Origin of the sequence: Actinomadura harenae (assembly GCF_003696215.1) — a bacterium.
GTDB classification, from domain to species: Bacteria; Actinomycetota; Actinomycetes; order Streptosporangiales; family Streptosporangiaceae; genus Spirillospora; species Spirillospora harenae.
Map to the genome: position 1 here is coordinate 54,392 of NZ_RFFG01000025.1, position 46,304 is coordinate 100,695.

General features: G+C 72.2%; 41 protein-coding genes, 1 tRNA gene and 1 riboswitch (1 of these 43 cut by a window edge). Of the genes, 30 read left to right on the plus strand and 12 right to left on the minus strand.

From position 1 onward, the window contains the following. Positions 1-689, plus strand: the 3' portion of a protein-coding gene (locus EBO15_RS16180; RefSeq protein WP_122195225.1) for a sensor histidine kinase. It extends 613 nt beyond the left edge of the window; 689 of the gene's 1,302 nt are visible here — the last part of the coding sequence; its start codon lies off the left edge, out of view; the stop codon is at positions 687-689. Positions 690-729: 40 nt separating this feature from the next. Further along, complete coding sequence (locus EBO15_RS16185; protein WP_026414836.1) at positions 730-1,413, plus strand: response regulator transcription factor; 684 nt, start codon at positions 730-732, stop codon at positions 1,411-1,413. 118 nt (positions 1,414-1,531) lie between these two features. On the opposite strand, the gene EBO15_RS16190 is transcribed toward EBO15_RS16185, so the two are convergent. Both EBO15_RS16190 and EBO15_RS16195 read right to left on the minus strand, forming a co-directional pair. Next, on the minus strand, positions 1,532-2,518 hold the full coding sequence (locus EBO15_RS16190; RefSeq protein WP_147481514.1) for a hypothetical protein: 987 nt from the start codon (positions 2,516-2,518) through the stop codon (positions 1,532-1,534). A gap of 192 nt (positions 2,519-2,710) precedes the next feature. Further along, positions 2,711-3,478, minus strand: coding sequence for a hypothetical protein (locus tag EBO15_RS16195; protein ID WP_122195227.1), 768 nt, complete (start codon positions 3,476-3,478; stop codon positions 2,711-2,713). A 422-nt stretch (positions 3,479-3,900) separates the two neighbouring features. Here EBO15_RS16195 and EBO15_RS16200 point away from each other — a divergent pair, with 422 nt between their 5' ends. Together EBO15_RS16200 and ispF are read left to right on the plus strand one after the other, a co-directional pair. Continuing rightward, positions 3,901-4,383, plus strand: a complete 483-nt coding sequence (locus tag EBO15_RS16200) for a CarD family transcriptional regulator (RefSeq protein ID WP_026414839.1) — start codon at positions 3,901-3,903, stop codon at positions 4,381-4,383. Between the two features lie 25 nt (positions 4,384-4,408). Then, on the plus strand, positions 4,409-4,885 hold the full coding sequence (ispF, locus tag EBO15_RS16205; RefSeq protein WP_199744573.1) for a 2-C-methyl-D-erythritol 2,4-cyclodiphosphate synthase: 477 nt from the start codon (positions 4,409-4,411) through the stop codon (positions 4,883-4,885). 369 nt (positions 4,886-5,254) lie between these two features. Here the strand turns inward: ispF and fahA are convergent, their stop codons facing one another. The 3 genes from fahA to EBO15_RS45305 all read right to left on the minus strand — a co-directional run bounded on the left by fahA (position 5,255) and on the right by EBO15_RS45305 (position 8,931). Further along, the gene (gene fahA, locus EBO15_RS16210; protein ID WP_378238507.1) at positions 5,255-6,466 is read right to left on the minus strand and encodes a fumarylacetoacetase; all 1,212 of its coding nucleotides are present in this window, start codon (positions 6,464-6,466) and stop codon (positions 5,255-5,257) included. Positions 6,467-6,985: 519 nt separating this feature from the next. After that, positions 6,986-7,792 carry a hypothetical protein gene (locus EBO15_RS16215; RefSeq protein ID WP_147481515.1) on the minus strand — a complete coding sequence of 269 codons (807 nt, stop codon included), beginning with the start codon at positions 7,790-7,792 and terminating at the stop codon, positions 6,986-6,988. Between the two features lie 206 nt (positions 7,793-7,998). Then, positions 7,999-8,931: a hypothetical protein gene (locus EBO15_RS45305; protein WP_199744574.1), complete on the minus strand. Its 933-nt coding sequence runs from the start codon at positions 8,929-8,931 to the stop codon at positions 7,999-8,001. A gap of 144 nt (positions 8,932-9,075) precedes the next feature. On the opposite strand from EBO15_RS45305, the gene EBO15_RS16220 reads away from it, so the two are divergent. The 6 genes from EBO15_RS16220 to EBO15_RS16245 all read left to right on the plus strand — a co-directional run bounded on the left by EBO15_RS16220 (position 9,076) and on the right by EBO15_RS16245 (position 15,542). Beyond that, positions 9,076-10,266 carry a homogentisate 1,2-dioxygenase gene (locus EBO15_RS16220; protein WP_122195231.1) on the plus strand — a complete coding sequence of 397 codons (1,191 nt, stop codon included), beginning with the start codon at positions 9,076-9,078 and terminating at the stop codon, positions 10,264-10,266. A gap of 135 nt (positions 10,267-10,401) precedes the next feature. Further along, on the plus strand, positions 10,402-11,157 hold the full coding sequence (locus EBO15_RS16225; protein WP_122195232.1) for a DUF6585 family protein: 756 nt from the start codon (positions 10,402-10,404) through the stop codon (positions 11,155-11,157). A 414-nt stretch (positions 11,158-11,571) separates the two neighbouring features. Beyond that, the gene (cysS, locus tag EBO15_RS16230) at positions 11,572-12,966 is read left to right on the plus strand and encodes a cysteine--tRNA ligase (RefSeq protein WP_122195233.1); all 1,395 of its coding nucleotides are present in this window, start codon (positions 11,572-11,574) and stop codon (positions 12,964-12,966) included. Between the two features lie 412 nt (positions 12,967-13,378). Continuing rightward, a complete protein-coding gene (gene rlmB, locus EBO15_RS16235) occupies positions 13,379-14,320 on the plus strand; it encodes a 23S rRNA (guanosine(2251)-2'-O)-methyltransferase RlmB (protein ID WP_122195234.1) in 942 nt (313 codons plus the stop codon). A gap of 107 nt (positions 14,321-14,427) precedes the next feature. After that, positions 14,428-15,375, plus strand: coding sequence for an aldo/keto reductase (locus EBO15_RS16240; RefSeq protein WP_122195235.1), 948 nt, complete (start codon positions 14,428-14,430; stop codon positions 15,373-15,375). Between the two features lie 94 nt (positions 15,376-15,469). Continuing rightward, positions 15,470-15,542 (plus strand) — tRNA-Thr (locus EBO15_RS16245). A gap of 76 nt (positions 15,543-15,618) precedes the next feature. On the opposite strand, the gene EBO15_RS16250 is transcribed toward EBO15_RS16245, so the two are convergent. Then, entirely contained in the window at positions 15,619-16,074 is a 456-nt protein-coding gene (locus tag EBO15_RS16250; protein ID WP_122195236.1) for a MarR family winged helix-turn-helix transcriptional regulator, read from the minus strand. 174 nt (positions 16,075-16,248) lie between these two features. Between EBO15_RS16250 and EBO15_RS16255 the strand changes: the two genes are divergently transcribed. Both EBO15_RS16255 and EBO15_RS16260 read left to right on the plus strand, forming a co-directional pair. Next, the gene (locus EBO15_RS16255) at positions 16,249-17,733 is read left to right on the plus strand and encodes an MFS transporter (RefSeq protein ID WP_122195237.1); all 1,485 of its coding nucleotides are present in this window, start codon (positions 16,249-16,251) and stop codon (positions 17,731-17,733) included. 47 nt (positions 17,734-17,780) lie between these two features. Beyond that, complete coding sequence (locus EBO15_RS16260; RefSeq protein WP_233616231.1) at positions 17,781-18,428, plus strand: dihydrofolate reductase family protein; 648 nt, start codon at positions 17,781-17,783, stop codon at positions 18,426-18,428. Positions 18,429-18,465: 37 nt separating this feature from the next. Here the strand turns inward: EBO15_RS16260 and folP are convergent, their stop codons facing one another. After that, entirely contained in the window at positions 18,466-19,371 is a 906-nt protein-coding gene (gene folP, locus EBO15_RS16265) for a dihydropteroate synthase (protein ID WP_233616232.1), read from the minus strand. A gap of 534 nt (positions 19,372-19,905) precedes the next feature. Between folP and EBO15_RS45310 the strand changes: the two genes are divergently transcribed. The 5 genes from EBO15_RS45310 (at position 19,906) to EBO15_RS45315 (ending at position 25,780) form a co-directional block, all read left to right on the plus strand. Continuing rightward, positions 19,906-20,790, plus strand: a complete 885-nt coding sequence (locus tag EBO15_RS45310; protein WP_267898409.1) for a DUF485 domain-containing protein — start codon at positions 19,906-19,908, stop codon at positions 20,788-20,790. Then, positions 20,787-22,532 carry a solute symporter family protein gene (locus EBO15_RS16275; protein WP_122195238.1) on the plus strand — a complete coding sequence of 582 codons (1,746 nt, stop codon included), beginning with the start codon at positions 20,787-20,789 and terminating at the stop codon, positions 22,530-22,532. The genes EBO15_RS45310 and EBO15_RS16275 overlap by 4 nt, the downstream gene beginning before the upstream one ends. 195 nt (positions 22,533-22,727) lie before the next feature. After that, a complete protein-coding gene (locus EBO15_RS16280) occupies positions 22,728-23,198 on the plus strand; it encodes a hypothetical protein (protein ID WP_122195239.1) in 471 nt (156 codons plus the stop codon). Between the two features lie 156 nt (positions 23,199-23,354). After that, the gene (locus EBO15_RS16285) at positions 23,355-25,370 is read left to right on the plus strand and encodes a S8 family peptidase (protein WP_122195240.1); all 2,016 of its coding nucleotides are present in this window, start codon (positions 23,355-23,357) and stop codon (positions 25,368-25,370) included. Positions 25,371-25,474: 104 nt separating this feature from the next. Continuing rightward, positions 25,475-25,780: an SHOCT domain-containing protein gene (locus EBO15_RS45315; RefSeq protein WP_199744576.1), complete on the plus strand. Its 306-nt coding sequence runs from the start codon at positions 25,475-25,477 to the stop codon at positions 25,778-25,780. A gap of 46 nt (positions 25,781-25,826) precedes the next feature. Here EBO15_RS45315 and EBO15_RS16295 read toward each other — a convergent pair whose 3' ends face one another. Then, a complete protein-coding gene (locus EBO15_RS16295) occupies positions 25,827-26,516 on the minus strand; it encodes a MarR family winged helix-turn-helix transcriptional regulator (protein WP_199744577.1) in 690 nt (229 codons plus the stop codon). A 349-nt stretch (positions 26,517-26,865) separates the two neighbouring features. Here EBO15_RS16295 and EBO15_RS16305 point away from each other — a divergent pair, with 349 nt between their 5' ends. From EBO15_RS16305 to EBO15_RS16315, 3 genes are all read left to right on the plus strand, one after another. After that, on the plus strand, positions 26,866-27,159 hold the full coding sequence (locus tag EBO15_RS16305; RefSeq protein ID WP_407643374.1) for a DUF3263 domain-containing protein: 294 nt from the start codon (positions 26,866-26,868) through the stop codon (positions 27,157-27,159). A 19-nt stretch (positions 27,160-27,178) separates the two neighbouring features. Then, on the plus strand, positions 27,179-28,000 hold the full coding sequence (gene otsB, locus EBO15_RS16310; RefSeq protein ID WP_199744578.1) for a trehalose-phosphatase: 822 nt from the start codon (positions 27,179-27,181) through the stop codon (positions 27,998-28,000). Between the two features lie 183 nt (positions 28,001-28,183). Next, a complete protein-coding gene (locus tag EBO15_RS16315) occupies positions 28,184-29,302 on the plus strand; it encodes a hypothetical protein (protein ID WP_147481516.1) in 1,119 nt (372 codons plus the stop codon). A gap of 188 nt (positions 29,303-29,490) precedes the next feature. Here the strand turns inward: EBO15_RS16315 and EBO15_RS16320 are convergent, their stop codons facing one another. Next, positions 29,491-30,123 carry a PadR family transcriptional regulator gene (locus EBO15_RS16320; RefSeq protein ID WP_122195266.1) on the minus strand — a complete coding sequence of 211 codons (633 nt, stop codon included), beginning with the start codon at positions 30,121-30,123 and terminating at the stop codon, positions 29,491-29,493. A gap of 129 nt (positions 30,124-30,252) precedes the next feature. Here EBO15_RS16320 and EBO15_RS16325 point away from each other — a divergent pair, with 129 nt between their 5' ends. Further along, positions 30,253-31,545: an FAD-dependent oxidoreductase gene (locus EBO15_RS16325; RefSeq protein ID WP_233616234.1), complete on the plus strand. Its 1,293-nt coding sequence runs from the start codon at positions 30,253-30,255 to the stop codon at positions 31,543-31,545. Between the two features lie 67 nt (positions 31,546-31,612). Here EBO15_RS16325 and EBO15_RS45320 read toward each other — a convergent pair whose 3' ends face one another. Beyond that, positions 31,613-33,877 (minus strand): serine/threonine-protein kinase, encoded by a 2,265-nt coding sequence (locus EBO15_RS45320; RefSeq protein WP_199744579.1) that lies wholly within the window; start codon positions 33,875-33,877, stop codon positions 31,613-31,615. A gap of 56 nt (positions 33,878-33,933) precedes the next feature. Here EBO15_RS45320 and EBO15_RS16340 point away from each other — a divergent pair, with 56 nt between their 5' ends. Then, a complete protein-coding gene (locus tag EBO15_RS16340; RefSeq protein ID WP_122195268.1) occupies positions 33,934-34,485 on the plus strand; it encodes an RNA polymerase sigma factor in 552 nt (183 codons plus the stop codon). A gap of 167 nt (positions 34,486-34,652) precedes the next feature. Further along, positions 34,653-35,681: a sulfotransferase family protein gene (locus tag EBO15_RS16345; protein WP_122195245.1), complete on the plus strand. Its 1,029-nt coding sequence runs from the start codon at positions 34,653-34,655 to the stop codon at positions 35,679-35,681. Positions 35,682-35,701: 20 nt separating this feature from the next. On the opposite strand, the gene EBO15_RS16350 is transcribed toward EBO15_RS16345, so the two are convergent. Continuing rightward, positions 35,702-37,132: an alpha,alpha-trehalose-phosphate synthase (UDP-forming) gene (locus tag EBO15_RS16350; protein ID WP_122195246.1), complete on the minus strand. Its 1,431-nt coding sequence runs from the start codon at positions 37,130-37,132 to the stop codon at positions 35,702-35,704. Between the two features lie 313 nt (positions 37,133-37,445). After that, positions 37,446-37,588: riboswitch (SAM riboswitch) on the plus strand. Positions 37,589-37,603: 15 nt separating this feature from the next. Here EBO15_RS16350 and thrC point away from each other — a divergent pair. From thrC to EBO15_RS16370, 4 genes are all read left to right on the plus strand, one after another. Further along, a complete protein-coding gene (gene thrC, locus EBO15_RS16355; RefSeq protein WP_122195247.1) occupies positions 37,604-38,848 on the plus strand; it encodes a threonine synthase in 1,245 nt (414 codons plus the stop codon). Between the two features lie 12 nt (positions 38,849-38,860). Beyond that, positions 38,861-39,139, plus strand: coding sequence for a MoaD/ThiS family protein (locus EBO15_RS16360; protein ID WP_122195248.1), 279 nt, complete (start codon positions 38,861-38,863; stop codon positions 39,137-39,139). A gap of 116 nt (positions 39,140-39,255) precedes the next feature. Further along, a complete protein-coding gene (locus tag EBO15_RS16365; RefSeq protein ID WP_147481517.1) occupies positions 39,256-39,879 on the plus strand; it encodes a nucleotidyltransferase domain-containing protein in 624 nt (207 codons plus the stop codon). Between the two features lie 188 nt (positions 39,880-40,067). Further along, entirely contained in the window at positions 40,068-40,268 is a 201-nt protein-coding gene (locus EBO15_RS16370; protein ID WP_122195250.1) for a cold-shock protein, read from the plus strand. A gap of 4 nt (positions 40,269-40,272) precedes the next feature. On the opposite strand, the gene glsA is transcribed toward EBO15_RS16370, so the two are convergent. Next, a complete protein-coding gene (gene glsA / locus EBO15_RS16375; RefSeq protein ID WP_199744580.1) occupies positions 40,273-42,132 on the minus strand; it encodes a glutaminase A in 1,860 nt (619 codons plus the stop codon). Positions 42,133-42,652: 520 nt separating this feature from the next. On the opposite strand from glsA, the gene groL reads away from it, so the two are divergent. The 3 genes from groL to EBO15_RS16395 all read left to right on the plus strand — a co-directional run bounded on the left by groL (position 42,653) and on the right by EBO15_RS16395 (position 45,585). Then, positions 42,653-44,278, plus strand: coding sequence for a chaperonin GroEL (groL, locus tag EBO15_RS16385; RefSeq protein WP_122195253.1), 1,626 nt, complete (start codon positions 42,653-42,655; stop codon positions 44,276-44,278). A 197-nt stretch (positions 44,279-44,475) separates the two neighbouring features. After that, positions 44,476-45,093, plus strand: a complete 618-nt coding sequence (locus EBO15_RS16390; protein ID WP_147481518.1) for a phospholipid scramblase-related protein — start codon at positions 44,476-44,478, stop codon at positions 45,091-45,093. 135 nt (positions 45,094-45,228) lie between these two features. After that, positions 45,229-45,585: a hypothetical protein gene (locus EBO15_RS16395; RefSeq protein ID WP_122195255.1), complete on the plus strand. Its 357-nt coding sequence runs from the start codon at positions 45,229-45,231 to the stop codon at positions 45,583-45,585. Positions 45,586-46,304 lie beyond the last annotated feature (719 nt).

Consider the following 46,304-nt stretch of genomic DNA (forward strand, 5'->3'; position numbering starts at 1 on the left):
CCAACCTCGTCCAGGACCTCATGACCCTCTCCCGCATCCAGGGCGAGGAACCGCTGGACGACCTGCACCCCGTCGAGCTCGACACGGTGATCGACGAGTCGCTCGACCGCTCGCAGATCCGCGCGGGGTCCAAGAACATCGAGCTGATCGCCGGCGGACGGCACGGCTTCCGGGTGCGCGGCGACGAGGAACTGCTGGTCACCGCGCTGCGCAACCTGATCGACAACGCCGTCGCCTACAGCCCCGAGAACACCCGCGTGGTGGTCGCGACCCGGCAGACCGACGACCAGAACGTCGAGATCACCGTCACCGACCAGGGCATCGGCATCCCCGACGGCGACCTGGAACGGATCTTCGAGCGGTTCTACCGGGTGGACCCCGCGCGGTCCCGGCAGACCGGCGGCACCGGGCTCGGCCTGGCCATCGTCAAGCACGTCACCAGCAAGCACGGCGGCGAGGTCACGGTCTGGAGCAAGGAGGGGTCCGGCTCGACGTTCACCCTCCGCCTGCCGCTGCTGAACCCCTCCGCCCCGCCGGTCTCCGCCGGCACCGAGACCCCCAGTGACGTCCCCGGCGACCCCGGCGACGCGGGCCGCGGCCCGGACACGCCACGTCCGGACGCGGGCGCCCTGTCGGTCGCCCTCGGCCTCACTCCATCCCACCCGACCCCCGAGGACCGGACGCGATGAGATCCGCGCTCAGGCCCAGAACCGCCCGGGAGGCAACACCGTGACCCGTGTGCTCGTCGTGGAGGACGAGGAGTCCTTCAGTGACGCCCTGTCGTACACCCTGCGCAAGGAGGGTTTCGAGGTCGCCGTCGCGGCCACCGGCCCGGACGCGCTGGACATCTTCGAGCGCAACGGCGCCGACCTCGTCCTGCTCGACCTGATGCTGCCGGGCCTGCCCGGCACCGAGGTGTGCCGCGAGCTGCGCGCCAAGTCCAACGTCCCGGTCATCATGCTCACCGCCAAGGACAGCGAGGTCGACAAGGTCGTCGGCCTGGAGCTGGGCGCGGACGACTACGTCACCAAGCCCTTCTCGACCCGCGAGCTGATCGCCCGCATGCGCGCCGTCCTGCGCCGCCAGGGCGACGCGGGCGAGGAGCTCGCCCCCGCCGTCCTGGAGGCCGGCCCCGTCCGCATGGACGTCGAACGCCACGTCGTGAGCGTCAACAGCGGCTCGGTCCAGCTGCCCCTCAAGGAGTTCGAGCTCCTCGAGGTCCTGCTCCGCAACGCGGGACGCGTCCTGACCCGCATGCAGCTCATCGACCGCGTCTGGGGCGCCGACTACGTCGGCGACACCAAGACCCTCGACGTCCACATCAAGCGCCTCCGCGCCAAGATCGAGGACGCCCCGTCCACCCCGCGGCACATCGTCACCGTCCGCGGCCTCGGCTACAAGTTCGAGCCCTAACCGCCAGGGATCCAAGGCCGTAGGCATCCGCCTGCGGCCTTTTCCTTTCCCGGACATGGAAAAACGGCCCGGCTGCGTCCTGAGGACGCGGCGCGGGCCGTTTCGGTTGGTTCCGGGGTCAGGCGGCGGGGGTCTGGGTGCCCTCGGGCTCGCCGGACGCGGTCGGGTCGGCCGAGCCGGACGGCCCGGTGCCCGGGCTGCTCGACCCACCGGCCGGGGTCGTCGCCTCACCGCTGCCGCTGGGGGACGCCGTCGGGACCGGGGTGAACGGCGTCCCCGGGCTGACCGCGACGTAGGTGCTGAACTCGTTCTGCTGCGGGATGACCGGGATGGAGAGCGTGATCGAGCCCGCCTGCTCGAACTGCAGCGTGACCTTGATCGACTCGCCGCCGAGGAGCTGCTTGCTCGCCTGGGTCAGGACGACCAGGGGGCCCTTGGCGCCGGTGGCCGGGGTGGTCTCACCGGTCGCGGAGGTGGACGGCGCGCCGCTCGGAGTCCCCGTGGCGGACGTGCTCGGCGCTCCGGACGGCTGCTCGCTCGGCGTCCCCGACGGGTGCCCGCTCGGGGCGCCGGACGCGGGGGTGCTCGGGGTCCCGGTCGTCGTGCCGGTGCCGGGCTTGCCCGACTTCGTGGTGACCGGCTTGGTCGGGGCGCCCGACGGGGTTCCGTGGCCCGCCGCGGGGGTCGTGTGACCCGCCGTGGCCGCGCCGAGCAGGGACACCGCGGTGCCCATGCCCTTCTCCTTCGCCGCGGGCAGCGCCACGCCGTTGGCGGCGATCTTGGCCTGGCCGAACTCGGGCGCGCTGACCGAGACGAGCCGGTCGGCGCGTCCGGGCACCTCGTTGATCAGCGTCGCGTACAGCGGGACGGACGACCCGGCGGGCAGCGCCTTGGCCGGCTCGGGGCCGAGCAGGAACATGTTCCGGATGCTGACCTGCGGCTTGGCCGCGTCGGTCTTGGGCACCCAGGCGTTCACGCCCTCGGTGAGCTGCGTCGGCGCCGCGGTCTGAGGCTCCTCGCCGGCGCCGCAGCCGGAGAGCACCGGCGCCATGGCGACGGCGCCCGCGAAGGCGAGCGCGACCACTCGACGGCTGTTTCGGATCACGGCGACGATCTCCTCGGGAAAGGGGTTTGAAGCGGATGGGGGGTTCGGCGGGCCGAACGCCGAAGGCAGCCTAGCGATCCCGAGGGCGTGATACAGATCCGGGGTCCCGTTCACGGGGATGCGCCATTTCGCGCGGGACCGCCGAGCCCCCACCGGACGCCGAGGTCGTCCGGTGGCCGTCGTCGGCCTTGTCTAGTGGCCGCCGTCCGGGGCGGCGGCCTTGATCAGGTCGGTCAGCTCGGGCCCCGCCTGCGCGGACGGGCGGACGTCCGAGACGACGCCGTCGTTGCCGACGAACACGGCGGTGAGGCCGATGGCGGGATGCCCGTTCTGGTTCGCGTAGTCCTTGGCCAGGACGCCGGTCAGATCGTCCAGGACGATCGGGTCGCCGTCGTGCGCGGTGCCCGCGAGCGCGCGCAGGGACTTGATCGTCTCGTTGCCGGACGCCGTGGACCCGCGCCGGTCGGCGACGAGCCACATCTTGAAGCGGAGGTCCTGGGTGCGCTTGGCGAGATCGGCGACCACGGCCGAGCAGGAGCACTTGGGCGAGACGATCGCGATCACCCCGGGCCGCAGGTCGCGCAGGCTCGTCCGGTCCTTGGCCGGCGGCTGGGTGACGTCCCCGGTGGGAAGGTAGCCGCCCTTCTGCCCTTCGGGCGCGGACGGGTGCGGGGCGAGCGCGACGTGGGTCGGCCGCGGTTCCGGACGGGTGCCGAGCGCGGTCATCAGCAGCCCGCTGACCAGCGCGATCAGTAGCGCGCCGGTGATGATCGGAATGGCCACGCCGAACCGGGCGAACGGACCGGCGAGGCGGCGGTAGCGGGCACGGCGCCGGAGCTGGCGCTGTTCACGGTGGTAGGCGATGACGTCGCGGTCCAGCTCGCGGGCGTCGTCGGGCACCACGACATCGACGTGGGGGAGTCCGTGGTCGTCATGCTCGGGATCGCCGTCTGGCCTCACACCGCACCTCTCCTGACCTGTCCTGTCTACCCCTGTTCGCCGGAACGCCCCTGCCTGTTCCATCCCTTTCGATCTTTATCGATCGCTTTGTACCCGCGCCGCCCGGCATGTTCACCTCCCAGTATGGGCCGCGGTGCGCGACCTGACAGGGGTCGGCGGCAGAACACCGTGAAATGGCCGGACCGTGCCTTCGAGACCTTTTCGTGATCATGCCCGGACGTGCGGTGACAAGGGGTGATGCCCTGTCGGGCCCGGGCGTGGCGAAACCTCCGTCCGACCCGGTAAACGTGACTGGACGGCACTATCAAGGCGCTTTGTCAAGGTCCCAATTAGGGGGTTGACCTGCGGATTTGTCGCGAACGTCGGTGCGGTCACCCCGAGGTCCGTGCTACCCTGGTTCTAGCGGAAGGGGTACTTGTCACATGACTTTCCAGGTCGGCGACACCGTCGTCTACCCCCACCATGGGGCTGCTCGGATCGAGGCCATCGAGACTCGCACCATCAAGGGTGAGGAAAGGACCTACCTGGTCCTGAAGGTCGACAAGGGCGACCTGACGGTTCAGGTTCCGGTCGAGAACGTCGAGGACGTCGGCGTGCGCGACGTCGTCGGTCAGGAGGGCCTGGAGAAGGTGTTCGAGGTGCTGCGCGCACCCTACACCGAGGAGCCCACCAACTGGTCGCGCCGCTACAAGGCCAACCTGGAGAAGCTCGCCTCCGGTGACGTCAACAAGGTCGCCGAGGTCGTGCGCGATCTCTGGCGTCGCGACAAGGAGCGCGGGCTCTCGGCGGGCGAGAAGCGCATGCTCGCCAAGGCCCGGCAGATCCTGGTCAGCGAGCTCGCGCTCGCGGAGAAGACCAACGAGGACAAGGCGGAGGCCCTCCTCGACGAGGTGCTGGCCAGCTGATCAGGTGACTCATCAGCTTCCACGGGTGGGCGTCGGAACCGACGTCCACCCGTTCGCTTCCCACGACCGTCCCCTCTGGGTGGCGGGGCTCGAATGGCCCGGCGAGGGCCCCGGCCTCGCCGGTCACTCCGACGGCGACGTGGCCGCGCACGCCATCTGCGACGCGCTGCTGTCCGCCTGTTCCCTCGGCGACCTCGGCAAGGTCTTCGGCACGTCCGACCCTCGCTGGTCCGGCGCGTCCGGTGTGACGCTGCTGCGCGAGACCGCCCGCCTGGTGGACGAGGCGGGCTGGCTCATCGGCAACGTCGCCGTCCAGGTCATCGGCAACCGCCCCAAGATCGGCAAACGCCGAGACGAGGCCGCCAAGACCCTCTCGGAAGCCCTGAGCGGCGCCCCCGTCAGCGTCTCCGCCACCACCACCGACGGCCTGGGCCTGACCGGTCGAGGCGAAGGCCTGGCCGCCCTGGCCAACGCCCTCGTCTACCCCAAGCCCGTCAACTAACCCACCCCGCCCCCCCACGCGCCTGCCCTAGGCCCCTCGTCCCAGGCGTCCGCGTGCTGCCCGCCGCGTACCTGCCTGGACGAGTCGTGCCCGGCGCCCTCGCGTCGCGCCCAGCACCTCCGCGCTCTCACGCCACGCGCTGTGCTTTTTGTGCCGTGAGTGCTGGTGGGGAGCGTGTGGCGTGCCATGCCCGCAAGCCTTCAGTGGTCGCTTGGGTGAGGTCGCCGGCAGCGCACTGGGCGGGTGCGACTCAGCGCGCCCGCCCAGCGCGTGAAGGCGTTCGAGTCGCATCCGCGGAGGTTATCCACAACCTGTGGGTAACTTTCCGCTGCCGTGGTCCAGCGGCGCAGACTCGATGGCATGAGACGTTCAGCAGTGGGCGGGGCGGATGGTGCCGGTCACCTCGCCGAGATCGATCGTGGCGCCGTTCGCGCCCGGCGCGGTCGCGCGGATGGTGACGGTGTCGCCGTCCTCGAGGAACGTGCGCTTCGTGCCGTCCGGAAGCTCCAGCGGCTCCGTGCCGTTCCAGGTCAGCTCCAGCAGGCAGCCGCGCTCGTCCTTGGCGGGGCCCGAGACGGTCCCGGAGGCGAACAGGTCCCCGGTGCGCAGCGGCGCGCCGTTCACCGTCGCGTGCGCGAGCTGCTGCGGCGGCGTCCAGTACATCCCCTCGAACCGCGGTCGGGAGACGGGCCGTCCGTTGATCAGGATCTCCAGCCGCAGGTCGAGGCCCCACGGCTCGTCGGCGCGCAGATAGGGCAGCGGCGCCGGGTCCTGGACGGGCGGGGCGACCCGCGCCGCCTCCAGGGCCGCGACGGGAACCACCCAGGGCGAGACCGACGTCGCGAACGACTTGCTGAGGAACGGCCCGAGCGGCAGTGCCTCCCACGCCTGGACGTCCCGCGCGCTCCAGTCGTTGACCAGCATGAACCCGAAGATGTGATCACGGAACGCGCGCGGCGTGACGGGCCGTCCGGCCGTGGACGGGACCCCGGCGACGAACCCGACCTCGGCCTCGATGTCGAGCTTCAGGCACGGCCCGTAGGACGGCGCGGCGTCGGTCGGGACGACCTTGCGCTGCCCGCAGGGCCGCACGATCGGCGTCCCGGACGCGTACACCGTTCCGGCCCGTCCGTGATAGCCGACCGGGAGGTGCTTCCAGTTCGGCATGAGCGGCTCGCCCTGCGGCCGGAAGATCTTTCCGACGTTCGTCGCGTGGTGCTCGGACGAGTAGAAGTCGACGTAGTCGGCGACCTCGAACGGACGCAGCATCTCGGCGTCCGCGACCGGCACCAAGTGCGGCGAGACCGCCTCCCGGTGCGCCGGGTCCGTGAGCAACTCGCGCAGGCGGGCCCGGTTCGCCGTCCAGGCGGCCCGTCCCGCTGTCATGAACCCGTTCAGTGCCCCGGACGCGAACCAGCCGCGATCCTCGACCAGCCCTGCCCCGGCCAGTCCGGCCAGGTCCAGCACCCGATCCCCGATCGCGACCCCGACCCGCGCGTCCGCTCCGTCCCGCCGGAACACCCCGTACGGCAGATTCTCGATGCCAAAGCCGCTGTCCGCGTCGACCTCAACCCAAGTCATGCGCACCATCCTTCCCCGCCGACCAAGACCAACCAAGCCCCTCGCTCCACCAACCTTCGCCCTGCCTCACCCCTCCTCCCACACCCGTCCCAGCGCACACACCCCTGCCCGCCCCGACCAGTCGCTCCCACCCCCTGTCCACAGGTGCCATCCACGCACGACTCCAGCCATCCGTACCGACTACACCCGCTGGCGGTCGTACCGCTTGCGTTCGGGAGGGCCGCTCGTGGCGGCCGTGCCTGCTCATGGCACGTCCGGGTTCTCGCCCCGCCGCGTGCCGGAGGCGACGGGCCTTGCGTGGCCTTGGCCATCGCGGGACGACGTTCGGGGCGTCTGCGTCCGCTGGGAGGCGTCCGAGGGATGGTCGCCGGCCCCATGGGGCGGTGGGCATTGCTCACTCTTCCGAGGCGCCCAGCCCCACACGTACAACACCGCCGTCACCGCGAGCACGACGCGGAGGCCGCTGCGGCTGCCGCGGTCCGTCGGGCTGCGCCGGGACCTCGCCTGTGGAGGACGCCCTCACAGGAGGCCGAGCTCGGTGAGGTCGGAGCGTGGGGAGTCGATGTCGCAGGAGCCGAAGCCGGTGAACAGTCGCCGAGCCGTCTCGCGTTGCTCATCGGTCAGGGCTCGCACGCGCGAGGCGAGGGCGATCGGATCGGTGGAGAGCATGTCCTCGACGCTTCCGCCATGCGCCGTGGCCAGCAGGATGTTCAGAAACCCGTGGTGGACGAACCCGGTCTCCGGATCCGTGTGCCGCACGGCATGGTGCAGTCCGGCCGTGCACTTGAAGGGGAGTCGCCGCTCGACGCACGCCCCCACGAACACCGCGACCTCGTCGGCCGACGGGAACGCGTCGGCCGTCACTCCACCCGTCCGGAGCTTCGCGCCGACCTGCGCCCCGGACTCCCGCGCGGCGGCGATCCCGTCGACCACCACATGCCAACCGGTGGCCCGCCGCACCTCCAGGAACGCCGGGACCTCCGCGGCCAGTGCCGCGATCGTGACCGTCGCGGCCCGCGCCGCGTCGGGCTCCTCCGGCAGCGCGACCTCGATGCCGCGCAACCGCAGCCGGGGCTCGGACGCCACGTCCTCCAAGACCTTGGGCAGAGCGTCCACGCCCGTGTCCGCGATCACCCCGAGGTCGAGAAGGTCGTCCGCGAGCAGCAGCGTCCGCAACTCCGCGACGCGCGACGACGGGCAGAGGAACCGTCCGATCACCGGGTCCCCGACAGCGTTCCTATACGCGGGCAGTGCCTTCTCCAACGACTCCCGCGCCGGTGGAAACAGCGCCGCGTCGTCCACGAACCCAGCGAACAGTTGACCCATGCCCGAAGAGGTACCCGTGCGCCCCCGCCTCCATCCGGCCATTTCCGGACCACCCGGACGAGTCGCCGGCCCTCCGCCGCCCGCCGAGCGCGCCGTTGTCCCTGTCGGGGGTCCAGAGCCGGAGGTTCCTCCCGAGAGGACGGCGCCCAGCGCGGACACGGCCTTCCAGCCGCCCTGCACCCAGGCCAAGCGCCCTGGTGGGTCGATCAGTCGGCAGGGGGTGTGGGGGAGCTGCGGAGCGTGCCGGACGGCGGGTTCGGGTCCCAGGGCGGGGTGCTGGCCGCTTCAGCGTCGTCCGAGTCGTCCTGAACGTCGGCCGAGGGGGTGTCCGCTGGGGGCGGCGCAGGAAGCGGCTCGTCTTTGGGAGACGGGTGGGTGGCGGCCTCGGTTTCGTCAGTGGGTTGGGGGTGTGGAGTGTGCTCAGGGGAAGGGACGTCCCTGGGGAGGGGCGTTTCCTCGGGGGTCGGGGCGGCCTTGGGGGTGTTCGGGGTGGGGCGGAGTTCGGGTTCGGAGGAGAGGGCGGTCGTGGGGTAGGGCTCGAAGGACGGGGGTGGGGGTGGTGGTGGCGTGTGCTGGGGCTCTTGGGGTGTGGGGGGTTCTGGGTGAGTGGCGGCGGTTGGGGGCGGTGGGAAGAGGTGTTCCAAAGGGGATTCGTGGGCGAGGGCCGGTGGGGGTTCGGGAGGGGTGGGGCTTGGGTGTGGCGGGGTGGGGGTGCGGAGTAGGCGGAGGGTGGTCAGCCACAGCCAGACACCGATGAGGAGCATGGCGTGCGGGGCCACGGCGACGGTGGCGCGGAGGGGCTTGGCGGGGAGTGAGGTGTAGCCCCAGACGGCGTGCTGGACGGTGATCCAGGAGAGGCCGGCCAGGAGGAGGAGCAGGAGCGTCCAGCGGAGGGCGCGGGTCCACCAGCGGGCGTGGCGGGACGCCAGCAGGGAGAGGAGGGTGAGGACGAGGAGGGCGTCGGCGGCGGCCGGGTAGACGGCCGACCAGCTGGCGGAGATGCGGCCCGCCTCGGCCAGGGTGCGCAGGACGTCCCAGGTCAGGGCGCATGCGGCCGTGGTCAGCAGGGTCACCAGGAGGGCGGCGCAGAAGGTGAGGAGGCGGCGCGGCAGGCGGGACGGGGGTGTTTCGGGCGGCATTACGGCTCGCGGTTCCGGGGGAGGGGACGGGCGGGCCCACACTAACCAGGACGTGTGCGGCACGCGGGGACCGGGTGTGCTGCGTCCGAAACGGGTCGGGACGTACGGTGTTGGTGACGATGACGTCCCCTACTGGAGGCAGTAATGCCGTACTACCGGGTCGTGGGTGAGGTTCCACGCAAGCGTCACGTGCAGTTCCGCCGTCCGGACGGCGGTCTCTACGCCGAAGAGCTGATGGGCGAGGAGGGGTTCTCCTCCGATTCCAGCCTGCTGTATCACCGGTACGCGCCGACGGCGATCATCAAGAGTGAGGGGCTGGACGACACGGCCGTGGCGGAGGGGCTCGCCCCGAATCATCCGCTCCAGCCGCGCGGCTACCGCACCCAGGATCTTCCGGTCGGCGGGGATCTGGTGCTCGGACGGCAGGTCCTGTTCGGCAACCAGGACGTGCGGATGTCGTTCGTGGCCTCGTCCGGCGGACCCAGCGAGTTGTACCGGAACTCGGTGGGCGCGGAGGTCGTCTACGTCCAGACGGGCCGGGCGAGGTTCGAGTCGACGTACGGCGCGCTGGACGTCGGTGAGGGCGACTACGTGGTGATCCCGACCGGGACGATCCACCGATGGGTGCCCCAGGACGGTGAGACGGTCCGGGCACTCGTGATCGAGGCGAGCGGCCATGTCCGTCCGCCCAAGAGGTATCTGTCGCAGTTCGGGCAGTTCCTGGAGCACGCGCCCTACAGCGAGCGCGACCTGCGTGCCCCCGCCGAGCCCTTGCAGATGGAGGGCGGCGAGGTACCGGTCATCGTGCGCACGCGCGGGGGACTGTCCAGGCTGACGTACCTGAACCATCCGTTCGACGTGGTCGGCTGGGACGGCTACCTGTACCCGTACGTGTTCAACATCCACGACTTCGAGCCCATCGTGAAGCGGACCCACGCGCCGCCTCCCGTCCACCAGACGTTCGAGGGGCCGAACTTCGTGATCTGCTCGTTCTGTCCGCGTCCGCTGGACTTCCATGAGGAGGCCGTGCCGATTCCGTACAACCACCACAACGTGGACTCGGACGAGATGATGTTCTACGTCGGCGGCGACTACACGGCGCGGAGGGGTTCGGGCATCGGGGTCGGCTCGATCTCGCTGCATCCGGCCGGGTTCACGCACGGGCCGCAGCCGGGCGCGGTGGAGGCGGTGATCGACGCGGTGAAGCAGGGACACGACCGTTCCACCGAACTGGCCGTCATGATCGACACGTTCCGTCCGCTGGACCTCGGGCCGGCCGCGCGCCGCTGCGAGGACCCCGAATACGCCTGGACCTGGGCCCGCACCGCCACCTGATCCGGCCGCCCCGGCCGCCGGCCCCGAGGCGGGGCGACGGGGGTGCGGCGGGGCGGTGAGGGGGAAATGGCGTGCGGTGGTGATTTTCTTCGATCCCGGTGGGGTAATCGGTACTTTGTGCCATTCCCTCGTCCGGTGCTGGACCGAGCGGCCTCCCACGGCCTCGGTGTGCCGGTCCGGGTGTTCGACGCCCGGATCGGCCGCCGCCGCGCGGTCGCCTGGCTGGTGCTGCTCGGACTCGCCGTTCTCGTGCTCGCCCCCGCGTCCGTCCTGTACCTCCGGGCGGGACGTTTCTGGATCGGAGTGCTCGCGGCGTCCGTCGGCATTGCCTACCTGGCAGTCGGGGTGCGGATCCTCGTGCGCGCGGGGTTGCGGGAGCATCGGCCCGTCGTCTACCTGTTCGGAGGCGGCCTGGTCTACGCCGGGACGGGACGGGCGGTGGCCTACCGCTGGGACGACCTGTCCGCCGTGACCGTCGCCGGCGTCCGCAGCGGGCAGCGGGGACGGACGCGGTGGCGCTTCACCGTGACCGCCGAGGGCGGCCGCGATCTGCCGATGGACGACCGGCTGCCGGACGTGCGGCGGCTCGGCGACGTCGTCGTCGCGGAGGTCACGGCCCGTGTCGTCCCGCGGCTGGCGGCGACGGTGCGGAGCGGCGGGACGGCCCGCCTCGGGGCGTTCGAGATCGGCCCGGACGGGATCGCCAAGGACGACCGGCTGGTGCCGTGGCCCGCGATCCGCGACGTGAGCATGGCGAACGGCCTGGTCCGGGTGGACGCGGCAGGCGGCGTCCAGGAGCTGATCGCGCTCGCCGCCCACACGCCCAACGCGGTGGCGCTCGTGGAGCTCTGCGCGCGCGTCGCCGTGGCCCGCGACCGCCCCGTCCGCTGACACGCCTCCCGCCCTCGTCCGCTGACGGGCCTCCCGCCCCGTCCGTTCACGGCCCCCGCTCCGTCCGCTCACAGGCCCCCGTTCCGTCCGTTCACAGGCCCCCGCTCCGTCCGTTCACGGGCCTCGCGGGCCGTCCGTTGACGGCTCGGGTGTTCGGCGGTGGGTGCGGGCGTTCGGCGGTGGGTGCGGGCGTTCGGCGGTGGGTGCGGGCGTTCGGCGGTGGGGCTCCCGGGGGTGCGGGGAGCGGGCTCTGGAACGTTCCGTGATGTTCGTGGGCCGTTCGGTGACGTACTTGGGGCGTCCGGTGACGAGGCCCAGACCGTGCGCGTTCGCCGGGCGGGATTCGGCCCAGAAGTGGCGGAGAAAGGGCGCCGGAGGCCTGCCACGTCCCGGACGATCCAATAACCTTGGGGCGTGAGCCTGCGCCTTTACGACACCAGCACCCGTACCGTCCGCACGTTCGAGCCCCTCCGAGAGGGTCGCGTGGGGATGTACGTGTGTGGTGCGACGCCGCAGGCCGCTCCGCACATCGGCCACCTGCGCTCGGGCGTCATCTACGACGTGCTGCTGCGCTGGCTGCGGGAGTCGGGCTACGAGGTGACCTTCGTCCGGAACGTCACCGACATCGACGACAAGATCATCGACGTGTCGGCGAGGACCGGCACGCCGTGGTTCGCGGTCGCCGAGGGCAACCAGCGGATCTTCGGCCGGGGCTACGACCTGCTCGGCTGCCTGCCGCCGACGATCGAGCCGCGCGCCACCGGGCACGTCCCGGAGATGATCAAGCTGATGCGGCGGCTGATCGAGGCCGGGCACGCGTACGCGTCCGGGGGCGACGTGTACTTCGACGTGAACTCCTGGGCCGAGCACTACGGCGAGCTGTCGAACCAGCGGCTCGAGAACATGCGCACGCCCGAGGACGCCACGAACGAGGACGCCAAGCGCGACTACCGCGACTTCGCGCTCTGGAAGGGCGCCAAGCCGGGCGAGCCCGCGTGGGAGACGCCCTGGGGCGACGGCCGTCCGGGCTGGCACCTGGAGTGCTCGGCGATGGCGACGATGTACCTCGGCGCGACGTTCGACATCCACGGCGGCGGCGTCGACCTGATCTTCCCGCACCACGAGAACGAGGTCGCCCAGTCCAAGGCGGCGGGCGACGGGTTCGCGCGCTACTGGATGCACAACGGGCTGCTCACCGTGGACGGCGAGAAGATGAGCAAGTCCATCGGCAACGTCGTGCTGCTGCCCGGCCTGCTCGACCGGGCGCGTCCCGTCGAGGTGCGGTACTACCTGGCGTCCGCGCACTACCGGTCGCTGATGGACTACAGCGACGCCGCGCTCGCCGAGGCCGTCGCCGCCTACCACCGCATCGAGGGGTTCGCGCGGCGCGCCGCCGAGGTCGCCGGGGCGGGCGAGCCCGGGCCGCTGCCGGACGCGTTCGTCCAGGCCATGGACGACGACCTGAGCATCCCGCAGGCGCTCGCGGTGGTGCACGAGACCGTCCGCGAGGGCAACAACGCGCTCGCCGCCGAGGACAAGGACGCGGTCCGGCGGCACCTGGCCGCGGTCCGGGCGATGACCGGCGTGCTCGGCCTCGACCCGCTGTCGGACCAGTGGGACGCCACGGCCGGCGACGACCTGACCCCGGTGGTGGAGGCCCTGATCAAGGTGGCCCTCGAGCAGCGGCAGGAGGCGCGCAAGCGCAAGGACTTCACCGCCGCCGACGCGATCCGCGACCGGCTCACCGAGGCCGGCGTCCTCGTCGAGGACACCCCCCACGGCCCCCGCTGGGACCTCAAACGCGACTGACGTCCGACCGGACCGAGGTGCGCCTCACCGTCATCGAGGCGCACCTCGCCCGGCCCACCGCTCGCCTGGACGCGCCGGACGATCGTCCCAGGCCCTGACCTCGTCCTTTCCCGGCTCTGATCACCTGCCTCTCCGGGGCCTGACGACCAGCCTCTCCGGGCTTTGAGCGTCGGTCCTTCGGCCCTGGCGACGGCCTCTCCAGGGGCCGGACGTCAGGTGATCGGGGCGCCGTCGCCCGGTCGCCCGGGCTCTGCCGTCCGGCCTGTGGCGTGGGCAGGGGCGGACGGCACCTAAAATCAGAGGTTTGAGGGCGCGCGCGGAAATCCCCGCCGCGTCCGCGATCTGCGCCGCCCGACGCCACGAGGGCGTGCATTCCGCAAGCCGCTAACCGTCGCGAAGGGCGTAAACGATCATGCCGAAGCGCAAGGGCAAGGGCCCGACCCCGAAGGCCGAGAACCGGCACTGGCACGGCAAGCGCCAGAAGGCGCGGGCCGTCAAGAGCTCCCGCCGCACCGGGACCGAGACGCTCGGCCCGGGCGGGGCGCGGGCCGCGCGGAAGACGGCCGCCGAGGCGGCCAAGACGGGCGGCCCGTCCTCGGGACGTCCGGCCGGGGCGCGCCGCGCGACCGGCGAGACGCCGGAGCTGGTCACCGGCCGCAACCCGGTGGTCGAGGCGCTGCGCGCCAAGGTCCCGGGGGCGGCGCTGTACGTGACCGAGGCGCGGGACGAGCGGATCCGGGAGGCGATCCAGATCGCCGCCGACCGGAACATCCCGCTGCTCGAGGCCGGGCGCGGCGAGCTCGACCGGCTCACCGACGGGGCCGTCCACCAGGGGATCGCGCTCCAGGTCAAGCCGTACCGGTACGCGCACCCGGACGACCTGCTCCGCGGCACCCGCCCGCTGATCGTCGCGCTGGACGGGATCACCGACCCGCGCAACCTCGGCGCGATCGTCCGCAGCGCCGCCGCGTTCGGGGCGTCCGGCGTGGTGGTGCCGGAGCGGCGCGCGGCCGGGGTCACGGCGGGCGCGTGGAAGACCTCCGCGGGGACGCTCGCGACCATCCCCGTCGCGCAGACGACCAACCTCGCCCGGCAGCTGAAGGCGTACCAGAAGGCGGGCTGCTTCGTCGCCGGGCTGGACGCCGAGGGCACCGTCCCGGTCGGCGACATGGAGATCGCGGACGGCCCGTTCGTGCTGGTCGTGGGCTCGGAGGGCAAGGGCATCGGCCGGCTGGTCGCGGAGACCTGCGACCAGCTCGTCACGATCCCGATGCCGGGTCAGGCCGAGTCGCTGAACGCGGGCGTCGCGGCCGGGGTCGCGCTCTACGAGGTGTCGCGCCGCCGCGCGTCCTGAACCGAGTGTCCTGAGTCGCGCGTCCTGAGCTGAGCGCCCTGAACGGTTCCGCCCGCGCGTCCTGGGTAACGTCGCTTCCGGCATCACGGACGGAACCGGAGGTTTTCATGGACAAGCGCGGTATCGGTGGACTGTCGGTCGGCGCCGTCGGCCTCGGCTGCATGGGGATGACCTTCGCCTACACCGCGGGGGAACGGGACGACGCCGAGTCGGTCCGGGTGATCCACCGGGCGGTCGAGCTCGGCGCGACGCTGATCGACACCTCCGACGTGTACGGCCCGTTCACCAACGAGGAGCTGGTCGGACGGGCGCTGCGGGGCCGCCGGGACGAGGTCGTCCTCGCCACCAAGGTGGGGCTGCGGATCCCGGAGGGCGAGGACAACCGGGCGATGTACCGGGACGGCAGTCCGGAGCACATCCGGGCCGCCGTCCGGGAGTCGCTGCGCCGCCTCGGCACCGACCACATCGACCTCTACTACCTGCACCGGGTGGACGAGGACGTTCCGCTCGAGGAGAGCTGGGGCGCGCTCGCCGAACTGGTCGGGCAGGGCCTGGTCCGGAATCTCGGAATCTCGGACGTGCGGCCCGAGCAGGTCGCGGCGGCGCACGCGATCCACCCGGTCGCGGCCGTCCAGAACGAGTTGTCGCTGTGGACGCGGGACGACGAGGTCGTGGCCTGGACGGCCGAGAACGGCGTCGGGTTCGTCCCCTACTCGCCGCTCGGCCGCGGCTTCCTGACCGGCACGTTCACGTCGGCGGCGGACCTCGCCGAGGACGACTTCCGGCACCGGCTGCCGCGTTTCGCCGACGAGGCGCTGAAGGCGAACCTGGCGATCGTGGACCGGGTCCGCGCGGTCGCCGACCGGCACGGCGCGACGCCCGGCCAGGTCGCGATCGCCTGGACGCTGGCCCAGGGCGCCCATGTCGTGCCGATCCCCGGCACCAAGCGGGTGTCCCGGCTGGAGGAGAACTGCGGGGCCGCCGACCTGGTCCTGACGGACGCCGACCTCGCCGAACTGGCCGAGGTCCCGCCGCCGGTCGGTACCCGGTACTGATCCGCTCCGCCGCGGCGCGTCCGGACGGGCGCGCCGGGGCGGCGTGAGCGGGGAAGCGCGGGCCCGCGGGTTCGACTACGATGCGGACGTACTCGCCAGCGTGGCTCAATTGGCAGAGCATCGGTCTTGTAAACCGAGGGTTAGGGGTTCAAGTCCCCTCGCTGGCTCCCCGACGAGGCGTCCTCCGTCAGTGGAGGGCGCCTCGACGCGTTTCCGGCGGAGATCCGGTGGTCAGGACCGTGGTCAGGGGCGTGGCCAGGGGCGTCCGGAGAGGCGTTCGATGTCGGTGTTGAAGCGCTTGAGGAAGGTCGCGAAGGCGGCGACGTCCTCGGCGGACCAGTCGGCCATGACCTTGTCGAGTCCCTGGACGATCTCGTCGCGGCACTCGTCGAGGCGGTGCGCGCCCTCGGTGGTGAGGCGGAACTTGCGGGCGATGCCGCCGTCCGGGTCGGGGATCCGCTCCAGCAGGCCGGCCTTGACGAGCGCGGACGTCTGCCGGTTGAGGGTGGACTGGTCGAGCCCGAAGGCCTCGCTGAGCCGCCGGATCGTCATCGGCCCCTCGATCCGGACGCGGCTGAGCACGATGTAGGCGGCGCGCTCCAGGCCGCCGATCTCCGACTCGGGGCCGGACGAGAGCATCGGGCGGTGGCGGCCGAGCAGCATGGTCTCGTACTCGACCAGGTCCGTCGGCTTCTGCATGGCGTTCTCGGCGTCCTTCCATGGGCGGGGTCCCGGCTGGCTCCATCCCTACCACACGGGATCGGGCCGCACCTTCGTGGCGTGCACGGCGCATGCTTTGTGCATTGTACATATCGTGTGTATCGTGCACATGCAGCTCACCCCGCAGCTCACCCCGACCAAGAGGAGAACGTGATGGGCGAACCCGAGTCCGCCGCGGCGCAGGCGTCCCCCCAGGAGGCCCCCGCCGTGCGGTCCGGCGGCGGGATCGTCGCCGTCCTGGCCGTGGCGGGCATCGTCGCCGCGCTGATGCAGACCCTCGTGGTTCCGCTGATCGGACGGCTTCCGGACATCCTGCACACGAGCGCTTCCAACGCGTCCTGGACGGTGACCGCCACGCTGCTCGCGGGCGCGGTCGCGATCCCGGCCGTCGGACGGCTCGGCGACCTGTACGGCAAGCGCCGGCTGCTGCTGGTCAGCGTGATCCCGCTGGTCGCGGGGTCGGTGGTGTGCGCGCTGGCCTCCTCGGTCGTCCCGATGATCATCGGACGCGGGCTCCAGGGCGTCGGCATGGGCCTGATCCCGCTCGGCATCAGCGCGCTGCGCGACGTCCTGCCGCCCGAACGGCTCGGCGGCGCGATCGCGCTGATCAGCTCGTCCATGGGCATCGGCGGCGCGCTCGGCCTGCCGGTCGCCGCGGCCGTCGCCGAGAACACCAGCTGGCGGGTGCTGTTCTGGGCGTCCGCCGCGCTGAGCGTGGTCATCGGCGTCCTGATCTGGATGCTCGTCCCGGCGACGCCCGTGCGCGGGAAGACCGGGCGGTTCGACGTGATCGGCGCGGTCGGGCTCGGCGTCGGCGTGGTCTGCCTGCTGCTCGCCGTGTCCAAGGGCGCGGACTGGGGCTGGACGAGCGGCACCACGCTCGGCCTGTTCGGCGCGGCCGTGATCGTCCTGCTGGCCTGGGGCGTGTTCGAGCTGCGGATCACCGACCCGATGGTCGACCTGCGGACCACCGCGCGCCGCCAGGTGCTGCTGACGAACGTCGCGTCCATCCTGGTCGGCTGCGCGATGTACGCCCAGTCGCTCGTGCTGATGCAGCTGCTCCAGCTGCCGAAGGCGCTCGGCTACGGCCTCGGCCAGTCCATGTTCGCGGCCGGGCTCTGGATGGCCCCCGCCGGACTGATGATGATGCTGATCTCGCCGCTCGGCGCGAAGCTGTCGGCCGCGCGCGGCCCGAAGACCACGCTGTGCGTCGGGAGCCTGGTGATCGCGCTCGGCTACGGCATCTCGCTCTCGCTGATCGGCTCGACCTGGGGCGTCCTGGTCGTCGCGCTCGTCATCAACGGCGGCGTCGGCCTCGCGTACGGGGCGATGCCCGCGCTGATCATGGGCGCCGTCCCGCTGTCCGAGACGGGCGCGGCGAACAGCTTCAACACCCTGATGCGGTCGCTCGGCACGTCCACCGGGGCGGCGCTGGTCGGGGTCATCCTGTCGCAGATGACGGTCTCGGTCGCCGGGCACGTCCTGCCGTCCGAGGACGGCTTCCACACCGCGATGCTGCTCGGCTGCGGCGTCGCCGTCGTCGCCGCGCTGGTCACGCTGACCCTCCCGAAGCGCCAGGCCCCGGCCACCTCCCCGGCCGCCGACGCCGCCGAGCCCGCCGCGCGAGCGAGCTCCTGACCGGGGCGGGACGTCCCGGCCCGGGACGTCCCGCCTACAGTCGGAGGGTGGACACCGACGAGCTGCTGAAGCGGTACGCCTATCCGGAGCGGACGCCGTGGCTGCGCGCGAACATGATCGCGACGCTGGACGGCGGCATCCAGTACAAGGGCGACACCGGCGCGCTCGGCTACCCCGGCGACCACGCGCTCATGACCGGCCTGCGGAGCCTCGCCGACCTCGTGGTCATGGGCGCGGCGACCGTCCGCGAGTACGACTCCTGGCCGGACGGAGCGCCGCCGCTCGCGATCGTCTCCCGCAGCCTCGACCTGGACTTCGACGGCGGCCTCTTCGACGACGGCCGGACGATCGTGATCACCGCCGAGCGGGCCCCCGCGGACCGGCTCGAACACGCCCGCGAGCGCGCCGACGTGCTGGTCACGGGCGACGCGTCCACCGACATCGGCGCCGCGCTGGACGAACTCGCCCGGCGCGGCCATCGCCGCTTCCTCTGCGAGGGCGGCCCGAGGCTGCTCGCCCAGGTCGCGGCGGCCGGATGGCTGCACGAACTGTGCCTGACGCTCAGCCCGATGATCATCGCCGGGGGCGCCTCGCGCATCCTGAACGGCCCGGACCTGGACGTCCCGCAGCGGATGCGCCTGATCCACGCCGTCCCGGACGGCGACTACCTCTTCACCCGCTACACGATCGAGTAGCGCCCGCCCCGGCGACGGCCCTGGTCGATCGTCCTGGTCAGACGTTGTGGCGGGTGTAGGCGGGTTCGCGCCAGCCGAGGACGGCCTCGGTCATCCGCACCGCGTCGACGGCCTGCCGCACCTCGTGCACCCGGACGATCCGCGCGCCGAGCATGATCGACGCGACCGTGACCGCGATGGTGCCCTCGACCCGATCGCGCTGCGGACGGTCCAGGGTCTCGCCGATGAAGTCCTTGTTGGAGATCGCGGCGAGCAGCGGGTAGCCGATGTCGGCGATCTCCGGCAGCCGCCGGGTCAGCTCCAGCGAGTGCCGCGTGTTCTTGTTCAGGTCGTGGCCCGGGTCGATGATGATCCGGTCCGGGGCGACGCCGCGCTTGAGCGCGAGCGCGACCCGGTCGCGCAGGAAGTCCGCGACCTCCGCCGCGACGTCCTCGTAGACCGGGCGCGGGTAGCGGGTGCGCGGCTCGGCCAGGCTGTGCGTGATGATCAGGCTGCTGCCGGTCTCGGCGACCACGTCGGCGAGCCGCGGGTCGTGCAGGCCGGTGACGTTGTTCAGGACGTCCGCGCCGCCCGCGAACGCCGCGCGCGCGACCTCCGGGTGGTAGGTCTCGACCGAGATCACCGCGTCGGTGCGGGCCCGCGCCGCCTCGATCACCGGCAGGACCCGGTCGATCTCCTCGCCCGGCGACACCTCCGGGCCGGGCGCGAACGGGACGCCGCCGATGTCGAGCCAGTCCGCGCCCTCGTCCAGGGCCCGGTCGACGGCCTCGACGGCCTTGTCCAGCGCGAACGTCCGGCCCTTGTCGTGGAAGGAGTCCGGCGTGCGGTTGATGATCGCCATCACGGCGACCTGCCGGTCGAAGTCGAAGGAGCGGCGTCCGATCGTCCTCCGGGGGCTGACGAGCTCCGGCGCGTAGACCCGGTGCGGGGCGGCTCCTGCCACGATGACCTGCCTTCTCCGGTGCGTCGGCGCGGCGGTTCGGGCCGGCCGGGGGACTGATCCGGCTCAGCCTATCCGTGCGGGTCGTGCCCGCCGCCGCGTCCTGCCGGGGATCCGTCCGGTGCGCTGCCCGTCAATTGCGCGGGACCGTATTCCGTGGCCGGTGACCGAAAGTGACCGAGCGTCCGGTGCAATTCCGTCAGACGGTCCTTCGGGAGGCCGGACCGGGCGGTTGGCCAGGGGAGACGGGGCGCTTCCGGATGCGGAAGCCGTTTGTGCCGTCACTCGGGACCTCTGGGGAAATAGGGGACAGGCATGACCAGTGGGACCGTTTCTTGACTCCGTGTTGGCACTTCTTCCAAGCATTTCTCGGGAAGTGGCCCGTGCTCACCATGATTGTTTGATCTCATAGTGAAGTCACATCACTACATAGAGTCATGGGGAGTCAGGGAGGGCCGGATGGTCTGGGACTCGGGGCCGGCGGAGCGCAGGGGGAGCGGCCGGGGGCGAGGGAAACCGGTCGCGCGCTACGCGGTCATGGCACGTGACGAGAGGTTCCTCTTGCTGAGACGGAGGTTCTCCCGGCTCGCGGCGGCGGTCGCCGGGTCCTTCCTCGGCTGGTACTTCCTCTACGTCGCGCTTTCGGCGTTCGCGCGCGATCTCATGGCGCGCCCGGTCGTCGGCAATATCAACGTCGCCTTGATCCTCGGGGTGCTGCAGTTCCTGTCCACTTTCGCCCTCGCCTGGTACTACGCCCGGTACGCGACCGCGTCCCTCGACCCGATCGCCGCCGCCCTGAAGGAGGAGGCGGACGCCCCGGCCGCGATCCGGGGGCCCCGCCGCTCGGCCCTGCACTCGCCCGCCGTCGTCGAGGACGGGCCGGCCCCCGACGCGGAACCGGTTCCCGCCCTTGCCTCCCTTCCCTCCCCGGCCCCGGTCCCGGAGCCCGAGGGGGCGGCCGCGGACGAGTCGGTCGAGGCGCCGGTTGCTGAGCCGCCGGTCGAGCCGAAGCCGCCCCAGGCGTCGGCGAAGCCGGAGAAGAAACCGGACGAGGCGCCTCAAGGTGATCCGGGAACCGTTCCCGGGGCACCAGGTTCCGCCGAGGGCAAGGCCGACCCCGTCCTCGTCCCGGCACAGGTTGAGACCGACACGGCGGCGTCGAGCCCGAACGGCGCGTCCGCCGGCACGAAGGGGACGGAGCCCGCCCCAAGCGCGAACGGTGCGGGCAGTGCGAAGGGCGCGAGCGGCGTGAACGGCGTGAACGGCGCGGCCCCGGTGCCCGCGGCCAACGGGGCGGGCCCGGCCCCCGGTCCGGCGAAGAACGGGACGGGTCCGGTCCCGGGCCCGGCGAAACCCAAGGATGACGGCCCGGGCGCGAAGTCCGGGACGGGAGCTCGACCGGACCCGGGGTGGTTGCGATGATCGGTCATGTCCTCACGGGCGCGGTGACGCTCGCCGCCGCCGCGACCGGCCCCGCCCAGGACCCGGGCACCGCCAGCGGCAACGGCCGGACGGTGACGTTCGGGCTGTTCGTCTTCTTCATCGTCGTCACGCTCGGCATCACGGTGTGGGCGCGGCTCAACACCAAGAGCGCGGTCGACTACTACGCGGGCGGGCACGCGTTCTCCGGGCCGCAGAACGGCATCGCGCTCGCGGGCGACTACATGTCCGCGGCGTCCTTCCTCGGCATCGCCGGCATCATCGCGCTGTCCGGTTACGACGGTTTCCTGTACTCGATCGGGTTCCTGGTCGCATGGCTGCTGACCCTGCTGCTGGTCGAGCTGATGCGGAACGCGGGCCGGTTCACCATGGCGGACGTGCTGGTCTACCGGGTGCGCAGCCAGCCCAAGGTGCGGACGGCCGCCGCCGTGTCGACCGTCACCGTCTCGGTGTTCTACCTGCTCGCGCAGATGGTCGGCGCGGGCGCGCTGGTGGCGCTGCTGCTCGGCGTCCACCCCGGCGAGACGTTCCTCGGGATGTCGGCGGAGGCCGCCAAGACCTGGACGATCGTCGTGGTCGGCGCGCTGATGATCTTCTATGTGATGTTCGGCGGGATGAAGGCCACCACCTGGGTGCAGATGATCAAGGCGGTGCTGCTGATCGTCGGCGGGATCGTGCTGACCGCGCTGGTGCTGGCCCGGTTCGGCTACAACCTGTCCGGGCTGCTCGGCTCCGCCGCCGCGTCGTCCGGCAAGGGCGCGGCGTTCCTCCAGCCCGGCCTGAAGTACGGCAAGGACGTCCCGGGCGACGCCTACCAGACGGTGCTGAACAAGGTCGACTTCATCAGCCTGGCGCTCGCCCTGGTGCTGGGCACCGCGGGCCTGCCGCACGTCATCACCCGGTTCTTCACCGTCCCGGACGGCCGCGCCGCGCGCACCTCGGTGAACTGGGCGATCGGGCTGGTCGGCGCGTTCTACCTGATGACGCTCGCGCTCGGGTTCGGCGCCGCGGCGCTGGTCGGACGCAAGGCCATCATGGCGCAGGACCCGGCGGGCAACACCGCCGTCCCGCAGCTCGCCAAGGCCCTCGGCGACCACGTCGGCGGACCGGTCGGCGGCGACCTGATGCTGGCGTTCATCGGCGCGGTCGCGTTCGCCACCATCCTCGCCGTCGTGTCGGGGCTGGTGCTGGCGTCGTCGACGTCGCTCGCGCACGACTACTTCGGGCACGTGCTGATGTTCGGCCGTCCGCGGGAGTCGCAGGAGGTCTCCGTCGCCCGGTTCGCGGCGTGCCTGATCGGGGTGCTGGCGATCGTCCTCGCGGTCATCGCGAAGAACATGAACGTGGCGTTCCTCGTCGCGCTCGCGTTCGCGATGGCGGCCGCGGCGAACCTCCCCGCGATCGTCCTGTCGCTGTTCTGGAAGCGGTTCAACTCGGCCGGGGTCGTCTCCGGCATCTACGGCGGGCTCGTCAGCTCGCTGGTGCTGGTCTTCTTCTCGCCGGTCGTGTCCGGCAAGGTGGACCCGCTCACCGGGCAGAGCCTGTCCCTGTTCCCCAAGGGCGTGGACTTCCACTTCTTCCCCCTGGAGAACCCGGGCATCGTGTCCATCCCGCTCGGGTTCCTGTGCGCGGTCATCGGCACCTACCTCGGACGCGAGGACGCCGACACCCGGCGGTACGACGAGCTGTCGTTCCGCTCACTCACCGGAGCAGGTTCCGTCTGATCCGGAAGGGTCCGCTCGGAAGGGTCCGCTCGGACGGGCGGGGTGCGCGATGACGCGCACCCCGCCCGTCCGCGTTCGCGACGCTCCGTTCGGGCGGTGTTCGTGACTCCCCGTCCGGGCAGTGATCACTTTCGTGAGGGGACTAACACCGCGGGAGGGCCTGCCGTCACGTGCCGGTACGGCAGGCTTGTCCGCATGAAGCCCTCGTCCCCGCTCGCCCTGGTCCGCTCGACCGGAGTCACCGCGCTCGCGACGGTGGGCCTGGCGACGCTGCTCGCGGGCTGCGGCGGCGACGGCGGATCGGCGACCGCCAAGTCCGTCCCTAGCGCCCGCGCCTACAAGGACGCCACCGCGATCGGACGGGCCCTGCGCGCCGCCGGGGCGACCGGCTGCACCACGGACAAGACCCGCGTCGAATGCCGCTACCAGGGACGATACGTCGCCGCGACCGTCCTCGACCCGAGCCTCGGCCTCACCGTGGACACCGCGCTGCGCAGCTGGCGCAGCGGCGTCGGGCAGAGCGCGCTGGGCGAGAACGGCGCGTTCGCGATCCTGCGCGGACCCGGCTGGCTCGTCACCGGACCGGACGGCCTGGTCGACCGCGTGCGCGGCGACCTCGGCGGCCGCGCCTACCACTGCGACCACCCGTACGGGACGTGCTCCTGAGCCCGTTGTCCCGGCGTGTGTCCCGATGTGCCGGAGTGCCGGGGCGGTCCCGGAGCGTCGTGGCAGAATGACCGCAGCCGGTCGGACGTCCGCCGTCCGGACGGATCGGGACCCGTGGAACGCGGCCGCCCGGCGACCGGGAGGAGGTGCGGTGACGTGCCCCCTGACGGCCGCCGCCTCCGCAGGCTCCGCCGTCGCGACACGGCGGTCCCCTTCGTGCGTCCCCTCGCGCGTGTCCTGGTCGTCCGAACCGCCCCCGCCCGCACCGGGCCCGTGCGGCTCGCGACCGTTCTCACGGCGCTGACCCTCGCGTCCGCCGTCGCCGTCCCGATCGCGACGGCGCCCGACTCCGGAACGCGTCCGCGCGCCGCCAAGTCCAGCGCCGCGACCTCCCGGACGTCCCGTCTCGCCGCGTCCGCGCCCCTGCCGTTCCCGCAGGCCCCGGACGGCACCATCGACATGATCCGGTCGCGTGAGTGGCACCTGGCCGCGCTGCACGTGCCGAAGGCGTGGAAACGCTCGCGCGGCGCGGGCGTCACCGTCGCCGTCCTCGACACGGGCGTCGACAAGCACCACCCCGACCTCACCGGACGCGTCGTCACCGGCCCCGACCTCACCGGCGGGACGCGGCGTCCGGGCAGCAGGTACTGGGGCCTGCACGGCACGTCGATGGCCAGCATCATCGCCGGACACGGGCACGGCCCCGGGGACGCGCAGGGCGTGATGGGCGTCGCCCCCGCCAGCCGCGTGATGTCCCTGCGCGTGACCTGGGAGAACGACGACCCGATGCGCAAGGACGACGCGCAGGTCAGCCACGCCCGGGACGCCATCGCGCAGGGCATCCGGTACGCCGTCGACCACGGCGCGACCGTCATCAACATGTCGCTCGGCGGCGGCAAGCAGTACTACGACGGCGACTCCTCGGAAGAGGACGCCATCAAGTACGCGCAGAGCAAGGGCGTCGTGCTCATCGCGTCCGCGGGGAACGACGGCGCGGGCGCGAACCGCAAGAACTTCCCGGCGGCCTACCCCGGCGTCATCGCCGTCGGCGCCCTCGACCGCGACATGCACGAGTGGAAGGACAGCAACCGCCACTCGTACGTCGCGGTCTGCGCGCCCGGGGTGGACATCGTCAGCGCGGACGCCGACAGCGGCTACGTCGTCGGCACCGGCACCAGCCCGTCGTCGGCGATCGTGGCCGGGGTCGTCGCGCTGCTGCGCTCGCGCTACCCGTCGCTGAGCCCGGACCAGGTGCGCCAGGCGCTCGTCGAGGGCTCGTCCGCGAGGGACGCGGCGTCGTCCGGGAGCTGCCCCGGCGTGCTGGACGCGGCGCGCGCGATGACCGCGGCCGCCCGCATCAGCAAGGAACCGCCGAAGCCGGCCGCGCCGGCCGTCCGGACCGCCGACGCGCCCGTCACGGGCGGTGCGGGCGACTCCGACCGGCTCTACGTCGCGATCCTCGGCGGCGGGGGAGCGCTGCTGCTCGTCGGCCTCTTCCTCGGCTGGCGCCAGCGCCGCCGTCCGGACGAGGACGTCGAGCCGGACTTCGAGCAGGTTCCGGCGCCCGAGCCGATGCCCGCCCGGCACGCGGCCCCGTTCGAGCCCGCGCCCGCGCAGCACGTGCCCGTGTCGGAGCCGCCGCCGGTGATGTTGTTCCAGCCCGCTCCGCCGCGTCCGGAACCCGAGCTCGCTCCCGCGCCTCCGCCCGAGTTCGCGGAGCCGCTGGCCGCTCCGACGCTCTTCGGCGAACCGTCCGGCCGGACCTCGCCCGAGGGGCGGCCGGGGCCTGGGAACGGGTCGGCCTTCGACGCGCTCGACGATCCGCTGCTCGGTGATCCGCTGCGGGGCGGCCCGAGGTCGGTGCAGGGGGCCGGGCCGCTGGGCGAGCAGGAGCCGCGTCCCGCCGAGGACGAGCCGGGGCTCAGCGACGAGGAGTGGGAGCTGTTCCGGCGCGGCGTCCTCGCCGACGCGGGGACGCCCGCCTCGCCGCTCATGCCGCCCCTGGAGGACCTGGAGACCGGGGCGGTCCCGGACGCGCCGCCGCCCGGGCTCGCCGACGGCCCGGGGAACGGTCCGCTGCCGACCTCGCCGGACGACGCCCTCGGCCGCCGCCCGGGCCGCCGCCGTCCGCTGGTCGCGGACGACGACGACTACCGTCCGCCCTGGTGGTGAGCCGCCTACCCCGGCGGGCGTAGCCGCGAAGCCGCCGCTCGTACGACGACACGTCCCGGACCCTCCACGGACCATCGGTGCATCCGAACCGGAGGAGGATTCCGATGCACCCACTGCTGATCACCGCCGCGGACCCCGGCTGGCACGACCACGAGGGGCCCGGCTGGTGGGCGATCTTCCCGATCACCTTCGGCCTGCTGTGGCTGGCCATGCTCGGGTTCGTCGCGTTCCAGCTGATCAAGCGGCGCGGACGGGGCGTCCGGGGGTTCCCGGCGTGGGCCGGACGCGCGTCGGCGCCCGCGCCCGCCCAGGGGCCCGAGGACCTGCTCGCCGAGCGCTTCGCCCGCGGCGAGGTCGACGAGGACGAGTTCCACACCCGGATGTCCGCCCTGCGCGCCGAGCGCCACTGACACGGTGCGCCGAGCGCAGGGCGGGTGGCCGGGCGCGGCGGTCGGGTCAGTTGGCGCCGGCCTCGCGGAAGATCCGCTCGACGCCCTCGGGGTCCATCATCGCGGGGGACTGGGCGGCGGCCTCGGCGAACCGGGTGAGCAGGCGGGCGAACTCGGTCTTCTCGAGCTCGGTCCAGCCGGTCATCAGCTCGTCGAAGTAGGCGCGGCGGAACCGCTCGGCGACCTGCCGGACCCGGTGTCCGGCGTCGGTCAGCCCGAGGTTGGCGCGCCGGGCGTCCACCGGCGACGGACGGCGCGAGACGAACCCGGCGTCGATCGCGTGCCCGACCAGGCGGCTCGCGGTGGACGGGTCGATCTCGAGGCGCTCGGCGACCGCGCCGACCGTGACCTCCGTGCCGCCCTCGCACTCGGCGAGGGCGGCGACGGTGTGCACGACCATCAGGTTGGACAGCTGGAGCGGGCGTCCGCCCGGCCCGGACGAGGTCTGCGCCCTGATCTTCTTCATCAGGTCGGGGCGGGCCCAGACGCGGCGCAGGTGGAACAGCGCCAGCGTGATCTCGGAGAGCGACTCGTCGTCCGGCACGGACGAGGCGGTCGGCTCGGACGAGGCGGTCGCCTCGGAGGCAGGGGCCGAGGCAGGAGCCGAGGCGGGGGCCGGCCGCGGCCCGGCGGCGGGGGCCGGTCGCGGCTCGGGGGCCGGGGCGGGCTCGGGGATCGCGGGCCTCTCCGTCGTCATGCTCGTCCTCCCGTCACGTGGCGGCCGCGTCGTCCGTGCTCGGGGCACGCACGGATGCACGATGCACACATTACCCCGTGTGACCTGCGGGTCCCCGCCACCCCCGGCCGGGCCGCCCCGAGCGGGGAGGGGGGCCGCCGAGGGGGCGCCGGCCGTCCGGCGGGGTGGACGGCCGTTCCGCGCGAACGACCGGAGATTGTCCGCCGGGACGCGTAGAGTGGCCTCCGCCGAACCCGGACGACCCGGGATCAGTGACCACCAAAGGGGACGCCACGCCGGTGGCGGCGGAAGCTCCCGGCGACGCCCCCAACAGGACGGCAGCATGAACGATGGCTCACCTCTGCCCCCGATGAACGAGGGCCCGGAAGACGGCGACGCCGCCTTCCCGGCCGACCTCCTGTCCGAGCGCGACCGCCAGATCCTCGCCTTCGAGCGGCAGTGGTGGAAGTACGCCGGAGCCAAGGAGCAGGCCATCCGCGAGACCTTCGACATGTCGGCGACGCGGTACTACCAGCTCCTGAACATCCTCATCGACCGACCCGAGGCGCTGCGCCACGATCCGATGCTGGTCAAGCGCCTCCAGCGGATGCGCACCCAGCGTCAGCGGCAGCGTGCCGCGCGCCGCCTCGGCATCCGTCCGTAGTGTGGCCGACACTGGTCACGTGAACCCTTCCTCCTCCCCCATCGGCCCCGAGGGCGAGGACGCCCTCGCCGCCCTGCGCGCCGACCCCGGCGGGGCGGTCCTCGGATTCGACTTCGACGGCACGCTCGCGCCGATCGTGGCGGACCCGGCGGCGGCGCGGGCGCATCCCCGCGCCGCCGCGGTCCTCGCCGCGCTGGCCTCGCGGGTGCGGGCCGTGGTCGTGGTCACCGGACGCCCGGCGAAGGTCGCGGTCGAGTACGGCGGCTTCGAGGGCGTCGACGGGCTGGTCGTCCTCGGGCAGTACGGCGCGGAGCGCTGGGAGTCCGGCGCGCTGACCTCGCCCGAGCCGCCGCCCGGTGTCGCCGAGGCGCGCGCCAAGCTGCCCCGTGTCCTGGCGGCGGCGGGCGCGCCGCCCGAGACGTTCGTCGAGGACAAGGGGCGGGCCCTCGCCGTCCACACCCGGCGCTGCGCGGAACCGCAGGTCGCGCTCGATCGCCTCCGGTCCCTCATGGACGCGCTGGCCGAGCGGCACGGCCTGGTCGTCGAGCCCGGACGGTTCGTCCTGGAGCTGCGTCCGCCGGGCATGGACAAGGGGGTCGCGCTGCGCGCGTTCGTCGCCGAGACCGGACGTCCGTCGATGCTGCTGTTCGCGGGTGACGACCTGGGCGATCTCGCCGCGTTCGACGCCGTGGACGAGCTCCGCGCGGACGGCGTGCCCGGTCTCAAGCTGTGCAGTGGATCCGCCGAGGTCACCGAGCTGGCGGCCCGCGCCGACCTGGTCGTGGACGGCCCGGACGGCGTCGTCGCGTTCCTCGAGTCGCTGCTGCCCGCGTCGTCCTGACCACCCTCGGCCGACGGTGGGGACGGCCGGAGGCGCGCGCTTTCGGCGGGCCCGGACGTCCCTTACCGACGATGAGCGTGGGGCAGGTGCGATTCAGGCGAACAATTACGCAAAGATAGGGTAATTTCGCTGCGCCCTGCGGACGTGGGGCCTGGGCCGGACGAGACAGGTGGGAGCTCCGACGTGGACACTGGACCTGGAATCCCGCGACGGCCGGCAGGGCCGCGCGAGACGTCCCGTGACCCCCTGGACTCACCGACCTCCGGCATCCCCGTCCAGCCTCCGGCACCTCCGCAGGCCCGGCCCTCCGGCTATCCGGCCGAGCCGTACGGGTCGGGCGGGTACCCGACCGTCCAGTCGCCGGGTGGTTCGGGCGGGCATCCCCCCCTGCGGGACGTCCCGTTGCATCGCGGATACGAGCAGCAGCCGCCCGCCCAGCAGTTCCAGTCGCAGCCACCCCAGGCGGCCCAGCCGCCGCAGCCTCCGCAGGCGGCTCAGCCGTCCGGCGCGCCCTACACGGCTCAGGGGCCGGACGAACTGGGCGTGCGCGAGACCAGCGGCGTCGAGGTGCGGATCGGGTCGTCGCGGAGCGAGCGGAACCGGATCCGGCGCGAGCAGCGCGGACGGTCCGGACGCCGCAAGGGCCTGCTCGCGGGCGCCGTGGTGCTCGTGGTCGCCGCGGCCGCCGCGGGCGCGTTCGTCCTGATCCCCGGCTCGGACGGCGAGAACGGCGAGAACGGCGACGGCGCGACGGTGTCCGGCGGCGGGGACACGTCCGCGCCCGCGCGGTCCGGGCCGATGCCGAAGACCGGCGCCCCGGTGACCGTCGGCACGGCGGACGGCTACAAGTACCGGATCGCCGCCGTGGACGCCGGGACGGGCGACGGCGCGTCCACGCAGCAGACCACGGCGCCGTCCGGGTACGGGTTCGGGTACGTCGAGTACGTGCTGTCCAACCCGACGAACGCGAAGGTGCTGCTCGACTATCCCGGCGACGTGTTCGTGACGCGGTCCCGCGTGGAGAGCTCGGGACGCGGACGCTGCATGCCGCAGGTCGGGGCGCCCGAGGCGATGTGCACCCCGCCGACGCACAGTGACGTCGTCCGGTCGCTGCGCGGCGGCCAGCTCATCAAGGGCGACGGCGAGGACAAGTACATGCCGCCGGGCTCGGCCTACCTCGTGCGCGCGACGGTGGACGTCCCGATCGCTAAGGAACTGAAGGCGGGCGACCTGCGCCTGTTCATCTGGAAGCGGCTCTACATGGCGAACGCGAGCGCCAAGGAGGCCCCGCTCCCGCGCTGACGTCCGGCTCACCGGAACGAACGGGAGGGCCGCCGCGATCGAGATCGCGGCGGCCCTCTCGGACTCCTTCACCGGCACGGCGTGACGGGTCGGCTCGCGGCCTCCGGCACGGCGCGGCGGATCGGTCCGGCTTCCGGATCAGCCCAGGCCCTGGGTCGGCCCCGCCTCCGGATCAGCCCGCCTCCGGATCAGGCCTCGGCCTCCGGGTCATCGGCGAGGATGCCGTAGAGGCGGCGGCGGGCGTCGTTCACGACGTCCAGCGCGCGGGACTGCTGGGACGCGCTGCCCACGGCCATGACCTGGTGCAGGGCCCCCATCAGCTGCCGGACGGCCTCCCGCGAGTGCAGGACGCTCTCCCCGGCGGCCTCGGTGACCTCGTCCCAGGGGGCGGCGGTCTGTGCGGACGCCTCCGCGCGGCCCGTGTCGGTGAGGGAGAACAGCCGCTTGCCGCCCTGTTCCTGGCTGCTGACCAGGCCCTCGTCCTCGAGCATCTGGAGGGTCGGGTAGACCGAGCCGGGGCTCGGCCGCCAGACGCCGCCGGTGCGCTCGTCGAGCTGCTGGATCATCTCGTAGCCGTGCATCGGGCGCTCGGCCAGCAGGGCGATCATCGCCGCCCGGACGTTGCCGCGCCGGGTGCGGCGCCCGCCGCCCCGTCCGCGTCCGCGGTGGCCGCCCGGGCCGAAGCCCGGACCGCCGGGACCGAAGCCGGGCCCGCCCCATCCGAACGGGTCGTCGCGGCGCATCCGCGCCTCGGGACCGCCGTGGACGTGCGGCCCGTGTCCGTGCCGGCCGTGCTCGTGGTTCCTGATGTGCTCGCGCATCGTCATCATCTCCTGTCGTCGTTCGATCGCGATGCATTAACGATATATCGGAAACTGCTCGACGACAACCCCGCCTCCCTTGACAGAAACTCATCAGGCGTTGAATATCGAAGGAGGGGGTGGTGTCCAATGGGACGCACCAGGCAAGACGCCGACAGGCCCGCCGGGGCCGGCGCCACGGCACTCACCACGGCACTCACCATGGACCGCACCCGGGAGGGGACCACGGTCTGCGTGGCGGGCGGAGGGCCCGCCGGAGCCGTCCTCGGCCTCCTGCTCGCCCGCTCCGGGGTCGACGTCACCGTCCTGGAGAAGCACGGGGACTTCCTGCGCGACTTCCGGGGCGACACGATCCACCCGTCCACGCTCGACGTGCTGGACGAGATCGGCCTCGGCGAACGCTTCGAGAAGCTCGAGCACCGCAAGGTCACCGGGATGGACGTGGTCACCGACGACGGCGAGTTCACCGTCGCCGACCTGCGCATGCTGCACGAGCGGCACCCGTACATCGCGATGGTCCCGCAGTGGGACTTCCTCACGATGATCACCGAGGCGGCGGCGGAGCTGCCCGGCTTCCGGCTGCTGATGAACGCCGAGGTCACCGGCCTGCTCACCGAGGACGGCCGGGTCACCGGCATCCGCTACCGGGACGCCGCCGGAGCCGAGCGCGAGCTCGGCGCCGAGCTCACCGTCGCGGCCGACGGACGGCACTCCACGCTGCGCCGCGCCGCCGGCCTCCCCGTCCGGAACCTGGGCGCGCCGATGGACGTGGCGTGGTTCCGGCTGCCGCGCGATCCGGAGGACCACGAGAACGCGTTCCTGCGTCCGGGCGCGGGACGCCTGATGGCCGTGATCAACCGCGAGGAGTACTGGCAGATCGCCTACCTCGTCCCGAAGGGCGGCTGGTCGCGGGTCCGCGACCGGGGCGTCGACGCGCTGCGCGCCGACGTCGCCGAGCTGCTGCCGTTCACGGCCGACCGGGTCGGGAGGCTCGAACTGGACGAGATCAGCGTCCTGGACGTCCGGGTGGACCGGCTGCGCCGCTGGTATCGGCCCGGTCTGCTCTGCATCGGGGACGCCGCGCACGCGATGTCGCCGATCGGCGGCGTCGGCATCAACCTGGCCGTCCAGGACGCCGTCGCGACCGCGAACCGGATCGTCCCGGCGCTGCGCGGGTCCGGCACGGTCGGCGTCGCCGACCTCGCCGCGGTGCAGCGCCGCCGGGTGCCGCCGACACTGGCCGTCCAGGCGTTCCAGCTGGCGGTTCAGCGGCTCGTCGTGGAGCGCGTGCTCAGCGGCCGGCAGCCCGCGCTGGGCGCCGTGAAGCACGTGAGGAAGCTCCCGGCCGTCAAACGGCTCCTCGCGCGCGGCATCGGATTCGGGCCGCTTCCGGAGCACGTCCACACGCCCGCCGTGTTCTGAGTTCGCCAGGCGGACGACGCAGGGCCCCGCGAAATACTTCGCGGGGCCCTGTGCGGTCGTCGGCCGGTCAGGGAGCCTGGAGCTTCAGGTTGTCCAGGATCGCCTTCACGATGTCGGCGTTGTCGGTCTGCCGGATCCGCACCCAGGCACCGAACTTCTGGTCGGCCGAGTGCAGCGCGACCTCGGTGACCTGCGGCGTGCCGGTCTTGCACCCGGTGAACCGCAGGATCGTCCCGGAGAGCCTCTTGTCCGGCGAGGTGTACTCCTCCGGCGCGCCCTTCGTGCAGGACGCGTGCGTCGAGACGCCGAGCGGCAGCGGCTGCGTCTTCGGCATGGCGGTCGTCAGCCCGACGAACACGCCCGGCGCCGTCCCCACGCCGCGGAACTTCGCGACGTCCGGGGTCGCGCGCAGGACGGGCCGGGGGGTCGCGTCGCCCGCGAAACCGAGGGCGCTCGGCAGCCAGGTCCGGTCCGGGCCGGCCTTCGGCCACGCCTTGGGCACGGACGCGCCGATCTTGCCCGAGTCGTCCGCGACCTGGGTGAAGTCGGCCGGGACGGACGCCTTCCCGCCGCCGCCCCCGCCGCCGCCCTTCTTGTCGTCCTTGGAGAAGATCGAGCCGAGCGCGAGCCCGGCGACCAGCGCGACGGCCAGCACGGCGGCCGTGATCAGCAGCGGGGTCAGGTAGCCGCGCCGGCCCCCGCCGCCCCCGCCGCCGTTGCCGCCGCCTCCGCCGCCACCGGGCCCGGACGGTCCGCCGGGACCGCCGCCCGATCCGCCCGCGTCCTTCTTCCGGCGCCCGAACCCCGAACCCTTACCGGACGCGGGAGGCGGCCCGGGAGGACCGGGGACACCGGGAGGCGGTTGCTGCTGAGGCTGATAGGACGGCGGCGGATACCCGTGCGGAGGCGGACTCTGCGCAGGCCCAGGCCCGGGTCCCGGCCCGTAGGGATGTCCGCCGGGCCCGGGACTCTGCCCAGGATCGGGCGCGTACGGCTGCCCGCCCGCCTGGAACACCGCAGTCTTGCCGTCGTTGCCCACGGCCGGAGGCGCCTGGTCGGCGAACCGCCCGCCCGGCTGGTCGAGGATGGTCGCCTCGCCGCTGTCGCGCGGCATCACCGGGTAGCCCGGCCCGGCGGCCGACCCCCGAGATCCCGCGTGCGGACCCGGCTGCCCCGCGTGCGGACCCGGCTGCCCCGCGGGCGGGCCGGGCCGTCCTGGGGGCGGGCCGGGCGGCAACTGCATCTCGGTCGTGCGGGCGTCGTCGGGCCCGCCGTCCGGCGGAAGGGTCTCCGAACCGGGCGGACGGTCCCCGTAGGGATGCCGAGGGGAATGGTCACGCACGATCGCCTCCGGTGCCTCGTCCTGGACACCGGGGTATGACGCGGCCTGCGGGGTGTCGGGTTCGCCCGAATTGACCGGCGGCTGCGGGGTCGGCACGTCCATGATCGTGTCCGGCGCCCCCGGGGGAGCCGCGGCGGCCGCCTCGACGATCGTGCTGGGAGGCTCCGCACCGGCGGCCGCGGACGTCCCGGCGGGGATGCCCGCGCGCAGCTCGGCCAGCGCCTCGGCGAACGCCTCGGCCGTCGGCCAGCGCTTCTCCCGCTCGACCTCCAGGGCCCGCAGGATCACCTCGTCCGTCCCGGCCGGCAGGTCGTCGCGCAGCTCGCTCGGCGGGATCCGGATCGGCGGCTGGCCGGGCGCCCGCCCCGTCAGCATGTGGAAGGTCAGCGCGCCGAGCCCGTACACGTCCGCCCGCACGTCCAGGCCGCCGCCGAAGCGGGCCTGCTCGGGCGACATGTAGCCGGGCGTCCCGACCGGGAGGGTGAACGCGCCGGACGCGTGCGCCAGCGCCTTCGCCAGCCCGAGGTCGGCGATGAGGACCTTCTCGCCGCCGTCCGGCGTGGACTGGAACAGCACGTTCGACGGCTTGAGGTCGCGGTGGATCACCCCGAGCGTGTTGATGACCTCCACGCCGTAGGCGGTGTCCTCGGCGAGCGCGAGCGCCTCGCCGACCGGGAGCGGACGCCGCTTCATGCGGTCCGCGAGCGTCCCCCGGTCGGCGTAGGACATGACGAAGTAGGGACGGCCGTCCGGGAGCTCCCCGATGTCGTGCACGCGCACCAGCCGCTCGGAGTCGGCGCGGCGGAGGATCCGCGCTTCCTCCAGGAACCGGTTGCGCACATCGAGGTCGTCCAGCAGGCTGCCGTTGAGGACTTTGATCGCGACCATCGAGTCGAGCGCTTCGTCGTGCCCGAGCCACACCGAGGCGAACGCCCCGGACCCGAGAGCGCGATCGATTCGGTAACGGCCGACAGTAGAGGGGAAGGACACTCCCGTATCATGCCCAACAAACGGGGTGTGTGTGCGAGCGAGGTCGAGGCACGGCGATGGCATTCGATGAGAGAACAGAGGAGCTGGCGCTGAAGGCCGCCCGCGGAGACGCGGGCGCGCTGGACGAGCTGCTTCGGAAGATCGAGCCGGACGTGCTCCGTCACGCGTCCCGCTTCCTGCCCAACCGACAGGACGCCGAGGAGGCGTGTCAGGACGCGTTGCTGCAGGTCGCACGCAACATCCACCGATTCGAGGGACGGTCCCGCTTCTCCACGTGGCTGCACGTGGTGGTGGCGAACTCGTCCCGGTCCACCTACCGCTCGCTGAAGCGCCGCTCCGTGGAGCAGGCGGGCGAACTGCCCCAGCAGCGCCCTGATCCGCGCCGGACGAGCGTGATCGCCGGATCCCGCGTCGACATCCTCGACGCGATGGAGGATCTGGAGTCCCGCAAGCCCGACCTGGTGCAGGCGCTGGTGCTGCGCGACGTGTCCCAGCTGGAGTACGCGGAGATCGCCGAGCAGCTGAAGCTGCCGCTCGGCACGGTCAAGTCGCGTATCCACGAGGCCCGCAAGCAGGTCCGGCAGACGCTCGGCGAGTCCTACACCTGACCGTGGCGTCCGCCGGCCGGCGCGTCCGGCCGGCGGACGGCCCCGGCCTCGGCGCCCGCCCGCCCGGCACGGCTTCCCGCCTTCCGGATCCAAGGGTCGGCAATGGGTGGGCCAAGCGGGCGCGAATCAGCCCTGGTCAGGGGCGTTGCTGGGTCACCATGCCCTGCATGGCCACTGGTACCGCCCCGCTCGCCCGGCCGGTCTTCGTGTTCGGCTGCCCGCGTTCGGGGACGACGCTGCTCCAGCTGATGCTGCACTCGCATCCGCGCATCGCGATCCCCGCCGAGACCCGGTTCGTCCTCCCGGCCTACACCGGAAGGTGCGACTTCGGTGACCTGACGGACAGGGAACGCAGACGCCGCCTCGCGGAGTGGATCACCGGGCGGCGCGCCTCCAAGTTCGCCGACCTCGGCCTGGACGCGCCCGCGGTGGCCGAGGAGATCACCGACGGCCCGCCCACGCTCGGCTCGGCGCTCGGCATCGTGTTCCGCGCGTACGCGCGGCGCTTCGACAGCGCCCGCTGGGGAGACAAGCGGCCCAGCTACTCCAAGCACGTCCCGGCGCTGCTGCGAATGTTCCCGGACGCGCAGTTCGTCCACCTCGTCCGGGACGGCCGCGACTGCGTGGCGTCGCTACGCGAGATGCCCTGGTACAAACTCGACGTGCACCACGCGATCGCGGCGTGGCGCGAGGCCGTCGACATCGGCCGCCGCACCGCCGACCGCCTCGGGCCCGACGGCTACCACGAGCTCCGCTACGAGGACCTCGTCGCGGATCCGGCCGGGAAACTCGCCGGACTGTGCCGGTTCCTCGGGGAGGAGTTCGACCCGGCGATGACGGAGCCGCGGCACATCGCGGAGCTGACCGTCCCGCCGCAGAAGAAGTGGCACAGCCGCACCCGGACCGCCGTGTCGTCCGGGCGCGTCGGCTCGTGGCGGACCCGGCTCGAGCCCTGGGAGATCGGGCTCGCGGAGGCCGCTTTCGGCGACCGCCTCACGGCCCACGGCTACGAGCCGAGCGGCCTGTCCCGGCCGAGCCCCGCGCTGCTCGCCAGGTTCGCCGCGACCGCCGCGCACCGCCGCATGGCGTACCGCAAGGCCGACGTGCGCGAACGCTGGCGGCGGCTGCACGAGCCCAACCCGGTCGCCTGCCTCCTCGAACCCGCCGCCACGACCGCCCCGTCGACCCCGGTCTGACCCGACGCCGGTCCGTCCGTCTAGTCGAGGGCGTCGAGCTGCTCGGCGAACCAGCGTGCGGGCGGCAGCGCGGTCGCGGCGGCGGCGAGGCGGCTACAGCGTTCGGCGCGCTCGCCGGACGGCATGAGCAGCGCGTGGTGCAGCGCGGCGGCCGTCTGCGACACGTCGAACGGGTTGACCATGAGCGCGTCGTCCGCGAGTTCGGCGGCGGCCCCGGCCTCCCGGGACAGCACCAGCGCGCAGCCGTCCGCCGACAGCACCGGGCCCTCCTTCGCGACGAGGTTCATGCCGTCCCGGATCGGGTTCACCAGCAGGACGTCCGCCAGCGAGTACGCCGCGAGCGAGCGCGGATAGTCGTCGTCGACCCGCACGATCAGCGGATCCCAGGCGGGCGTTGCGAACTCCTCGGAGATCGCCCGCGCCGTCTCGTGGACGGCCTCGGTGTACGCGCGGTACTCGGCGAGGTCGGTCCGCGACGGGTACGCGAACGCCAGGTGGACGACCCGTCCGTGCCATTCGGGATGCGTCGTGAGCAGCTCGCGGTAGGCGGCCAGGCCACGCACGATGTTCTTCGACAACTCCGTCCGGTCGACGCGGACGATCAGTTTGCGGTCGCCCACCTCCGCGCGCAGCGATTCCCGGCGTTCGGCGACGTCCTGCTGTGCGGCTCGTGCGCGCAGGGACTCACCGTCCACGCCGAGGCCGTGCACGCCGATCCGGGTCGTCCGGCCCGCGTAGGTGACGGTGCCGCCGTCCACGCGGGCGCCCGGGAGGAGTTCGGCGCAGCAGGCGAGGAAGGCGTCCGCCCAGCGCCGGGTGAGGAATCCGGCGTGGTCCGCGCCGAGGATGCCGCCGAGGACGGCGGCGGCGATGTCGTCCGGCAGCATCCGGAAGTACTCCGGCGGCGCCCACGGCGTGTGCGAGAAGTGCGCGATGCGCAGGTCGGGACGCCGTTCGCGGAGCATGCGCGGCGCGAGCGACAGGTGGTAGTCCTGCACGACGGCCTTCGCACCCTCGCCGGACGACTGGGCGACCGCGTCCGCGAAGGCCGCGTTGTACGCCTCGTAGGACTGCCAGTCGCGCCGGAACCGGGCGTCGAAGTGCGGCGCGACCGGCGTCTCGTACAGCAGGTGGTGGACGAACCAGAGCGTCGAGTTGGCCACCGAGTTGTAGGCGCGCTGGAAGGTCGCGGCGGGGATGTCGAGCATCCGCACCGCCGCGTCGCCCGTGTCGTGGCCCGCCCGGTCGAGCCGTCCGTCCGGGGCGGCGCGGGCGGCCTCCCGGTCGGTGTCGCCGAGCGCCGCGCACACCCACAGGACGTCCGTTCCGGCCGCGACCCCGGCCAGCCCCGACACCAGGCCGCCGCCGCCGCGCCGCGCGGTCGGCCCGCCGTCCTCGCCCCGGGTGAACGACACCGGACCACGGTTGGACGCCACCACGATCTGACTCATGGAGGCAGCGTCTCAGCCGGGACGCCCGCCCATCAAAGGGACCCGCGTGATGCCCCGCCACAGACCTGTCCCCACCTCCACGGACGGCTCTCCGGGGCGTGACAGAAGTCTGTCGGCGTGACCAAGGACACCGTCTGAACGCGTCTCACCCGCCGAGACGCCGGTGTCCACGAACCAGTCAAGTCATGTAATCTCGGGCCACGGAGTTCGAAAGAACCCGTACTAAAACTTCATAACGCTCATCCAGAGGGGTGCAGGGAGCACAGTGGCCGAAGGGCCGGTCTTCCAGCTCAGCCCTCACACAACTTCATATCGCTCATCCAGAGGGGTGGAGGGACCGGCCCTACGAAGCCCCGGCAACCACCCGGTTAGAACGCGCTCGCGAATCCCGCGAGGCCGACCGGGAAGTGGTGCCAACTCCGGCCTGCGACCAAAGTGGCGCAGGGAAGATGGGGAGAAGGGCCTCGCTTCATGGCGCTCACGTCTGCGACGAATCTCGGACCCGCCACCGCGCTGACCTGCCGCGAATGCGGCCACAGCCGCGACCTCGGACCGCACTACGCGTGCGAGGAGTGTTTCGGTCCGCTGGAGATCTCCTACGACTTCGGCGACGTCACCCGCGCGTCGATCGAGGCGGGACCGCGCAACATCTGGCGGTACAAGGGGCTGCTGCCCGTCCCGTCCGACATCGAGGAGACCCCGAACACCGAGCCCGGCCTGACCCGGCTCGTCCGCGCCGACCGTCTCGCCGGGAACCTCGGGCTCGCGAAGCTCTGGGTGAAGGACGACAGCGGCAACCCGACCCACTCGTTCAAGGACCGCGTCGTCGCGGTCGCCCTCGCCGCCGCCCGTGAGCTGGGCTTCCAGGTGCTGGCCTGCCCGTCCACGGGGAACCTGGCGAACGCGGTCGCCGCGGCCGCCGCCCGCGCGGGGATCCGCAGCGCGGTGTTCGTGCCGTCCGACCTGGAGGCGCAGAAGATCATCACGACGGCCGTGTACGGCGGCACGTTCGTGACCGTGGACGGCAACTACGACGACGTCAACCGGCTCGCCTCGGAGATCGCGGGCGAGCAGGAGGACTGGGCGTTCGTGAACGTCAACGTCCGGCCGTACTACGCCGAGGGGTCCAAGACGCTCGGCTACGAGATCGCCGAGCAGCTCGGGTGGCGGCTGCCGGACCAGATCGTGGTCCCGGTCGCGTCCGGCTCCCAGCTCACCAAGATCGACAAGGCGTTCCAGGAGCTGATCAAGCTCGGGCTCGTGGAGGACAAGCCGTACCGCGTGTTCGGCGCGCAGGCCGCGGGCTGCGACCCGGTCGCGCACGCCTTCAAGCAGGGCTGGGACGTGTTCCGCCCGGTCAAGCCCGCCACGATCGCCAAGTCCCTGGCGATCGGCAACCCGGCGGACGGCACCTACGTGCTCGACGTCGCGCGCCGCACGGGCGGCACGGTCGAGGACGTCACCGACGAGCAGGTGGTCGAGGGCATCCGGCTGCTCGCCGCCACCGAGGGGATCTTCGGCGAGACCGCGGGCGGCGTCACCGTCGGCGTCCTGAAGAAGCTCACCGAGTCCGGCGTGCTCGACCCGTCCGCCGAGACCGTGATCATCAACTCGGGGGACGGCCTGAAGACCCTGGACGCCGTCGCCCCGGTCGTCGCGCCCACCGCCACCATCGCCCCCACCCTGGCCGCGTTCCGCGCGGCCGGGATCGCCTGAGAGGAGCCTCCCATGAGCACCGTGTCCGTCCGAATCCCGACCATCCTGCGGACCTACACCGGCGGCGAGTCCGAGGTGAGCGCCGAGGGCGGCACCCTGCGCGCCGTGGTCGCCGACCTGGAGGCGTCCTACAGCGGCATCTCCGCCCGGATCCTGGACGACGGCGGCAAGATCCGCCGGTTCGTCAACGTCTACGTCGGCGACGAGGACGTCCGTTTCGCCGAGGGTCTCGACACTCCGACGCCGTCCGGCACGCAGATCTCCATCATTCCGGCGGTCGCCGGCGGCTGATCCGGTCACGGCCCTGGTGGCCCGCAAGGAAGCATGACGTCCCGGCAAGACCACAAAAGCCCTCTTTCTCTCTGAGAGAGGGCTTTTGTGTTGATTGTCGGGGTAAAGGCAGAGTCATGGGGATAGTGGAGGATGTCGCCGGAGTGCTGCGCGCCCATCCGGCCGTGCGGGGGGTGGAACTGGTCGGATCGCGGGCGCGGGGGACGGCCGTGCGGAGTTCGGACTGGGACTTCGCGGTGGCCGTGGACGATTTCGGGGAGGTGTCCGCCGACCTGCCGGGACTCGTCGCCCCGTTCGACCCGGTGGCGGCGCAGTGGGACCCGCTCGGCTCGTGCGCCAGCTACCTGCTGGTGTTCGCCGGACCCGTGAAGGTGGACCTGCTGTTCCGGGACGTCCCGCGCCGTCCGGCCGGGCCGTGGCGGATCGGGCCGGACACGCTGTCCGCGGTCGACGCCCACTTCTGGGACTGGATCCTGTGGCTGGTCAGCAAGCGCCAGCGCGGCATGGACGACCGGCTGCGCGGCGAACTGCTGACCATGAGCGGACAGCTCCTGGGCCCGCTCGGCGTCCAGGTCGTCCCGAGGTCGCTGGAGGAGGCCGTGACCGGCTACGTCCGGGCGCGGGGACGGCTGGAGACCCGGTACGGGCAGCGCGTGCCGCGCCGTCTCGAAACGGAGGTGCTTCCCCTCGTGCGCGCACGAGACGGTGACCATTACCGGCCGTCCGGTCTTCGCTTCTAGGGTCTGTCGCCTTGATCGGGCCGCTTATAAGGTCGGTGCCGATCACGCCGGGTCGACCCCGCCGCGGCCCCTGTCCAAGCCAGGGACGCGAGACACGGGTGGTGGTCGACGGTTCCCGCGTTTTGGCAGGGGCGGGATCCGGAACGGACCGCGGCTCCCCGGGCCGTTGACGATTCGGCGGGATTGGTATGGCGCAGGGCACAGTCAAGTGGTTCAACGCGGACAAGGGCTACGGCTTCATCGCGGTGGACGGCGGCGCGGACGTCTTCGTCCACTACTCGGTCATCCAGATGGACGGCTACCGCAGCCTGGAGCAGGGCCAGCGGGTCGAGTTCGAGATCACCCAGAGCGACCGCGGCCCCCAGGCCGAGTCCGTCCGCCTCCTCTGAAACCTCACCCGCGGGGTGGTGTCCCTGAGCGAGGTCCCGACGCCACGTGCGCGGCGAGCTGCTGGTCGGCGCGGCGCAGGCGGGCCGCGAGGCTGCGCGTCATCGCCCAGTGCAGCGCCTCCACGACCTGCGGACGGTCGTGCTCCAGCCGCTTCAGCGCGCCCCCGGTGAGGACCTGGCAGACCGTGGGCTCCGCCGCGACGATGCGGTAGGTCCGCGGGTCGTCGCGGCGCAGCGTGAGCTTGGTGACGGCCGTCCCCGGCCCCATGGACGCCACCTGCACCGGCACGGCCGGTTCGCCCTGCATGACCTGCGCGACCAGGCCGCCGGAGATGACGAAGTAGAGCGACTCGTCCGGCTCGTCCCGGACGTCGAACAGGACCTCGCCGGGCGCGAGGCGGCGCTCGGCGAACAGCGGGGTCAGGACGTCCAGCATGTCGGCGGGCAGGTCGCGCAGGACGTCCTGCTCGGGCAGCGGGACGACCTCTTCCCGGTCGGCCTCCGCCGCCGGGCCGGCCTCGGCGACCAGCGCGTCCTCGCACCACTCGAGCGCCTCGTCCAGGGACGCGAACGCGGTCTCGGCGGACGCCAGCGGCGACCGGCCCTCCCCGACGGCGACGACCGTCGTCACGCCGTGTTCCCGCAGTTCACGGACCAGCGCGTCCAGCAGGTTCACCGCGACGGGCTCGGCGCGCACGACGCGGTGCAGGTCCAGGATCAGCCAGCGGACGCCGTCGTGGTCGCCGGTGACCGCGCGCACCGCGACGTCCGTCGAAGCGAACCCGAGGTCGCCCTGCAGCTCGCACAGGGCGATGGCCCGCCCGCGCGTGCGCAGGATCTCCCGCTCCGCGAACCGGCGGCTGCGCCGGGACGACACCGCGTCCCCACGGAGGTACCGGTGGATCGCGGACATCGTCCCGGTGACCGGACGCATCAGGTGAAGTCCGAATCGCGATGAAAGCTCCTGGCAGGCCGCGATCGCCCGGACGCTCGTCCCGCGCCGGTCCAGCGGCGGGCTGTACACGCCGATCCCGAGCTGGGACGGCAGCACCGCCACCAGCCCGCCCGCCACGCCGCTCTTGGCGGGCAGCCCGGACCGCAGCAGCCACTCGCCCGCGAAGTCGTAGGTCCCGGACGTCGCCATCACCGCCATGACGTGCTCGGTCGTGTCCGTCCCGACGACCCGGCGGCCGGTCAGCGGGTTCACCCCGCCGGACGACAGCGTCATCGCCATGACGGCCAGGTCCCGCGCGGTGACCAGCGTCGAGCAGGCCATGAAGTACACCTTCACGGCCTCGTCCACGTTGCCGTCGAGCGTCCCCGCGTTGCGCAGCAGGTAGCCGATCGCGCGGTTGTGGTCGCCGGTCCGCTCCTCGGACGCGAGCACCTCGTGGTCGACGCTGAGCTCCCGTCCGGCGAACGCGGACAGGCCGTCCAGGATGCGCTGGAACCGGCGTCCCCAGTCGTCCCCGTCCACCAGCGACGCGACGACGATCGCGCCCGCGTTCACCATCGGGTTCAGCGCCCGGCCCGTTCCGGCCTCCAGCCGGATCGCGTCGAACCCCTCGCCGGTCGGCTCGACCCCCACCTTCCGCAGGACGGCGTTCAGCCCCCGGTCGTGCAGCGCGAGCGCGTAGACGAACGGCTTGGAGACCGACTGGATCGTGAACGGGACGCCGGTGTCGCCCGCCTCGTAAACGTGCCCGTCCCGCGTCGCCAGCGCCAGCCCGAACAACGACGGATCGGCCTTCCCGAGCGGCGGGATGTACGTCGCGACGTTCCCGTCGTCGATGCCCCCGATACGCGCGTGGACCTCGTCGAGCAACTGCTGGACAGGGCTCGTGACATCCCCGCCGCCGGCCACCGCACACCACCCCCGAAAAACGCCTCCAAGCCCCTCCTACCCCCCGAACCCACACCCCACCGACCCCACCCGAAGAAGAATCCGCCACCCAAAACGCCGACCACCACGAACGGGAACCCCTCGCCGAGCCCGTCCTCTGGCCGTCCACCCGCGACCGCCCCGGCACCCCCTCGGCCGTCCACCCGGACCTTCCGCGAACGTGCCGAACCCGCCACCCTCCGGCCGCCGCCCTGGCCCCGCGATCCCGCCCGGACGCCCCGTCCGATCCCCTGGTGAGAGCCCGGCCACGAAGGAAGTCCGGAGCGATGCGCCGGACTGGTTCGGAGGCTTGCACTCGGCAGGGTAGAGTGCTAAACAAACGTTGGCACTCTGCTGTGGAGAGTGACAGCTCCACAGTCTGGATCGGGGCGATGAGGCCTCTTGACCGGTGACGGAATGGCAGTCGCCGGCGGGGGCCGTCCGTCGCGGGCATCGGCTCGATCCGTCTATGGCCACCCTGTTCCGGGAGGACTTGGAGCCTATGGCTGCAAAGATGATCGCGTTCGACGAGGAGGCCCGGCGCGGCCTCGAGCGCGGCATGAACCAGCTCGCTGATGCCGTGAAGGTGACCCTTGGTCCCAAGGGCCGCAACGTCGTGCTGGAGAAGAAGTGGGGCGCCCCCACGATCACCAACGACGGTGTGTCCATCGCCAAGGAGATCGAGCTCGAGGACGCCTGGGAGAAGATCGGCGCCGAGCTCGTCAAGGAAGTAGCCAAGAAGACCGACGACGTCGCGGGTGACGGCACCACCACCGCGACCGTCCTCGCTCAGGCGCTCGTTCGCGAGGGCCTGCGCAACGTCGCCGCCGGCGCCAACCCGATGTCCCTCAAGCGGGGCATCGAGGCGGCCGTCGAGCGGGTCAGCGAGGAGCTCTCCAAGCTGGCCAAGGACGTCGAGACCAAGGAGCAGATCGCCTCCACGGCCTCCATCTCCGCGGGTGACACCCAGATCGGCGAGATGATCGCCGAGGCGATGGACAAGGTCGGCAAGGAAGGTGTCATCACCGTCGAGGAGAGCAACACCTTCGGGCTCGAGCTCGAGCTCACCGAGGGCATGCGCTTCGACAAGGGCTACATCTCGCCGTACTTCGTCACCGACCCCGAGCGGATGGAGGCGGTTCTCGACGACCCGTACATCCTGATCGTTCAGGGCAAGGCGTCGGCCAACAAGGACCTGCTGCCCGTCCTCGAGGGCGTCATGCAGTCCGGCAAGCCGCTGCTGATCATCGCCGAGGACGTCGAGGGCGAGGCCCTGGCGACCCTGGTCGTCAACAAGATCCGCGGGATCTTCAAGTCCGTCGCCGTCAAGGCCCCGGGCTTCGGCGACCGCCGCAAGGCGATGCTCGGCGACATCGCCATCCTGACGGGTGGCCAGGTGATCTCCGAGGACGTCGGCCTCAAGCTGGAGAACACCAGCCTCGACATGCTGGGCCGCGCCCGCAAGATCGTGGTGGCCAAGGACGAGACCACGATCGTGGACGGCGCCGGTGACGCCAACGAGATCGCGGGCCGGGTCAACGAGATCCGTACCGAGATCGAGCGCACCGACTCCGACTACGACCGCGAGAAGCTCCAGGAGCGCCTCGCCAAGCTGGCCGGCGGCGTCGCCGTCATCAAGGCCGGCGCGGCGACCGAGGTCGAGCTGAAGGAGCGCAAGCACCGCATCGAGGACGCCGTTCGCAACGCGAAGGCGGCCGTCGAGGAGGGCATCGTCCCCGGTGGTGGCGTGGCGCTGCTCCAGGCCGGCACCAAGGCGTTCGACAAGCTCGAGCTGCCCGGCGACGAGGCCACCGGCGCCAACATCGTCCGGCGTGCGCTGGAGGAGCCGCTCAAGCAGATCGCGGTCAACGCCGGTCTCGAGGGCGGCGTCGTGGTGGAGAAGGTCCGCAACCTGACCCCGGGTGAGGGCCTCAACGCCGCGACCGGCGAGTACGTCAACATGTTCGACGCCGGCATTCTCGACCCGGCCAAGGTGACGCGTTCCGCTCTGCAGAACGCGGCGTCCATCGCGGCGCTGTTCCTCACCACCGAGGCCGTCATCGCCGAGAAGCCGGAGAAGAACCCGGCCCCGGCCATGCCGGGCGGCGACGGCGGCATGGACTTCTGATCCGACCTCGGAAGTCCGGGCGACAGCACCGCTGACGCCTGAGCCAGGGGGCGGTCCCGTTTCGACGGGGCCGCCCCTTCGCGCGTTTTCGGCCCCTCCCACCCGGGGTTCCGGCTCCGGCCCGATGACCTGGCCGGAAGGCTGGATCCCGGTTCACCGGGGTTCCTTGTCAGCGTCCGCCTTGACAGGATCGCGACGTGACCGATCTCTTCAATCTCCCCAGCATGCGGGTCGAACAGCCGCGCAAGGTCGTGCAGACACAGACGCGGTACGACGTGGTGGACGACCAGGGCACCCGGCTCGCCTACGTCACCGACCAGCAGGTCCGAAGCCGCCGTGAGGCGGTCCGCGCGGCCCTCCCGCAGACCGTCCGGAGCGCGCACGCCACCCTCGTCCTGAAGGACGCCGAGGACGCCCCCCGCTTCGTCATCGACAAGGTGGACGCCTGGAACACCCACGTCCACCTGGCCGTCCCGGGTGAGGAGGGCGAGGCCGTGATGCGGGGCGACCGCATCGGGACCGTCCGCGCCAACTCCACCCGCCGCCAGTACTTCCTGCTCGACGCCGACGAGACCGAGATGGCCCAGGCCATCGGTGACCTGCGGCTGCGCACCTTCCCCGTCACCGACAACGACCGCCGCAAGTTCGCCAGCATCAACAAGAAGTGGGCCGGGCTGCGCGCCGAGCTGTTCACCACGGCCGACCGCTACGCCGTCGAGTTCAGCGAGGAGGTGGACGAGACGCTCCGCGTCCTGGTCGTCATCACGGCGATCGTGCTCGACATGATGGCCTACGAGTCCAAGGAACTCGTCTGATCACGGACTGACGTCCGTCCGTCCGGACGCCGACGCCGGCTCTGGGCAACCGCCGGGGGAGCAGTCCCCGATGGTCCGGCCCGGAACGGCGCACGCGGGGTTCCCTCCGGACGCGGCAGCGGATACGTTCCGCTTGTGCGGGTCGTGCCAGAACGGTCGAACGGCCGGTGGCTGTCACCGGTCATACCGACGATCGCCAACGGCGTCCTGGCCGCGCTCTGGGGGTTCTCCGCGTTCGGCGGCTGGAGCGACGACGCGTTCTGCGGCTCAGGCGCCGCCCATAACGCCGACTGCGGTGACACGGTCGGCCGCTACGTCTGGCTCTCCGCCCCACCCGCCTTCGTCGGGGCAGGGATCAGCCTCATGTCCTGGCTCGTCCCAAGCGTTCGGCACCGTTCCGCCGTCCTGGACCGGAACCTGACCATCGCAGTCGGCTTCTGGGTCTTCGCCGAGGCCGTCATGTTCGTCGGTGGCTACCTCACCAAGCACTGACCGCCCCGTGGCCCGGTCACCTAAGCACCGAACGGCCACCTTCCCGGCGAAAACCGCATCCCGGAATACCGCGGGTCCTCACCGCCGTTGGACCTTCCGGCGGGCCGAGACGCTCGCTTCTCAGCACAAAAGCCCAGCTAGAGGACGTCGACACCGCCGACGGGCGAGCTCCCCGGCGATGCGCCGGACGGGTTCCGCCAGTCGGTTTGACGCGGACGCCCCCTGGGCATACTGTTCTCTTCGCCCCAAGGAGTTGCGGGACGCCGAACGGCGGCCGACCTGAGGGGAAACCATCCAAGACCAAGCGGTAGCGGCTTCGCCGTGCCCGCCGTCGGATGGTGGACCGGAAATGCTCGATTTTGCGAATCGGCGCGGATCTGGTGAAATAGACGGGCCGCAGGGAACGGCCGCGAAAGCGGACGGGAAGTGCGGAAATCAGAATCAGCCGGAAATTGACAAGCCGGCCGGAACTGATAAAGTAAGGGAGTCGCCACGGAGCGAAGGCCGCGGAAACGCGGACGGAGCGCGTGAGTGTCCGTTTCTTGAGAACTCAACAGCGTGACAAAAGCCAGTGCCTTTATAGATCAGGCAATGCCTGATCACCCCGTGCACGTGGATCTTCGGATTCGGGTGCAGGGATTTCTTTGAGGCAAATGCAATCCCTTTCGGGGGGTTGTTTTGCTGGGATCTTCGGATTCCTCTTTCGGGTTTGGCGGGTT

Coding starts and splice junctions, on each gene's coding strand:
- EBO15_RS16200 (WP_026414839.1), top strand. CDS start 3,901: ATGACTTTCCAGGTCGGCGACACCGTCGTCTACCCCCACCATGGGGCT.
- fahA (WP_378238507.1), bottom strand. CDS start 6,466: ATGACTTGGGTTGAGGTCGACGCGGACAGCGGCTTTGGCATCGAGAAT.
- EBO15_RS16215 (WP_147481515.1), bottom strand. CDS start 7,792: ATGGGTCAACTGTTCGCTGGGTTCGTGGACGACGCGGCGCTGTTTCCA.
- EBO15_RS45305 (WP_199744574.1), bottom strand. CDS start 8,931: ATGCCGCCCGAAACACCCCCGTCCCGCCTGCCGCGCCGCCTCCTCACC.
- EBO15_RS16220 (WP_122195231.1), top strand. CDS start 9,076: ATGCCGTACTACCGGGTCGTGGGTGAGGTTCCACGCAAGCGTCACGTG.
- rlmB (WP_122195234.1), top strand. CDS start 13,379: ATGCCGAAGCGCAAGGGCAAGGGCCCGACCCCGAAGGCCGAGAACCGG.
- EBO15_RS16240 (WP_122195235.1), top strand. CDS start 14,428: ATGGACAAGCGCGGTATCGGTGGACTGTCGGTCGGCGCCGTCGGCCTC.
- EBO15_RS16250 (WP_122195236.1), bottom strand. CDS start 16,074: ATGCAGAAGCCGACGGACCTGGTCGAGTACGAGACCATGCTGCTCGGC.
- EBO15_RS16255 (WP_122195237.1), top strand. CDS start 16,249: ATGGGCGAACCCGAGTCCGCCGCGGCGCAGGCGTCCCCCCAGGAGGCC.
- EBO15_RS45310 (WP_267898409.1), top strand. CDS start 19,906: ATGGCACGTGACGAGAGGTTCCTCTTGCTGAGACGGAGGTTCTCCCGG.
- EBO15_RS16275 (WP_122195238.1), top strand. CDS start 20,787: ATGATCGGTCATGTCCTCACGGGCGCGGTGACGCTCGCCGCCGCCGCG.
- EBO15_RS16280 (WP_122195239.1), top strand. CDS start 22,728: ATGAAGCCCTCGTCCCCGCTCGCCCTGGTCCGCTCGACCGGAGTCACC.
- EBO15_RS45315 (WP_199744576.1), top strand. CDS start 25,475: ATGCACCCACTGCTGATCACCGCCGCGGACCCCGGCTGGCACGACCAC.
- EBO15_RS16295 (WP_199744577.1), bottom strand. CDS start 26,516: ATGACGACGGAGAGGCCCGCGATCCCCGAGCCCGCCCCGGCCCCCGAG.
- EBO15_RS16305 (WP_407643374.1), top strand. CDS start 26,866: ATGAACGAGGGCCCGGAAGACGGCGACGCCGCCTTCCCGGCCGACCTC.
- EBO15_RS16320 (WP_122195266.1), bottom strand. CDS start 30,123: ATGCGCGAGCACATCAGGAACCACGAGCACGGCCGGCACGGACACGGG.
- EBO15_RS16325 (WP_233616234.1), top strand. CDS start 30,253: ATGGGACGCACCAGGCAAGACGCCGACAGGCCCGCCGGGGCCGGCGCC.
- EBO15_RS16340 (WP_122195268.1), top strand. CDS start 33,934: ATGGCATTCGATGAGAGAACAGAGGAGCTGGCGCTGAAGGCCGCCCGC.
- EBO15_RS16345 (WP_122195245.1), top strand. CDS start 34,653: ATGGCCACTGGTACCGCCCCGCTCGCCCGGCCGGTCTTCGTGTTCGGC.
- EBO15_RS16350 (WP_122195246.1), bottom strand. CDS start 37,132: ATGAGTCAGATCGTGGTGGCGTCCAACCGTGGTCCGGTGTCGTTCACC.
- thrC (WP_122195247.1), top strand. CDS start 37,604: ATGGCGCTCACGTCTGCGACGAATCTCGGACCCGCCACCGCGCTGACC.
- EBO15_RS16360 (WP_122195248.1), top strand. CDS start 38,861: ATGAGCACCGTGTCCGTCCGAATCCCGACCATCCTGCGGACCTACACC.
- EBO15_RS16365 (WP_147481517.1), top strand. CDS start 39,256: ATGGGGATAGTGGAGGATGTCGCCGGAGTGCTGCGCGCCCATCCGGCC.
- EBO15_RS16370 (WP_122195250.1), top strand. CDS start 40,068: ATGGCGCAGGGCACAGTCAAGTGGTTCAACGCGGACAAGGGCTACGGC.
- groL (WP_122195253.1), top strand. CDS start 42,653: ATGGCTGCAAAGATGATCGCGTTCGACGAGGAGGCCCGGCGCGGCCTC.